The organism is Stenotrophomonas sp. Steno-C15 (genome assembly GCF_056393265.1).
In genome coordinates this window covers 55,134-112,284 of sequence record NZ_JBWJPF010000005.1, presented here as the reverse complement: position 1 = coordinate 112,284, position 57,151 = coordinate 55,134, and the positions used below count along the sequence as shown (strand labels likewise).

51 protein-coding genes (2 of these 51 only partly in view) are annotated in these 57,151 nt (G+C 66.3%); 31 read left to right on the top strand and 20 right to left on the bottom strand.

Going from position 1 to position 57,151, the window contains the following annotated elements:
* Positions 1 to 1,798, top strand: partial view of a glycoside hydrolase family 97 protein gene (locus tag AC06FB_RS06445; RefSeq protein ID WP_478053476.1) — the 3' portion only. 257 nt of this gene lie to the left of the window's left edge; the window shows 1,798 of its 2,055 coding nt (coding positions 258–2,055); its start codon lies off the left edge, out of view; it ends in the stop codon at positions 1,796 to 1,798.
* A gap of 225 nt (positions 1,799 to 2,023) precedes the next feature.
* The gene (locus AC06FB_RS06440; RefSeq protein ID WP_065174735.1) at positions 2,024 to 4,780 is read left to right on the top strand and encodes a TonB-dependent receptor; all 2,757 of its coding nucleotides are present in this window, start codon (positions 2,024 to 2,026) and stop codon (positions 4,778 to 4,780) included.
* 248 nt (positions 4,781 to 5,028) lie between these two features.
* Here the strand turns inward: AC06FB_RS06440 and AC06FB_RS06435 are convergent, their stop codons facing one another.
* Entirely contained in the window at positions 5,029 to 6,642 is a 1,614-nt protein-coding gene (locus AC06FB_RS06435; RefSeq protein WP_065182403.1) for an alpha-glucosidase family protein, read from the bottom strand.
* A gap of 215 nt (positions 6,643 to 6,857) precedes the next feature.
* Here AC06FB_RS06435 and AC06FB_RS06430 point away from each other — a divergent pair, with 215 nt between their 5' ends.
* Complete coding sequence (locus AC06FB_RS06430) at positions 6,858 to 7,856, top strand: polyprenyl synthetase family protein (protein ID WP_065182404.1); 999 nt, start codon at positions 6,858 to 6,860, stop codon at positions 7,854 to 7,856.
* A 37-nt stretch (positions 7,857 to 7,893) separates the two neighbouring features.
* Here AC06FB_RS06430 and AC06FB_RS06425 read toward each other — a convergent pair whose 3' ends face one another.
* On the bottom strand, positions 7,894 to 8,685 hold the full coding sequence (locus AC06FB_RS06425; protein WP_459040498.1) for a dienelactone hydrolase family protein: 792 nt from the start codon (positions 8,683 to 8,685) through the stop codon (positions 7,894 to 7,896).
* Positions 8,686 to 8,812: 127 nt separating this feature from the next.
* Between AC06FB_RS06425 and AC06FB_RS06420 the strand changes: the two genes are divergently transcribed.
* Positions 8,813 to 9,403: an SMI1/KNR4 family protein gene (locus AC06FB_RS06420; protein ID WP_277381479.1), complete on the top strand. Its 591-nt coding sequence runs from the start codon at positions 8,813 to 8,815 to the stop codon at positions 9,401 to 9,403.
* 93 nt (positions 9,404 to 9,496) lie between these two features.
* On the opposite strand, the gene murD is transcribed toward AC06FB_RS06420, so the two are convergent.
* The 3 genes from murD to AC06FB_RS06405 all read right to left on the bottom strand — a co-directional run bounded on the left by murD (position 9,497) and on the right by AC06FB_RS06405 (position 14,910).
* Positions 9,497 to 10,906, bottom strand: coding sequence for a UDP-N-acetylmuramoyl-L-alanine--D-glutamate ligase (gene murD, locus AC06FB_RS06415; RefSeq protein WP_478053475.1), 1,410 nt, complete (start codon positions 10,904 to 10,906; stop codon positions 9,497 to 9,499).
* Positions 10,887 to 12,239 carry a UDP-N-acetyl-alpha-D-muramoyl-L-alanyl-L-glutamate epimerase gene (murL, locus tag AC06FB_RS06410; protein ID WP_478053474.1) on the bottom strand — a complete coding sequence of 451 codons (1,353 nt, stop codon included), beginning with the start codon at positions 12,237 to 12,239 and terminating at the stop codon, positions 10,887 to 10,889. Before murL ends, murD begins: the two co-directional genes overlap by 20 nt.
* Positions 12,240 to 12,315: 76 nt before the next feature.
* The gene (locus AC06FB_RS06405; protein ID WP_128990367.1) at positions 12,316 to 14,910 is read right to left on the bottom strand and encodes a bifunctional aspartate kinase/diaminopimelate decarboxylase; all 2,595 of its coding nucleotides are present in this window, start codon (positions 14,908 to 14,910) and stop codon (positions 12,316 to 12,318) included.
* Between the two features lie 75 nt (positions 14,911 to 14,985).
* Between AC06FB_RS06405 and AC06FB_RS06400 the strand changes: the two genes are divergently transcribed.
* Positions 14,986 to 15,858 (top strand): PhzF family phenazine biosynthesis protein, encoded by an 873-nt coding sequence (locus tag AC06FB_RS06400; protein ID WP_478053473.1) that lies wholly within the window; start codon positions 14,986 to 14,988, stop codon positions 15,856 to 15,858.
* Positions 15,859 to 15,980: 122 nt separating this feature from the next.
* Complete coding sequence (locus AC06FB_RS06395; protein ID WP_065182410.1) at positions 15,981 to 16,859, top strand: PhzF family phenazine biosynthesis protein; 879 nt, start codon at positions 15,981 to 15,983, stop codon at positions 16,857 to 16,859.
* A gap of 46 nt (positions 16,860 to 16,905) precedes the next feature.
* On the opposite strand, the gene AC06FB_RS06390 is transcribed toward AC06FB_RS06395, so the two are convergent.
* Positions 16,906 to 17,337 (bottom strand): OsmC family protein, encoded by a 432-nt coding sequence (locus tag AC06FB_RS06390; protein ID WP_053516662.1) that lies wholly within the window; start codon positions 17,335 to 17,337, stop codon positions 16,906 to 16,908.
* 371 nt (positions 17,338 to 17,708) lie between these two features.
* On the opposite strand from AC06FB_RS06390, the gene AC06FB_RS06385 reads away from it, so the two are divergent.
* The 4 genes from AC06FB_RS06385 to AC06FB_RS06370 all read left to right on the top strand — a co-directional run bounded on the left by AC06FB_RS06385 (position 17,709) and on the right by AC06FB_RS06370 (position 19,983).
* A complete protein-coding gene (locus AC06FB_RS06385) occupies positions 17,709 to 18,107 on the top strand; it encodes an HU family DNA-binding protein (RefSeq protein ID WP_053516661.1) in 399 nt (132 codons plus the stop codon).
* 298 nt (positions 18,108 to 18,405) lie between these two features.
* The gene (locus AC06FB_RS06380) at positions 18,406 to 18,714 is read left to right on the top strand and encodes a DUF3861 family protein (protein ID WP_053516660.1); all 309 of its coding nucleotides are present in this window, start codon (positions 18,406 to 18,408) and stop codon (positions 18,712 to 18,714) included.
* A gap of 55 nt (positions 18,715 to 18,769) precedes the next feature.
* Complete coding sequence (locus tag AC06FB_RS06375; RefSeq protein ID WP_065174555.1) at positions 18,770 to 19,309, top strand: hypothetical protein; 540 nt, start codon at positions 18,770 to 18,772, stop codon at positions 19,307 to 19,309.
* A gap of 77 nt (positions 19,310 to 19,386) precedes the next feature.
* Positions 19,387 to 19,983, top strand: a complete 597-nt coding sequence (locus AC06FB_RS06370) for a YceB family lipoprotein (RefSeq protein WP_065174554.1) — start codon at positions 19,387 to 19,389, stop codon at positions 19,981 to 19,983.
* A gap of 68 nt (positions 19,984 to 20,051) precedes the next feature.
* Here AC06FB_RS06370 and AC06FB_RS06365 read toward each other — a convergent pair whose 3' ends face one another.
* Positions 20,052 to 20,594, bottom strand: a complete 543-nt coding sequence (locus AC06FB_RS06365) for a type 1 glutamine amidotransferase domain-containing protein (protein WP_111186009.1) — start codon at positions 20,592 to 20,594, stop codon at positions 20,052 to 20,054.
* A 132-nt stretch (positions 20,595 to 20,726) separates the two neighbouring features.
* The gene (locus tag AC06FB_RS06360; protein WP_053516698.1) at positions 20,727 to 21,194 is read right to left on the bottom strand and encodes an SET domain-containing protein; all 468 of its coding nucleotides are present in this window, start codon (positions 21,192 to 21,194) and stop codon (positions 20,727 to 20,729) included.
* 214 nt (positions 21,195 to 21,408) lie between these two features.
* On the opposite strand from AC06FB_RS06360, the gene AC06FB_RS06355 reads away from it, so the two are divergent.
* The 5 genes from AC06FB_RS06355 to AC06FB_RS06335 all read left to right on the top strand — a co-directional run bounded on the left by AC06FB_RS06355 (position 21,409) and on the right by AC06FB_RS06335 (position 26,701).
* Entirely contained in the window at positions 21,409 to 21,864 is a 456-nt protein-coding gene (locus tag AC06FB_RS06355) for an SUF system Fe-S cluster assembly regulator (RefSeq protein WP_053516656.1), read from the top strand.
* Positions 21,865 to 21,880: 16 nt separating this feature from the next.
* Positions 21,881 to 23,356: a Fe-S cluster assembly protein SufB gene (gene sufB / locus AC06FB_RS06350; protein WP_065182413.1), complete on the top strand. Its 1,476-nt coding sequence runs from the start codon at positions 21,881 to 21,883 to the stop codon at positions 23,354 to 23,356.
* A gap of 65 nt (positions 23,357 to 23,421) precedes the next feature.
* Positions 23,422 to 24,186: a Fe-S cluster assembly ATPase SufC gene (gene sufC / locus AC06FB_RS06345; protein WP_322522860.1), complete on the top strand. Its 765-nt coding sequence runs from the start codon at positions 23,422 to 23,424 to the stop codon at positions 24,184 to 24,186.
* Entirely contained in the window at positions 24,186 to 25,448 is a 1,263-nt protein-coding gene (gene sufD / locus AC06FB_RS06340; protein WP_065182414.1) for a Fe-S cluster assembly protein SufD, read from the top strand. The genes sufC and sufD overlap by 1 nt, the downstream gene beginning before the upstream one ends.
* Complete coding sequence (locus AC06FB_RS06335) at positions 25,445 to 26,701, top strand: cysteine desulfurase (RefSeq protein ID WP_065182415.1); 1,257 nt, start codon at positions 25,445 to 25,447, stop codon at positions 26,699 to 26,701. The genes sufD and AC06FB_RS06335 overlap by 4 nt, the downstream gene beginning before the upstream one ends.
* A gap of 176 nt (positions 26,702 to 26,877) precedes the next feature.
* Here the strand turns inward: AC06FB_RS06335 and AC06FB_RS06330 are convergent, their stop codons facing one another.
* From AC06FB_RS06330 to AC06FB_RS06310, 5 genes are all read right to left on the bottom strand, one after another.
* The gene (locus AC06FB_RS06330) at positions 26,878 to 27,180 is read right to left on the bottom strand and encodes a hypothetical protein (protein WP_414487670.1); all 303 of its coding nucleotides are present in this window, start codon (positions 27,178 to 27,180) and stop codon (positions 26,878 to 26,880) included.
* Between the two features lie 58 nt (positions 27,181 to 27,238).
* Positions 27,239 to 27,559: a hypothetical protein gene (locus AC06FB_RS06325; RefSeq protein WP_164151750.1), complete on the bottom strand. Its 321-nt coding sequence runs from the start codon at positions 27,557 to 27,559 to the stop codon at positions 27,239 to 27,241.
* A 269-nt stretch (positions 27,560 to 27,828) separates the two neighbouring features.
* Complete coding sequence (locus tag AC06FB_RS06320; protein ID WP_227255417.1) at positions 27,829 to 28,164, bottom strand: energy transducer TonB family protein; 336 nt, start codon at positions 28,162 to 28,164, stop codon at positions 27,829 to 27,831.
* 28 nt (positions 28,165 to 28,192) lie between these two features.
* A complete protein-coding gene (locus AC06FB_RS06315; protein ID WP_279942443.1) occupies positions 28,193 to 29,209 on the bottom strand; it encodes an RHS repeat-associated core domain-containing protein in 1,017 nt (338 codons plus the stop codon).
* A gap of 3 nt (positions 29,210 to 29,212) precedes the next feature.
* A complete protein-coding gene (locus AC06FB_RS06310; protein WP_478053472.1) occupies positions 29,213 to 34,528 on the bottom strand; it encodes an RHS repeat domain-containing protein in 5,316 nt (1,771 codons plus the stop codon).
* Positions 34,529 to 34,740: 212 nt separating this feature from the next.
* Here AC06FB_RS06310 and AC06FB_RS06305 point away from each other — a divergent pair, with 212 nt between their 5' ends.
* The 12 genes from AC06FB_RS06305 to AC06FB_RS06250 all read left to right on the top strand — a co-directional run bounded on the left by AC06FB_RS06305 (position 34,741) and on the right by AC06FB_RS06250 (position 47,329).
* Entirely contained in the window at positions 34,741 to 35,280 is a 540-nt protein-coding gene (locus AC06FB_RS06305) for a GNAT family N-acetyltransferase (RefSeq protein ID WP_180875383.1), read from the top strand.
* Entirely contained in the window at positions 35,277 to 35,609 is a 333-nt protein-coding gene (locus tag AC06FB_RS06300) for a non-heme iron oxygenase ferredoxin subunit (protein ID WP_053516647.1), read from the top strand. The genes AC06FB_RS06305 and AC06FB_RS06300 overlap by 4 nt, the downstream gene beginning before the upstream one ends.
* 149 nt (positions 35,610 to 35,758) lie before the next feature.
* Complete coding sequence (locus tag AC06FB_RS06295; protein ID WP_053516646.1) at positions 35,759 to 36,151, top strand: hypothetical protein; 393 nt, start codon at positions 35,759 to 35,761, stop codon at positions 36,149 to 36,151.
* Positions 36,152 to 36,293: 142 nt separating this feature from the next.
* Positions 36,294 to 38,618, top strand: coding sequence for a catecholate siderophore receptor Fiu (locus AC06FB_RS06290; protein ID WP_478053471.1), 2,325 nt, complete (start codon positions 36,294 to 36,296; stop codon positions 38,616 to 38,618).
* Positions 38,619 to 38,669: 51 nt separating this feature from the next.
* Complete coding sequence (locus AC06FB_RS06285; protein ID WP_197600943.1) at positions 38,670 to 39,347, top strand: Fe2+-dependent dioxygenase; 678 nt, start codon at positions 38,670 to 38,672, stop codon at positions 39,345 to 39,347.
* Positions 39,348 to 39,512: 165 nt separating this feature from the next.
* Complete coding sequence (locus tag AC06FB_RS06280; protein ID WP_197600944.1) at positions 39,513 to 39,911, top strand: hypothetical protein; 399 nt, start codon at positions 39,513 to 39,515, stop codon at positions 39,909 to 39,911.
* 147 nt (positions 39,912 to 40,058) lie between these two features.
* Positions 40,059 to 42,479 carry a TonB-dependent receptor domain-containing protein gene (locus AC06FB_RS06275; RefSeq protein WP_262219182.1) on the top strand — a complete coding sequence of 807 codons (2,421 nt, stop codon included), beginning with the start codon at positions 40,059 to 40,061 and terminating at the stop codon, positions 42,477 to 42,479.
* 115 nt (positions 42,480 to 42,594) lie between these two features.
* Positions 42,595 to 43,233, top strand: coding sequence for a PepSY-associated TM helix domain-containing protein (locus tag AC06FB_RS06270; protein ID WP_180875378.1), 639 nt, complete (start codon positions 42,595 to 42,597; stop codon positions 43,231 to 43,233).
* Between the two features lie 31 nt (positions 43,234 to 43,264).
* Positions 43,265 to 43,783 (top strand): DUF2271 domain-containing protein, encoded by a 519-nt coding sequence (locus AC06FB_RS06265; RefSeq protein WP_065174546.1) that lies wholly within the window; start codon positions 43,265 to 43,267, stop codon positions 43,781 to 43,783.
* Positions 43,784 to 43,899: 116 nt separating this feature from the next.
* A complete protein-coding gene (locus AC06FB_RS06260; protein ID WP_128990343.1) occupies positions 43,900 to 44,703 on the top strand; it encodes a DUF4198 domain-containing protein in 804 nt (267 codons plus the stop codon).
* A 53-nt stretch (positions 44,704 to 44,756) separates the two neighbouring features.
* Positions 44,757 to 45,728, top strand: a complete 972-nt coding sequence (locus tag AC06FB_RS06255) for an FAD:protein FMN transferase (RefSeq protein WP_065182425.1) — start codon at positions 44,757 to 44,759, stop codon at positions 45,726 to 45,728.
* Positions 45,725 to 47,329, top strand: coding sequence for a sulfite reductase subunit alpha (locus AC06FB_RS06250; protein ID WP_322522867.1), 1,605 nt, complete (start codon positions 45,725 to 45,727; stop codon positions 47,327 to 47,329). The genes AC06FB_RS06255 and AC06FB_RS06250 overlap by 4 nt, the downstream gene beginning before the upstream one ends.
* 54 nt (positions 47,330 to 47,383) lie before the next feature.
* On the opposite strand, the gene AC06FB_RS06245 is transcribed toward AC06FB_RS06250, so the two are convergent.
* From AC06FB_RS06245 to AC06FB_RS06230, 4 genes are all read right to left on the bottom strand, one after another.
* Positions 47,384 to 47,989 (bottom strand): HutD/Ves family protein, encoded by a 606-nt coding sequence (locus AC06FB_RS06245; RefSeq protein WP_197572428.1) that lies wholly within the window; start codon positions 47,987 to 47,989, stop codon positions 47,384 to 47,386.
* A 34-nt stretch (positions 47,990 to 48,023) separates the two neighbouring features.
* Positions 48,024 to 48,749 carry a murein L,D-transpeptidase catalytic domain family protein gene (locus AC06FB_RS06240; RefSeq protein WP_053516633.1) on the bottom strand — a complete coding sequence of 242 codons (726 nt, stop codon included), beginning with the start codon at positions 48,747 to 48,749 and terminating at the stop codon, positions 48,024 to 48,026.
* Between the two features lie 16 nt (positions 48,750 to 48,765).
* Positions 48,766 to 49,842, bottom strand: a complete 1,077-nt coding sequence (locus AC06FB_RS06235; RefSeq protein WP_461288963.1) for a L,D-transpeptidase — start codon at positions 49,840 to 49,842, stop codon at positions 48,766 to 48,768.
* 338 nt (positions 49,843 to 50,180) lie between these two features.
* Positions 50,181 to 50,507 (bottom strand): ComEA family DNA-binding protein, encoded by a 327-nt coding sequence (locus AC06FB_RS06230; RefSeq protein ID WP_461288964.1) that lies wholly within the window; start codon positions 50,505 to 50,507, stop codon positions 50,181 to 50,183.
* A 198-nt stretch (positions 50,508 to 50,705) separates the two neighbouring features.
* Here AC06FB_RS06230 and AC06FB_RS06225 point away from each other — a divergent pair, with 198 nt between their 5' ends.
* The 4 genes from AC06FB_RS06225 (at position 50,706) to murU (ending at position 54,335) form a co-directional block, all read left to right on the top strand.
* Complete coding sequence (locus tag AC06FB_RS06225) at positions 50,706 to 52,199, top strand: M20 family metallopeptidase (protein WP_053516630.1); 1,494 nt, start codon at positions 50,706 to 50,708, stop codon at positions 52,197 to 52,199.
* A gap of 69 nt (positions 52,200 to 52,268) precedes the next feature.
* On the top strand, positions 52,269 to 52,538 hold the full coding sequence (locus tag AC06FB_RS06220) for a GlsB/YeaQ/YmgE family stress response membrane protein (RefSeq protein ID WP_065174540.1): 270 nt from the start codon (positions 52,269 to 52,271) through the stop codon (positions 52,536 to 52,538).
* Positions 52,539 to 52,602: 64 nt separating this feature from the next.
* On the top strand, positions 52,603 to 53,628 hold the full coding sequence (locus AC06FB_RS06215; RefSeq protein ID WP_478053470.1) for an aminoglycoside phosphotransferase family protein: 1,026 nt from the start codon (positions 52,603 to 52,605) through the stop codon (positions 53,626 to 53,628).
* A complete protein-coding gene (gene murU, locus AC06FB_RS06210) occupies positions 53,625 to 54,335 on the top strand; it encodes an N-acetylmuramate alpha-1-phosphate uridylyltransferase MurU (RefSeq protein ID WP_053516627.1) in 711 nt (236 codons plus the stop codon). The genes AC06FB_RS06215 and murU overlap by 4 nt, the downstream gene beginning before the upstream one ends.
* Positions 54,336 to 54,763: 428 nt before the next feature.
* Here murU and hda read toward each other — a convergent pair whose 3' ends face one another.
* The 3 genes in view from hda to AC06FB_RS06195 are tightly spaced (each overlapping or abutting the next) and all read right to left on the bottom strand, a layout consistent with a single transcriptional unit that may run on beyond the window.
* Entirely contained in the window at positions 54,764 to 55,471 is a 708-nt protein-coding gene (hda, locus tag AC06FB_RS06205) for a DnaA regulatory inactivator Hda (protein WP_053519433.1), read from the bottom strand.
* Positions 55,471 to 56,643 (bottom strand): AI-2E family transporter, encoded by a 1,173-nt coding sequence (locus AC06FB_RS06200; RefSeq protein ID WP_478053469.1) that lies wholly within the window; start codon positions 56,641 to 56,643, stop codon positions 55,471 to 55,473. The genes hda and AC06FB_RS06200 overlap by 1 nt, the downstream gene beginning before the upstream one ends.
* Positions 56,640 to 57,151 carry the 3' portion of a DUF2066 domain-containing protein gene (locus AC06FB_RS06195; RefSeq protein WP_229765858.1) on the bottom strand. Its footprint extends 616 nt past the window's final position, so 512 of the gene's 1,128 nt are visible here — the last part of the coding sequence; the start codon falls outside the window, past its right edge — the gene reads right to left on this strand; its stop codon occupies positions 56,640 to 56,642. The genes AC06FB_RS06200 and AC06FB_RS06195 overlap by 4 nt, the downstream gene beginning before the upstream one ends.

Below are 57,151 nucleotides of genomic sequence, written 5' to 3'. Positions count from 1 at the left end.
GCTCGGGCAGCAACGACGCAGCGTCGATGAGACGTGGGAACAGCCGTGGGGGGAACGCCGCCTCACCCGCAACCATTTCAACGAGCTGACCGTGCAGCTGGCCGAAACCACCGGCAGCAAGCGCCGGCTGGATGTGGTGTTCCGCGTCTACGACGACGGCCTGGGCTTCCGCTATGTGTTCCCTGAGCAACCGAACCTGCGCGAAGCGATCATCGACGACGAGCTGACCGAATTCGCCATCGCGGCAGACTCCACAGCGTGGTGGATCCCCGCCGGCGAACCGATCCACTACGAGTATCTCTACCAGCGCACGCCGCTGCGCGAGATCCCGCTGGTGCACACGCCGATGACGCTGCGCAGCCGCGATGGCCTGCACGTTGCGATCCATGAGGCTGCGCTGGTGGACTACGCCGGCATGTGGCTGCGCCGCACCGACGGCCAGCGCCTGCGCGCGCAGCTCTCGCCCTCGGCCGAAGGGTGGAAGGTGCGCCGTGCCCTGCCCTTCGTCACGCCCTGGCGCACGCTGCAGATCGCCGACAGCGCCGGCGGCCTGGTCGAGTCCGACCTGATCCTCAATCTCAACGAGCCCAATGCACTGGGCGATGTGAGCTGGGTGAAGCCGGCCAAGTACCTGGGCGTGTGGTGGTCGATGCACCTGGACAACGAAAGCTGGGCGACCGGACCGAAGCATGCGGCGACCACCGCCAAGACCAGGAGGGTGATCGATTTCGCCGCCGCGCACGGCTTCCGTGGCGTCCTGGTGGAGGGCTGGAATCCCGGCTGGGACGGCATGTGGGTGGGCAATGGCTACGACTTCGACTTCACTCGCGCCACGCCCGATTTCGACATTGAAGCGCTTTCGGCATATGGACTGAAGAAGGGCGTGCACCTGATCGGCCACCATGAAACGGGCTGTGCCATCGAACACTATGAGGCGCAGCTCGACGCCGCGCTGGACCTGTATGCGCGGCTGGGCGTGGACCAGTTCAAGACCGGCTACGTCTGCGACGACGGCCAGGTCGACCGCCGCAACCCGTCGGGTGGCCCGCTGTGGCGGGAGTGGCACGACGGCCAGTTCATGGCGCGCCACCACCTGCATGTCGTGCAGGAAGCCGCGCGCCGGCACCTGTCGGTGAATCCGCACGAGCCGATCAAGGACACCGGCCTGCGCCGCACCTATCCCAACTGGATCTCCCGCGAAGGCGCGCGCGGCATGGAGTACAACGCCTGGGGCCAGCCGCCGAACCCGCCCGAACACGAAGTCAATCTGGTGTTCACCCGGATGCTGGCCGGACCGATGGATTACACCCCCGGCATCCTCAGCCTGAAGGGCCGCCACGGCCAGGCCATCCCCAGTACCCTGGCCCGTCAGCTGGCGCTGTACGTGGTGCTGTACAGCCCGATCCAGATGGCCGCCGATCTGCCCGAACACTACCTGCAGCATCGGGAGGCGTTCCGCTTCATCGAAGACGTGGCGGTGGACTGGGAGCAGAGCCGCGTGCTCGACGGTGAAGTGGGCGACTACGTGACGATCGTGCGCCGCGACCGCAACAGCCGTGACTGGTTCCTGGGCAGCATCACCGACGAGCATGGCCGCGTGCTGCCGGTGTCGCTGGGCTTCCTGGAGCCGGGCGTGCGCTACCGCGCGGAAATCTATCGCGATGGCGACGGTGCGGACTACCGCAGCAATCCGTTCGCGTTCACGCGGCAGACGCGTGAAGTGACCAGCGCCGATGCACTGACCCTGATGCTGGCGCCGGGCGGCGGGCAGGCCATTCGGTTCACGCCATTGGAGTGATGAATGCCCCCGCGTGACGTTCGCCGGGCATGGCCCGGCGCTACCGTGGCGGGGATCTGAAAGCGATTACAACCCTGCAAACGTCATTGAATACGTATGCAGGGTGATTCCCGCGGAGAACCCGCTGCCTACCATAGCGGCGACGACAGCGGCCACCGCGTCGCACGTTCACGGCGTTGCCGGAACGACCTCGAAATGAACAACAACATTGCCTGGGAGGGGAAAATGTTGAACCACAAGCGCAGCGCGCTGAGCATCGCGCTGGCCGTTGTCCTGGCGCCGTCACTGGCGGCGGCACAGACCACGCAGAGCACCACCACGCCGGCCGGCACCGCCGCCACCAACCTGGATACGGTGCAGGTCACCGGTATCCGCCGCGGCATCGAGAACGCTATCGCGATCAAGCAGGACGCCACCTCGGTGGTGGAAGCGATCTCCGCCGAGGACATCGGCAAGCTGCCCGACGTCAGCATTGCCGAATCCATCTCGCGCCTGCCCGGCCTGGCCGCGCAGCGCGTCGCCGGGCGTGCACAGGTGATCAGCGTGCGCGGCCTGTCACCGGACTTCGCCACCACCCTGCTCAACGGCCGTGAGGTCGTCAGCACCGGCGACAACCGTGGCGTCGAGTTCGACCAGTATCCATCCGAGCTGGTCAACGGCGTGACGGTGTACAAGACGCCCGATGCGGCACTGGTCGGCCAGGGCCTGTCGGGCACCATCGACATGCAGACCGCCCGTCCGCTCAGCTTCCCCGACCGGGTGATCGCCGTCAGCGGGCGCCTGCAGAAGAGCTCGCTCGGCGATGCGGCCAACGTCGATGAGTTCGGCAACCGCTTCAGCGCCAGCTACATCGACCAGTTCTTCGACAAGACCCTGGGCATCGCCATCGGTTACGCGCACAGCGACAACCCGATCCAGGAAAACCAGGTCGGCCTGTACGAGCCGTGGACCACCCAGTACACCACGGACGGAAAACGTCCCGGCGTTGCTGCAGGCACCTATTTCTCCGACGGCATCAAGGCGCTGCGCCGTACCGGCAACAACAAGCGCGATGGCGTGATGGCCACGATCCAGTTCCGGCCCAACAACAGCTGGAGCAGCACCTTCGATGCGTTCCACACCGAAGCCGAGCAGATCGACACCGCCAACCAGTTCGAACTGAACCTCAGCAACTACAACGGCAATTACCTGCCGGGCCTGCTGATCAGCAATCCGCAGATCAACGCCGACGGCACCTTCACCGGCGGTACCGCCAGCGGCGTGTACCCGCTGGTGCGCGGCATGTACAACAAGCGCAAGGACAAGATCGACGCGTTCGGCTGGAACAACGAATTCAACTTCGGCAGCGTCAAGCTGGTCGCCGACCTGAACTACTCCAAGGCCACGCGTGACGAGCTGAACCTGGAGAACAATCTGCAGCTCACGCCCATGCCGCAGCTGGATACGGTCGGCGTGCAGATCCGCCAGAACGGCTTCTCGCAGATCAGCCCGGGGCTGAACTACTCCAATCCCGATGCCCTGTTCCTGACCAACACCATCTATGGGTCCGGCTACGGCAAGGTGCCGAAGGTGGAAGATCGCCTGAAGGGCGGCAAGCTGGCGGCGACCATCGCCCTGCCCGAAGCGATGGCGTCGTGGGCACCGGACCTGGACATCGGCGTGAACTATGCCGATCGCCGCAAGGTCAAGACCCAGTCCGAGGGCAACATCCTGCTCGGTGCCCAGGGCGATGCCAACATCGCGGCGGACCTGCAGTACGACCCGGTGAACCTGGGCTTTGCCGGCCTCGGTACCATCCCGGCCTGGAACGTGCCGGCGGCGGTCGCCCGCTACATGACCTTCGATCCGGTCGACAACCTGGACTACCTGATTCCCAAGTCGTGGACGGTGCAGGAGAAGATCACCACCGCCTGGGCGCGCCTGAACATCAACACCGACATCGGCGTGGTCGGCGTGCGCGGCAACATCGGCGTGCAGATGCAGCGCACCGATCAGAGTTCGGACTCCCGCTACTGGGACGCGTCGCAGCCCGCCGGCAGCAACGTGCAGCCCTACTCCGACGGCCGCAAGTACAACGACTGGCTGCCGAGCCTGAATCTGGCCTTCATGTTCCCGCACGAACAGACCCTGCGCTTCGCGGCAGCCAAGCAGGTCGCGCGCCCACGCGTGGACCAGATGCGCGCCGGCCTGGAGTTCGGCGTGGATACCTCCACCGGCCGCCCCGGCGGCAGCGGCGGCAATCCGCGGCTGGACCCGTGGCGCGCCACCGCGCTGGATCTGTCCTATGAGAAGTACTTCGGCGAGAAGGCCTACGTCGCTGCGGCGATCTTCTACAAGGACCTGAAGAGCTACGTCTACACGCAGTCGGTGGACAACTACGACTTCAGCGGGCTGCTCGGCAACTACGTGCCGCCGCCGGGCATGGTGGTGCCCGTGCTGCCGACCGGCACCTTCTCCACGCCGGTGAACGGTGAGGGCGGTACCCTGCGCGGCCTCGAGCTGACCGGTTCGTTCCCGCTGGAGATGCTCACCGACAGCCTGCGCGGCTTCGGCGTGCAGGCCAGTGCCACGTTCAACGACAGCGACATCAAGATCCTCGACCCGGAAAGCGCCTCCAGCGTGGGTACCGATCCAATCAGCCTCCCGGGCCTGTCCAAGCGTGTGTACAACTTCACCGCGTACTTCGAGCGCAATGGTTTCGAGGCCCGCGTGAGCCAGCGCCGTCGTTCGGACTTCATCGGTGAGATCGGCAACTTCAACGGCAACCGCACCCTGCGTTATGTGGTGGGCGAGAACGTGACCGATGCGCAGATCAGCTACACCTTCAGCGACAGCAGCGCCCTGCGCGGGCTGACCCTGCTGCTGCAGGGAAGCAACCTGACCAACGAGCCGTACCGCACCTACGCCGGCACCAAGGATCGCCCGCTGGAATACATCGAGTGGGGCCGCACCTACGTGCTGGGTGTGAACTACAAGTTCTGACCCTCACCGGGCAATGCCGGCCCCAGGCCGGCAACCACCCCATCGGTAACGCCGGGCCATGCCCGGCCCCGCCATCGGTAGCGCCGGGCCATGCCCGGCGGCGAGGACCGCAGGCATGACCGGAAACCCGCTGCGCCTAAGCAGCGGGTTTTCTTTTGGGCGGGGTCCGCCAGCCACGGCACGGCCCATAAAAAAGGGACGGGGCGCTTCGGCCCCGTCCCCGCAAGTACCGCCACCGGAGAAATCGATCAGCTGCGTCGTGCGCAGAACACCGCACGCGGCGGCAGCTGGAGTTCGCCACCCTGCACCGTACCCGCATCCGGGCCCGGCACATCCATCTGCTGCCAACGGCCGGCCGGCAGCGGATGGGTCACCGCCTCGCCCGACAGGTTGAAGGCCAGCAGGAGGGTTTCATCTGCAAGCATACGCTCGAACAGCAGCACTGGCTCACTGCTGTCAAGGAACCGGATGCTGCCATGCTGCAGGACGGGCTGATGGCGACGCCAGCCCAGGAATGCCCGGAAGGCCGCCAGCACCGACTGCGGGTCAGCGTCCTGCACCGCGACGGCCGCTGCCCGGTGCCCGGCCGGAATCGGCAACCACGGCTGACCGGTAGTGAAACCGGCCAGTGGCGCATCCGTCCACGGCATCGGAGTGCGGCAGCCATCGCGGCCCTTGAAGTTCGGCCAGAAGGTGATGCCGTAGGGATCCTGCAGCGCCTCGAACGGCACCTCGGCCTCGGCCAGGCCCAGTTCCTCGCCCTGGTACAGGCAGACCGAGCCGCGCAGGCAACTCAGCAGCGCCACCAGCATGCGCGCCAGGCGCGGATCGGCCGGATGGCCGCCCCAGCGGGTGACCGCGCGCTCCACATCGTGATTGGACACCGCCCAGCACGGCCAGCCTTCACTCATCGCGGTTTCCAGGCGCGAGACAGTCTCGCGGATGTAGGCCGCGCTGTAGTCGTCCACCAGCAGTTCAAAGCTGTAACCCATGTGCAGGCGGCCATCGCGGGTGTACTCGGCGGTGGTGGCCAGCGAATCCTCCGAGGAGATCTCGCCCAGGCTGACCGCACCGGGGTACTGGTCGAGCAGCGCGCGCAGCCGCTCCAGGAACGGCAGGTTCTCCGGCTGCGTGTTGTTGAAGTAGTGGTACTGGTATGCGTACGGGTTGTCCGGGCTGAAGCCTCGGCCAACGCGCTTGTCAGCGGGCTTGGCCGGGTTGTCGCGCAGCTGCGCGTCATGGAAGCAGAAGTTGATCGCATCCAGGCGGAAGCCATCCACGCCACGGTCCAGCCAGAATCGCACGTTGTCCAGCGTGGCCTGCTGCACCTGCGGGTTGTGGAAGTTCAGGTCCGGCTGGTCGACCAGGAAATTGTGCAGATAGTACTGTTCGCGGCGCGGTTCCCACTGCCAGGCGCAGCCGCCGAACAGCGACAGCCAGTTGTTGGGCGGCGTGCCGTCCTCGCGCGGGTCGGCCCAGACGTACCAGTCGGCCTTCGGATTGCTGCGATCCTGGCGGCTCTCGCGGAACCACGCGTGCTCGATCGAGGTATGGCTGAGGACCTGGTCGATCATCACCTTCAGTCCCAGGCCGTGGGCCTTGGCCAGCAGGCGGTCGAAGTCCTCCAGGCTGCCGAACAGCGGGTCGACGTCGCGGTAATCGGCGATGTCATAGCCGAAGTCGGCCATCGGCGACTTGAAGAACGGCGAGATCCAGATGGCATCCACACCCAGCGTGGCGATGTGGTCTAGGCGCTGGATGATCCCTGGCAGGTCACCGACCCCGTCGCCGTTGGCGTCAAGGAAACTGCGCGGATAGATCTGGTAGATGACGGCTCCGCGCCACCATGGATAGTGCGACATCGACAGCCCCCCTCCGGGCATGCGGGACCCGCCGGAAGCGGGCCGAAAACCAAGTCCCGCAAGCTTAGCGGTGCCTCCCCGGGGATGGCGCCACCTGCATACGTATTCACGCCAGGCAGTCACGGACGGCCGGGGCGATCAGGCCGGCAGGCCGGTTTGCGCCCGAATTCACGGGCAGCGCCTATAATCATCGACGAGCCTGAAAGCCTGATCGCATGACCATCACCGAAGACACCCGCCCCGCCCTGGGCCTGCCCCAGATCCAGTCGCTTGCTGCGGCCGACATGGCCGCCGTCGACGCCCTGATCCGGCGCCGGCTGTCCTCGGACGTCGTGCTGATCAACCAGATCGCGGACCACATCATTTCCGCCGGCGGCAAGCGCCTGCGGCCGATGCTGGTGATGCTGGCCGGTCATGCGGTCGGCCATGCCGGCCCCGAGCACCACCAGCTGGCGGCGATCATCGAGTTCATCCACACCTCCACCCTGCTGCACGATGACGTAGTGGACGAATCCAGCCTGCGGCGCGGCCGCAGCACCGCCAATGCCCTGTGGGGCAACGCACCGAGCGTGCTGGTTGGCGACTTCCTGTACTCGCGCAGTTTCCAGCTGATGGTCGAGCTGGACCGCATGCCGGTGATGCGGATCCTGGCCGACACCACCAATCGCATCGCCGAAGGCGAAGTGCTGCAGCTGCTGCACGTGCATAACCCGGATACCGACGAAGCGGCGTACCTGCGCGTGATCGAGCGCAAGACCGCCGTGCTGTTCGCTGCCGGCACCCGCCTGGGCGCGCTGGCCAGCGGCGTGGACGAAGCCACCCAGCAGGCGCTGTACGACTACGGCATGCATCTGGGCTACGCCTTCCAGATCGCCGATGACGTGCTGGATTACTCGGCCAACGCCGAGGAGCTGGGCAAGAATCTGGGCGACGACCTCGCCGAAGGCAAGGCAACGCTGCCGCTGATCCATGCCATGGCCCACTCCGACGACGCCACCCGCGAGCGCCTGCGCACCATCGTGCAGGAAGGCGATGCGTCGGCAATGCCGGAAGTGCTGACCGCGATCCACGCCACCGGCGGCCTGGACTACAGTCGTCGCCGGGCCGAGGAATACGCAGAGCGCGCCGAGCGTGCGCTCGACGGGCTGGGCGACAATGATGCCGTCGCCGCTCTGCGTGGACTGGCCCGCTACGCGGTGCAGCGCACGCATTGACCGCGCTCGCCGGGCATGGCCCGGCGAACCCGGTGCCTCAGCGCTTCTCGAAGCGCTCCTCGAAGAACTCGTCCAGTGCCTTCCACGCGCGCTTCGCCGCCCGCTCGTTGTACTGGCATCCCGGCGGATTGTTGGCATCACGCTCGGCAAAGCAATGCACGGCGCCGCTGTAGTTGGTGAATTCCCAGTCGACCTTGGCGGCATTCATCTCGTTCTGGAAGCTGGCGATGTCGGCCGCGGTCACGCTCCTGTCATCGGCACCATTGAGTACCAGCACCGAGGGATGCGCTCCACCGGCCTGCGCCGGCAGCGGCGAGCCCAGCCCACCATGCAGGCTGACCACGCCGGCCAGCGGCGCGCCCGCGCGGGCCAGCTCCAGAACGGTGGTACCGCCGAAGCAGAAGCCGACCGCACCGATGCGGCTGGCATCCAGCGGCACCTTGCCGGCCTGTGCCTTGAGCACATTCACCGCCTCCAGCGCACGCGCCCGCAGCAGCGGCCGGTCGTTGCGCAACGCGGTGGCGACCGGCCCTGCCTCGGCATCGGTCTTCGGCCGCACGCCCTTGCCATAGACATCGGCCACCAGCACCACGTAATCATCGCCAGCCAGCTGCTTGGCCTTCTCGACCGCCGATTCGTTCACACCCTTCCAGTTCGGCACCATCACCAGTCCGGGGCGCCTGTCACTGTCCCCGTCGTCATAGACCAGCACCCCGCTGAAGGTCGTGCCCTGGTGCGTCCACTCCACCGGCTGGGTCTTCATCGCCGCCCACGCCGGCAGCGCCGCCAGACCCAGGACCATCGCCACACCCCAACGCCATGCATTCATGCGCCTGCTCCAGAGAAAAGGAAACAGAGGGGTCGCCTGATGTCCCCCTCCCGTCCGCATTCTGCATTGGCGGCGTGACGCAGGTGTGGTTGGATACGCCCTGATTCCGCCCAGCCCCTGTTTGCGAATGAACCTTGTCGATCAATTCCTGTCCGGCCTGATGCCGCGCCTGCCCGCCGACGATGCTGCGCAATGGGCGCATGTCCAGGGCGCCAGCGCCGGAGACCTGCAACGCCTGCGTGCGCAGTGGCCGCAGGTACCTGACAGTCTGGTTGCGCTGCTGTCGCGCGTGGATGGCACGCATTTCCGCCGGTATCCCGAGGGCGAGGTCTGCGTGCTGATGCTCGGCTCGGACGTGGAAGGCGGCGGATACCCCTACTACCTGCGCTCGGTCGCACAGATCTTCGAGGATCAGCGGCACTGGGACGACAGCATCCGCTCGATCTACGAAGAATGGCTGGACGACGAACCGGAGATTCTCGGCGACGGCATCGATGCCGACGTACCGATGAGCCGCCGCCTGTGCTTCTCGCACTGCATGAACAACGGCGGCACCTCGATGCTGTACCTGGATTTCGACCCGGCCCCGGGCGGCACGATCGGCCAGGTGGTGCGCTACCTGCACGACCCGGACAGCTATGCGGTCATCGCGCCCGGCTTCGATGCGTATCTGCAGCAGTTGATTGACGGCGACTACGCGTTCATCGAGGAAGCGTAGATCCACGCCTGCGTGGATGAATTTGCCGGTGGGTTGCCGGCCGGGATCCCGCCGGGGTCAGAACCCTTTCCTGCGGAAAGGGATCCGCCCCCCTCAGGCGATGCCCAGGCCCGGAATCGCGCTGATGCTGTCCGGATCGAATCCGGCCAGCTCGGCGAAGTGACGTCCGCGCGCAACGTAATCGCGGTAGGCACCAAAACTTGGTGCGCCCGGCGACAACAGCACCACCCCGCCCTGCTCGCCCAGCGCAGCGCGTGCCAGCGCCATGGCGTCCGGCAGGTCGACGGCCGCATGCAGCCCGAATCGACCTGCATCGGCCAGCGGCTGCAGCATCGCGTGGATGCGCGGGCCGTTGCTGCCCATGGTCACGATCTCCACCGGCGGCACATCGTGCGCCATGTGCTGCATGAAATCGGTCCAGTCCAGGCCGCGGTCATGCCCGCCCACCAGCAGCGCGATGCGCTGGCCGCTGAAGCACTCCAGCGCCGCCAGACTGGCGTGCGGCGTGGTGCTGATCGAATCGTTGATGTAGGTCAGCCCATCGGCCACGCCGATGCGCTGCAGCCGGTTGGGCAGCGGACGGAAATCCTGCACGGCCGGCGCCAGCGCCGCCGCGTCCAGGCCCAGCGCTTCCAGCGCGGCCAGCACCGCACACAGGTTGCCGCGGTTGTGGCGGCCCGGCAGCGGCGTATTGCGTGTATCGAACACCGCCTGTTCGCCACGATGCACGATGTCGCCACGCATGTGCCAACCCTGCGGCTGGTTGAACCAGACCACCTGGCTGTGCGGCAGCGTCAGTTCCGCCAGATGCGGATCGGCGGCATTGAGCACGGCGATGCACGGAGCGGCATCGGTGACCAGCTGCAGCTTGTCCTCGATATAGCGCTGTTCGCTGCCATGCCAGTCCAGATGTTCGGGGAACAGGTTCAGCACCACCGCCACCTGCGGTCGCGCGCCACTGCGCGCCACTTCGCCGGTCTGGTAGCTGGACAGTTCCACCGCCCAATACTCAGGCGCCGGCTGCGGGTCCAGCACTTCCAGCAGCGGCAGGCCGATGTTGCCGACCAGGCCGGTGCGATGACCGGCCGCACGCAGCAGGTGCGCGACCAGCGCGCTGGTGGTGCTTTTGCCCTTGGTACCGGTCACGCACACGGTGTCATGGACGATGCCGTCGTCAGCGGCATGCTCGGCGAACCAGAGCGCGGTGCCCCCGATGAAACGCGTGCCCCGTGCCGCCGCGGCCACCGCGATCGGCTGGTAGGGACTGATGCCGGGTGACTTGATCACCACGTCGAAGGCGGCCAGCGCCTCGGCCGAAGGCTCGCCACGCACCTCCAGTGCCCCCTGCGTTTCCGCGCGCGACGCATCGGCTTCAGCGGCAGGACAGAACAGGCTCAGCGGCAACGTCGGCAGGCGTGCACGCAGCACCGCGAATGCGGCACGGCCCTCACGCCCCCAGCCCCACAGCGCGACGCGCTTTCCCTCAAGCTGAGAAATCTTCACGCACCCGTTCCCACAGCGCAGCCGGAATGCGGTGCTCGCCCTGCAGCTGCAGCATCGGCGCCAGCTCCAGTTCGGCCGCGTCGAGCTGCGGCTGGATCTCGATGCAGAAGCGCTTCACCAGCGCATCTTCCTTCCACTCCGGTCGCTGCGCCAGGGTCGCCATTGCTGCACGCGATTCACGACCTTCGCCCACGCACTCGAACGGCTTGTGATCCTGGAACTCCAGCAGCGCGTCGAAGCCACCGGCCTGCTCGACATCGTCCAGCAGATTGCGACCGAAGATGCGCACGAGGCGGGTCTTGGGCATGAACGGCGCCAGCGCCAGAAACACGAAATGGCACTTCGGGCAGACGCCGCACCAGCGGTTCACGGGGCGCTCGCCGAGGATATGGAAGTTGCGGTTGCAGCTGGAGAAATGCGCGTCGTAGAAGTCGCTCTTGGCAAACTGGCGGGCCACCGCCAGTTCCGACATCGGTCGCAGCAGCGAGTAGTACTGCAGGTCTGCGGCCACGTGCGCCTGCACATGGCTGCCGAAGGCCTGCTCGAACGCCCAGCCCTTGGACCACTGGTGGTTCACCTCGCCGGTGCCCGGAATCTGGCTGCCGTAGCTGGCCGAGCGTTCGTTGGAGAACACCACCTGGTCCACGCCCTGCAGCAGGGCTGCCAGCACCATGATCGCCGAGTTCACCGCGGTCACCGGGATATGGCCGTTCCACGCCCCTTGGCGGTTGAGCTCGAACAGCTCCGGCGCCAGCGCGCGGCCCAGGTTCAGCGTCGGCAGGCCGGTGCGTTCGGCGCAGGCACGGATCAGCTGCGAACCGCCGATCCAGGTGACCGTCTCGTCCACACCCGCCCGTCGCAGCGCTTCGATGCTGACCAGCGAATCCTTGCCGCCACCGATGGCGACCAGCGCATGCGGCTGCAGGCCCACCTCCGGTGCCTGCACCGGCTCGCCCTGCACCGGCAGGCGGAAGCGGCCACGCAGGTTGAGGCCGTTGCGGTAGGCGAACTCGCCCAGGCCGTTGAGGTAGATCGCTTCCACCAGCGCCGCGGTATCGGCATCGATGGCGTAGCTGTCGATGCTGACGATCTCCGGCACGCCGGCCTTGTAGTAGCTGACGCCGGCGATCAGGTGCAGCAGCTGCAGCGCTCGCTGCACGGCAGCGGCGCGCGCCGGGTCGAGGACGAACGGGGCGCCGGGAACGGTGATGGTTTCCACCATCTCGGGGCCATCATCGAAGGCATAGACCAGCCGTGCCACGCCGCTGTCCGCGGCAAATTCGCAGCGGACGAAGCGGAAACGGGAGACCTGGTGTTTGTCGAAAGCAGTCATGGTGTATCCGGTCAGGCACGGACCCGCGCGGTGGCGCGGGGCGTGTCGGTGGGCGGGTGCAGCGCGCGCAGGGCGATCACTCGATCACATCCTCGCGCGGCAGCGCCCGCTGGTTGTAGGTGTTGGACATCACGTAGCCATAGGCGCCGGCGTCAGCGATCAGCATCACGTCGTCCGGCGCGGTGGACACCGGCAGCTTGCGCCGCTTGCCGAACACATCGCTGGACTCGCAGATCGGGCCGACGACATCGAATGCCGCCTCGGCGTACCCCCCCTGGCGGCTGAGGTTCTCGATGTCGTGCCAGGCGTCGTACAGGGCCGGACGCATCAGCGTGTTCATGCCGGCGTCCAGGCCGACGCGACGCACGCCGTCCTTCTCCACCACCTGGGTGGCATGGGTCAGCAGCACGCCGGACTCGGCCACCAGGTAGCGCCCTGGCTCGATGGCCAGGCGGAATGCGGGGTGCAGCGCCTTGACCTCGGCCAGGCCGGCAGCCCACGCGTCCAGATCGAAGGGCTCGTCCTCGTCGCTGTACGGAATCGGCAGGCCACCGCCGATGTCGATCGTCTGCACGCTGCCGATGCGGCGGGCGAAGCCTGCCAGCTCATCGCACATCAGGCGCCAATGCTGCGGGGTTTCCACGCCGCTGCCCAGGTGGGCGTGCAGGCCGACCACCCGGCTGCCCAGTTCGGTGGCGGCACGGACGAACTCATCGACGCGGGCGATCGGCAGGCCGAACTTGGACTCCTTGCCGCCGGTGCGGACCTTGGCGTGGTGACCTTCGCCGCGCCCCAGGTCCACGCGCAACCACAGCTCGCGGTTGCGGAACAGGTCCGGCCAGCGCAGCAGGGCTTCGACGTTGTCGACGGTGACGGTCACGCCCAGTGCGAACGCGGCCTCGTACTCACTGCGCGGGCAGAAGCTGGGGGTGAACAGCACACGCCTGGGCGAAAGTTCCGGCAGGTGCTGGAACACATGCTTCAGCTCGCCATGCGAAACGCACTCCAGGCCGAAACCCTCCGACTCCAGCAACTGCAGGATGGCCGGGTGGCTGTTGGCCTTGATCGCGTAGTAACGCTGGTCGATCGGCTTGATCGCAGCCAGCGCGCGGGCACGCGCCCGCACGGTCGGCAGGTGATAGACGTAGCGCGGGGTGCCCGCGTCGGCGAGCTGCAGCAGGTGTGCCCGCTGGCCGCGCCACCAGGGCGTGCCGCGCGGGCGAACCGTGCCGGCGATCTCGCGCCAGCGCGGGCCGAACACCTCGGTTTCCTCCACCGGCATGGCGCCGCTGTCGATCAGTTCCGCATGCAGGATCGGCAGCAGGCCATCGGCATCGGCCTCATCGATGACGAAGGTCAGGTTCAGGTCGTTGGACGACTGCGAGATCATGTGCACGCGCTCACGGCCGAACGTGGCCCACACATCCGACAGCTTGTGCAGCAGCGAGCGCATGCCCAGCCCGACCAGGGTGATCGCCGCACAGGGCACGATCACCTTGACCTTGCACACCTGCGACAGGTCGGCCGACAGCGCGGCCAGCACATCGGTGTTGACCAGGTTCTCCGACGGATCCAGAGACACGGTGACATTGGTTTCGGCCGAACCGATCAGGTCCACCGACAGGCCGTGCTTCTTGAACAGGGCGAACACATCGGCCAGGAAGCCGACCTGTTGCCACATGCCGATGCCTTCCATCGACACCAGCACGATGCCGTTGCGACGACTGATTGCCTTCACGCCCGGTACCGGCGCGGCATTGCCGTCGATGCTGGTACCTGGAAGCTCGGGGCGCTCGGTGTCGAGGATCGCCATCGGTACACCGGCATCGCGGCACGGCTTGATCGAGCGCGGATGCAGCACCTTGGCACCCGTGGTGGCGATTTCCTGCGCCTCGTAGTAATCCAGACGGGTCAGCAGGCGCGCGTCCGGCACATCCTTGGGATTGGCGCTGAACATGCCCGGCACGTCGGTCCAGATTTCCACCCGGCTGGCGCCGAGCAGCGCACCGAAGTACGCCGCCGAGGTGTCCGAACCGCCACGGCCGAGGATGGCAGTGCCACCGTCCGCGTGCCGCGAGATGAAGCCCTGGGTGATCAGCAGGCGGGTCGGCTGCGCACGGAAGCGCTGCGCCCAGTCCGCATCCGAGCGCCACTGGCAGTTCACCGACAGGCGTTGCGACCAGTCGCTCTGGTTCGGCTGCGGCGGCAGTGCATCCAGCCAGTGCCGGGCATCCATCCAGCCCATGTCCAGCCCGGACGCGCGTAGGTATGCCGCGCCCACGGTCGAGGACAGCAGTTCACCCTGGCCCAGCACGTCGGCCTGCCAGTCCAGCGGCCGGGTGGCCGCGCGCGGATCGTCCAGCAGGCCCTGCAGGGCGGCCAGACGCTCGGCCAGCACTTCGCGGCCCAGGCCCAGCTCGACCAGGAATGCCTCGTGGCGTTCGACCAGCGCGGCGACGCGATCACGGCTGTCCGCCGCGCCGTCGGCGATCGCGGTCAGCTCGTTGGTCACCCCGGACAGTGCCGAAACCACCACCAGCACGCGCGAGCCGGTCTCTTCCGCGCGTTTTTTCGCCAGCTTCCCGATCGTGTCCCAGCGATGGCGACGCGACACCGAGGTGCCGCCGAACTTCAGTACGATCCAACGATCGACAAGGGGGGAAGCTGACATGGATTGGCTATGTGTATTGTGGGGAAGCCGCCCCCGGGGGGCGGAACCTTCGATTCTAAGCCCAATATCCCCGCCATGACCGCCTATCGTTACCTGCAGCTCGATGTCTTTGCTCCCCGTCCCGGCACGGGCAACCCACTGGGTGTCGTATTTGACGCGGACGGGCTTTCCAGCGACCGCATGCAGGCGCTGGCCGCCTGGCTGAACCTGTCCGAGACAGTGTTCTTCATCCGCCCCACCGCGGCCGGTGCCGACTACCACGTACGCATTTTCACCCCGGCCAGCGAGCTGCCGTTCGCCGGCCACCCCAGTGTCGGTGCCGCCTGGGCAGCGGTGACCAGCGGCTTGGCCGTGCCGCGCGACGGTGCCCTGGTGCAGCAGTGCGCCGCCGGGCTGTTGCCGGTGCGCGTGTCCGGCCCGGCTGCCGCACCGACGATCCAGCTCGCCAGCCCCGCAGCACGGCACCTGGATGCCGCTCCCGGGGCGGTGCCGGAAGCGCTGCTGGCCCAGGCCGCCGAGGGCCAGGTGGCCGAGTTGTGGGACAACGGTCCACGATGGTGGCTGCTGCCCCTGCGTGATGCCGCCAGCGTGCGCTCCTTGGCGCCGGACATGGCCGCCGTGCGCGACTGGACCAATGCCACCGGCGCCACCGGCGTGGCCGTGTTCGCACCGGAACAGGCGGCCGCGCACGCGCTCGTGGTGCGCGCTTTCTGCCCCGGCGATGCGGTGAACGTGCCCGAGGATCCGGTGACCGGCAGTGCCAATGCGCTGATTGGCGCCTGGCTGTGGCAACGCAGCGCGCTGCCGGGCACGGACGCCGGCTACGTGGCCAGCCAGGGCCGCGAAGTGGGCCGCGATGGTGAGGTCCAGGTCCAGGTCGATGCGCAGGGCACCGTATGGATCGGCGGCCAGGTGCAGCCGGTGATCGATGGGCAGATTCACTGGTAGCCCCGCGCTACCCTATGCCGCCTTGCCGGTAGCGCCGGGCCAGGCCCGGCGACTCGCCGCGCTGCGCGCTCGCGGAGCATCGCCCCGCGCCACCGTCCCATCATTTCCTGGAGTTGTCACTGATGTCCGCACGCCGTTTCCTGCAACTGGATGTGTTCTCCCCGCGCGCCGGTGCCGGCAATCCGCTGGCCGTGGTGCTGGATGCCGACGGACTCGACGACGACACCATGCAGGCCATCGCCCGCTGGACGCGGTTGCCCGAGACAACCTTCGTGTTCCCGCCGCAGACGGCGGGAACCAGCTACCGCCTGCGCATGTTCAGTCCGCAGAAGGAAGTCCCGTTTGCCGGCCACCCCAGCGTAGGCACCGCGCATGCCGTGCTGCAGGCGGGCCTGGCGGAGGCGGTGGATGGCCTGCTGGTGCAGGACGGGATTGCCGGCGCGCTGCCGCTGCGGGTCAGCGGCGAAGGCGCGCAGCAGCGCATTGCCATCCGCACCCCGCGCGCGCAGCTGGCCGAAACCGCGCAGGCGGACGATCCGCGCCTGCAGGCGGCCCTGAAGGGCTGGCCACTGGGTCGGTTGCCGCCGGCACGCATGCAGGGCGGGCGCAGCTGGTGGGTGGTCCAGGTTGCCGATGAATCGGCCCTGCGCGCGCTGCGCCCGGACTGGGACGCGGTGGCCGCGCTGGCCGAATCCACGGACAGCATGGGCGTGTTCGCCTATGCATTCGCCGACGGCAACGAAGGCTTCGATCTGGCCGTGCGCGCGTTCGTCGGCAACGGGCGCCGCTTCGAGGATGCCGCCTCCGGCGCCGCCAACGCCGTGCTGGCGGCATGGCTGGACCTGCGCGGCGCTCTGCCGCGGGGCCGCGAGGCATTCGATGTCAGCCAGGGCCGGGAGGTCGGGCATGACGCACGCCTGACCCTGCGCGTGGACGAGGCCGGCGAGGTCTGGTCCGGCGGTCAGGTGCAGACGGTGATCGCCGGCACCCTTGATTGGTGATGGGTGGTTGCCCTGGGACGCCGGGCATGGCCCGGCGCTACCGACCTCAGCCCAGCTCGGCCTCCAGGCTGATGGGCACCGCGCTCAGTGCCTTGGACACCGGGCAGTTCTGCTTGGCATCGTCAGCGATGGCACGGAACTGCGTCGCATCGATCCCCGGCACCACGGCCTTCACTTTCAGCCGGATCTGCGAAAGCTGTGGGCCACCTTCCATCGACAGATCCACCTTCGCCTCGGTATCCAGCGACGTCGGAGTGAAACCGGCCTCGCCGAGCTTGGCCGACAGCGCCATGGTGAAGCAGCCGGCGTGCGCGGCGGCGATCAGCTCTTCCGGGTTGGTGCCCTTCTCCTCGCCGAAACGGCTGTTGAACCCATAGCGGGTCTTGTCCAGCAGGCCACTCTGCGGCGTGCTCAACTGTCCCTTGCCGGACTTCAGATCGCCTTCCCAGTGCGCGGTGGCGTGTCGCGAGATTCCCATTTGCTGCTCCTGTGTGGCGGTGATGAACGGTCACCCTCGCATGGCGCACGTTATGCCTGCGTCGCTCTGCCGCATTGCAGCGCGACCGGCACGCGTGCTCCGGCTCCATCGCGCCAGCTCCGCGCCATGCCGTTTTTCCCTTGTTTTCAGCGGTTTCGCACTTCCAGCCGGCGCAAGGGTCGGCGCTTTCCTGCCCCTCCGGGTGCCCCTGCCCCCTACCGCCGGCCATGTACTGAATCGGCCTGGATATGAAAAAACATGCACTTTCCGCGCTCCGGGCTATTGGCGGCGCCCGAGAGTTGCCCTACATTGCGCTTGCCGACGGGGTTCGGCGCCGACCAAACAACCAACCGTTCACGGAACAGGAAACCATGGCAAAGACCGCTAAGAAGGCTGCCCCGAAGAAGGCAGTGAAGAAAGTCGCGACGAAGGCTGCCGCCAAGCCGGCCGCTCCGAAGCCGATCAAGGAAGTGCTGACCAAGTCCGGCCTGGTTGCACACATCGCTGAAGCCTCCGGCGTTGTCGCCAAGGACGTGCGCGCTGTGCTGGCCTCGCTGGAAGGCGCTGTCGCCTCTTCGGTGCACAAGAAGGGCGCTGGCTCCTTCACCCTGCCGGGCCTGCTGAAGATCACCACCGTCAATGTGCCGGCCAAGCCGAAGCGCAAGGGCATCAACCCGTTCACCAAGGAAGAGCAGTGGTTCGCCGCCAAGCCGGCCACCACCAAGCTGAAGGTTCGTCCGCTCAAGAAGCTGAAGGACGCCGCGCTGTAAGCGCGCGCCATTCGGCGGATGCATGACGGGACGGCCCAGGCCGTCCCGTTTTTTTTGGCGCCCCCGGCGGTTCCGCGCAGGCAGCGACCATCTTCCGGGCACGGCGCCGGGCATCGCAACACAGCGTTGCCCCAGCAGCGCAAACGGCCTCCCAGGCCCGCCACCAAAGGCTGCGGCCACGCTTCCCCCGCACTTCGTCCAACCGGGTGGAACACTGCGTGCAGCGCCGGCCGTCGCCGCCGGCGGCGGCCTTGCCTATGGTGGGCACATTCCCCCACAGCAACGGCGAGCACCTCTCATGGCCAGCCCCTCCACCCGCTACCGGATCTCGGTGACTCCGATCGAAAAGGACGGGTTGCAGTGCACCGGGCGCTGCACCATCGAACTGGAACATCGCGCCAGTCGCGACCTGATGCGACTGCTCGAAGCGGCACCGCGCACCGCAGGGCTCAGTGGCGACGAGCGCGCCACGCTGGTGGTCGCCACCCAGTTGCTGCGCGACATCGTGCAGCGTCATGCCGACACCGACGGTCATGCACTGGCCGCACTCGCCGCCCAGGTCCTGCCGGCGCTGGATGCGCTGGATCAGCTGCCCTCCTCCCGCTGAAGGCCCCGTAGTCGATACACTGCCGTCCTCCAGGTCGCCTCGGGGAGGAGGCACCATGCGCAGGACCCTGCTGTTGCTGATGCCACTGGTGGCGCTGGGCTGTTCCCGGCCGCCCCCCGCAGTGGATATCACCGCCCCGGTCGCCACCAGACCGGATGATGCACGCCGGCAACCGACGGCTGCGGACGATGAGGCTGCACCGCTGCGGCCACCCACCGTCCTCCCGTTGCTGGCTGCAGTGGCCGACGACGCGGAGCCGCCCGGGGACATGCTCAGCCGCTACATGACCGACCTGCTCAATCGCGACCACGCCGCGAGCGACGCTGCCTGGACCTTCCCCCCCGCCGATCCGCGGCGGGCGGATGACGCCGCGCTGCGCCAGCTGGACAACGTGCGCGCCCTGCGCCTGCGCAGCCAGACGCCGGTCGCCGTCGACGGCAAGCTTCCGCCGCAGCTGCTGGAAGTTCCGGTGCAGGTCCGCGCGGTGACCGCCGACGGCACCTTCCGCTTTGGTGGCTGGTATCGCGTGCAGCCCAACGCCGACGGCAGTGCCTGGCAGATCCAGTCGGCGCAGCTGCGGCCCTCTTTGGACTGAACCGCTGCAACGGCATGCACGCTCGATTCAGCCTGCAAAGCTACTCTGTAGCCACCCCGCCCTTTCCGGTCACCGCCATGCGCCTGCGTCCCCTGATGACCCGCCTCGCCGCCGCCACCGTCCTGATCGCCGCTGCGATCGGCGCGCAGGCCGCACCTTCGATTTCCGGCCGCGAACTCTCGGTTGGCGCCAGCGACGTGCAGCAGTACCTGGACGGCAGTTTCCCGCGTACACAGGATGCACTTGGCGGCCTGATCGCGCTGACGATGAGCCATCCGCAACTGAGCCTTCCCGCAGGCGAACGCCTGAACCTGGGCATGGACGTGGCGCTTGCGACCGCCGGCGGCAGTCCGGCCAAGCTCGGTACGGTCAAGCTCAGCAGCGGCCTGCGTTATGACGCCCAGACCCAGGGCTTCCACCTGCAGCAGCCGAGCGTGGACGATTTCACCCCGGCCAATCAAGGCGGCCGCCTCGATTCACGTACCCGTGGGCTGCTCAATGCCTGGCTGAGCGACTATGCGCAGCGTGAACCGATCTACAAGCTTGATCCGGCCGTGGCCGGCATGCTCGGTGCGCTGCAGGTGCAATCGGCACAGGTGAAGAACGGCAAGCTGGTCGTCACCTTCAACCAGAACCTCGGCAACCTGGTACCTGCGGGCCTGCTCGGCAACTGAGCCGAGCTGCAACACGGTGCCCGGCGGCGTCCAGCGGCCGGGCACGCCACGATGTCAGCTTCGAATCGTCAGGCGGCCAGCGCGCGGACGACGGCCTCGCTGAAGGCGGGAATGTCGTCGGGCTTGCGGCTGGTGATCAGATTGCCGTCCACCACCACCTCGGCATCCTGCCAGCGCGCACCGGCGTTGAGCAGATCCTGCTGCAGTGACGGCCACGAGGTGACCTCGCGGCCGTTGGCCAGATCACTGTTGATCAACAGCCAGGGGCCGTGGCAGATCGCCGCGACCGGCTTGCCGGCCGCCGCCACGTCGCGGATGAAGTCCACGGCGGCCTGATCCGTGCGAAGCGTGTCCGGATTGATCACGCCACCGGGCAATACCAGCGCGTCGAACCCTGCCGCGTCGGCTTCGCTCAGGGGGATGTCCACCGCCACCGCCTCGCCCCAGTCCTTCTCTTTCCAGCCTTTGATGGTGGCTTCCTTCGCCGGCGATATCACGCTGACCCGGGCGCCTTCCGCTTCAAGCAGGCGCTTGGGTTCAATCAGTTCGGACTGCTCGAAGCCGTGGGTGGCCAGGATGGCGATCTGTCTGCCTTTGAGGCGCTGGGCCATGGGTGCACTCCCGTTGGTGAGGATGAGTACCCAGCGTGCGGCAACGTACATTGAAGCGGAGTGACCCGCGTGTCGATGGCAGGTGCATGTCCGCGATGCGGCCGGCGATCGGCCGGCCGTACCCGGTGCCGGTCAGCGCTTGGGCTGCAGCATGGTGCCGGTGCACTTGGGGGAACCGCAGCGGCACTCCCAGATCTTCTTCAGCTTGGCCGTATGGCGCTCGGCCAGGACGATGCCGTAGTTGTAGGTCAGCTCCTCACCGGCGGCGATATCGCGCAGCGCTTCGATGAACACCTTGTCACCACGGCTGTCGCCGTCCGCATCTTCCTCGATCACCGCCTCGCAGTTGGGGTCGCAGCTGTGGTTGATCCAGCGCGCATCGTTGCCCTTGTAATTGGCATCGATCACCCAGTCGTCGTTGAGGGTGAACAGGAAGGTGTGGCCGCTTTCGACGTCACCGCTGTCATCGGCATCGACGTCGCCATGGCTGCGCAGCAGGCCCTTGTACTGGATCACGCGCTCGCCCTGCTTGATCGGGGCCACGGCGAACACACCGTTGCCATGGATGGCGGACTTGCGGGCTTGGATCTTCTTCGGCATCGGCACGGGCTGTTTGCAGCGAAAGGAACCCGGATTCTCGCCCATTCCGGGCAATTGCGAAAATCGTCCCGATGCTCCAGCATGTCGCCCCGATCGTGACTGCGGGTGAACGGCCCCGGCCAGGGTCTCCCAGCGCCGGCTGAATGCCCGGGTTGGATGCCGGCGAAGAAAAGCGTACAATTTCAGTCCGCTTTAAGAACCGCTCGCATCCCCCATGTTGCGCGTCACCAAACTCACCGATTACGCCACCGTCGTGCTGACCGTGCTCGCCGCCCGTCCGGGCGAAGTGCTCAGCGCCACCGAGCTGGCCGAATTCACCGGCCTGGAGCCGCCCACCGTCAGCAAGGTCCTCAAGCCGCTGGCACAGGCCGGCCTGGTCGAGGGCCTGCGCGGCGTCCGCGGCGGCTATCGGCTGACCCGGCCCGCCGTGGAGGTCTCGCTGTTCGAAGTGGTGGAAGCAATGGAAGGGCCGCTGGCCCTGACCGAGTGCAGCCACGACCACCACCAGTGCGGCATGGCGCCCAAGTGCGGCGCGCGCAGCAGCTGGCGGCTGATCAACGACGTGGTCTCCGAGGCCCTGCGCGATGTCAGCCTGGCGCAGATCCTGCCCCCTCTTCCCCTTGTCGATGACGAACAGCGCCGCACCATCGCTGTCGACGTCGTCTCCTGATCCGTAGGCAGCCCCCATGGCCACCGAAACCATCGAAACCGTCGCCCACGACGACACCCCCAACCGCGAGATCCATGAGCAGCTCGGCCGCAAGTACTCGGCCGGCTTCGTCACGGACATCGAATCGGACTCGCTGCCCCCGGGCCTGGACGAGGACACCATCCGTGCGCTATCCGCCAAGAAGGACGAGCCGGAGTGGATGACCCAGTGGCGCCTGGACGCCTACCGCCATTTCCTGACGATGCCGATGCCGAACTGGGCCAAGCTGCAGATCGCCCCGATCGACCTGCAGGCGCTCAGCTATTACTCGGCACCGAAGGGCCCGAAGTACGCCTCGCTGGATGACGTGCCCAAGGAACTGCTCGATACCTACGACAAGCTGGGCGTGCCGCTGCACGAGCGCGCCAAGCTGGCCGGTGTGGCGGTGGACGCGGTGTTCGACTCGGTCTCGGTCGGCACCACGTTCCGCAAGGAGCTGGCCGAGAAGGGCATCATCTTCTGTTCGATGTCCGAAGCCATCAAGGAACATCCGGAACTGGTGCGCCAGTACCTGGGCACCGTGGTGCCGGTCGGTGACAACTACTTCGCCGCGCTCAACTCGGCGGTGTTCTCCGATGGCAGCTTCGTGTTCATTCCCAGGGGCGTGCGCTGCCCGATGGAGCTGAGCACCTACTTCCGCATCAACGCCGGCCACACCGGCCAGTTCGAGCGCACCCTGATCGTGTGCGAGGACAAGGCCTACGTGTCCTACCTGGAAGGCTGCACCGCGCCGATGCGCGACGAGAACCAGCTGCACGCCGCAGTGGTCGAGCTGGTGGCGCTGGAAGATGCGGAGATCAAGTACTCCACGGTGCAGAACTGGTATCCGGGCGACGAGAACGGCGTCGGTGGCATCTACAACTTCGTCACCAAGCGCGCCGAGTGCCGCGGCGCACGCAGCAAGGTCACCTGGACCCAGGTCGAGACCGGCTCGGCGATCACCTGGAAGTATCCGTCCTGCGTGCTGCTGGGCGATGACTCGGTCGGCGAATTCCACTCCGTCGCGCTGACCCACCATCGCCAGCAGGCCGACACCGGCACCAAGATGATCCACGTCGGCAAGCGCACCAAGAGCAAGATCGTCAGCAAGGGCATCAGCGCCGGTCGTGGCCAGAACACCTACCGCGGCCTGGTCAAGGTCGACCGCAATGCCGAGGGCGCACGCAACTACACCCAGTGCGATTCGCTGCTGATCGGCAAGCAGTGCGGCGCCCACACCTTCCCCTACATCGAGGTGAAGAACCCGGGCGCCACCGTCGAGCACGAGGCCACCACCTCCAAGATTTCCGATGACCAGCTGTTCTACTGCCGCGCCCGTGGCATCAGCCAGGAAGACGCGGTGTCGATGATCGTCGACGGCTTCTGCAAGCAGGTGTTCCGCGAACTGCCGATGGAATTCGCAGTGGAAGCCAAGAAGCTGCTGGAAGTCTCGCTGGAAGGTTCGGTGGGCTGAGCCCTGCCCTCGCAACGCATTCTTTTTATCGGCGGGCTGCGGCCCGCCTCACGGAAATTCCCACCATGCTGAAGATCGAAAACCTCCACGCCCGCATCGGCGACAAGGAAATCCTCAAGGGCCTTTCGCTGGACGTCCAGCCCGGCCAGGTGCACGCCATCATGGGCCCGAACGGCGCCGGCAAGTCCACCCTGGGCAACGTCCTGGCGGGCCGCGACGGCTATGAAGTGACCGAGGGCAGCGTCCGGTTCGACGGGGTCGATCTGCTCGACCAGGACCCGGAAGCGCGCGCCGCTGCCGGCCTGTTCCTGGCGTTCCAGTATCCGGTGGAAATCCCGGGCGTGAACAACACCTACTTCCTGCGCGCGGCACTGAACGCACAGCGCAAGGCACGCGGCGAGGACGAACTCGATTCCATGCAGTTCCTCAAGCTGGTACGGCAGAAGCTGGCCGTGCTGCACCTGAAGGACGAACTGCTGCACCGTGGCGTCAACGAAGGCTTCTCCGGTGGCGAGAAGAAGCGCAACGAGATCTTCCAGCTGGCCGTGCTGGAACCGAAGCTGGCGATCCTCGACGAAACCGATTCCGGCCTGGACATCGATGCGCTGAAGAGCGTGGCCGACGGCGTCAATGCGCTGCGCGCCGCCGACCGTTCGTTCCTGGTCATCACCCACTACCAGCGCCTGCTGGACTACATCAAGCCGGACGTGGTGCACGTGCTGGCCGACGGCCGCATCGTCAAGAGCGGTGGCCCGGAACTGGCGCTGGAACTGGAAGCGCACGGCTATGACTTCCTGAAGGACCGGGTCATGCCCGAGGCGGCGGTCTGATGAGCGCCCTGCTTGATTCCATGGCCCAGGCCTTCTGCGGCAGCGATGCGCGCCGCGAAGTGCTGGATGCGGCCCTGCGTGATGGCCTGCCGGCCGCCCGCAACGAAGCCTGGAAGTACACCTCGCTGCGCCAGCTGGAGCGCCGTGCCTTCGCCGCCGCGCCGCTGTCGCCGCCGGTGCTGGATGTGGCTGTGCTGGAAGACATCCCCGCGCCGCGCCTGGTGTTCGTCAACGGCCGCCTCAGCGACGCACTGAGCGACACCCACGGCCTGCCGGCCGGCGTGCAGCTGGAACCGCTGTCCTCGGCGCTGGCCGCCGGTGAGGATGCCGCGCGTTTCCTCGGCCGCCGCTACGAGCGCAGCGACGAAGTGTTCGCCCGCCTGAATGCCGCCCTGGCCGATGAAGGCGCGGTGCTGCGCGTGGACGACGGCGTGCAGGTCGAGGCACCGCTGCAGCTGGTGTTCGCCAGCGTCGCCGGTGACACCGATCTGGCCTGGCACCACCGCCACCTGATCGAACTGCGTGCCGGCGCCAGCCTGGGCGTGGTCGAACACCGCTTCAGCGTCGGTGACTCCGCCCACCTGGACAACACCGTGCTGCACGTCCACGTTGCGCGCGATGCCGTGCTCAAGCATGCGCGCGTGCAGGCCGGCAGTGCACGCCAGACCAGCATCCTGCGCACCGACGCGGTGCTGGCCCGTGACGCGCAGTATCACCGCGTAGACCTGGAACTGGGCGCCGCGCTCAGCCGCCATGAACTGAACGTACGGCTGGAAGGCGACAACGCGCAGCTGACCGCCAATGGCGTGCTGCTCGGCAATGGCCGCCGCCACGTCGATACCCGCCTGGGCATCGACCACATCGCCCGCGATACCCGTAGCGAGCTGCTGTGGCGCGGCGTGGCCGCCAACCGCAGCCGCGTGGTGTTCCATGGTGGCATCCAGATCCGCGAAGGCGCCGACGGCACCGACGCGAACCTGTCCAACAAGAACCTGCTGCTGTCGGCCGACGCCGAGATCGACACCCAGCCGGTGCTGGTGATCGATGCCGACGAAGTGAAAGCCGCACACGGTGCGACCGTCGGCCAGCTCGACGCGAACGCGCTGTTCTACCTGCGCTCGCGTGGCCTGCCGCAGGCACAGGCGCAGGCACTGCTGAGTGCCGCGTTCTGCCATGAGCCGCTGAAGGTACTGCCGGACGCGCTGCGCGAGCAGCTGGCACGCCGCCTGGACAAGGCCCTGGCCGAGGCGGGTGTGGCATGAATCTTTCCACCCCGCGCCCGATCGAAGAACGCGCCAGCGCCCCTGACTGGGATCGCGTGCGTCTCGACTTCCCGCTGCTGATGCGTGAAGTGCATGGCAAGCCGCTGGTCTATTTCGACAACGCCAACACCGGCCAGAAACCGGTGCAGGTGATCGGCGCGGTGGATGAGTTCTATCGCCGCTACAACGCCAACGTCAGCCGCGCGGTGCATGCCCTGGGCAGCGAAGCCACCGATGCCTACGAAGGTGCGCGCAACAAACTGGCGCGCTTCCTCAACGTGCGCCCCAGCGATCTGGTGCTGTGCAGCGGCACCACCTTCGCCATCAACCTGGTGGCGTACTCGTGGGCGCTGCCGCGATTGAAGTCCGGTGATGTGATCCTGGTCTCGCGCATGGAGCACCACGCCAACATCGTGCCGTGGCAGCTGGTCGCGCAGCGTACCGGCGCCACCCTCCGCGTGGCCGAGATCACCCCGGATGGCGCGCTCGACCTGGATGCGCTGCGTGCGGCCATGACCCCCGAGGTCAAGCTGCTGGCGGTCACCCACGTGTCCAATGTGCTCGGCACGGTCAACCCGGTGCGCGAGATCTGCCGTGAGGCGCGCAAGCGCGGCATCATCACCGTGGTGGACGGTTCGCAGGCCGCACCACACCGCAAGGTCGACGTCGCCGCGATCGGCTGCGACTTCTATGCCATCACTGGCCACAAGATGTGCGGACCGACCGGCACCGGCGCCCTGTGGGCACGCCGCGAGCATCTGGATGCGATGCCGCCGTTCCTCGGCGGTGGCGAGATGATCAAGGAAGTCAGCTTCGACGGCACCGTGTTCAACGATGCCCCGCACAAGTTCGAGGCCGGCACCCCGAACATCGCCGGCTTCATCGGCCTGGGCGTGGCCGCCGACTACCTGCAGGACATCGGCCAGGAGCACGTGGAGGCGCGGGAAGCCGAGCTGCTCGCCCACTTCACCGAAGAGCTGCGCCGCGTCGAGGGCCTGCGCATCATCGGTGAAGCGCCGGAGAAGGCGGCCGTGGTCTCGTTCCTGATCGACGGCGCGCATGCACACGACCTGGCCACCCTGCTCGACCTGGAAGGCGTGGCCGTGCGTTCCGGCCAGCACTGCGCACATCCGTTGCTGCAGTACTTCGGTGTCGCAGCCACCTGCCGTGCCTCGCTGGCGTTCTACAACACGCACGCCGAGATCGAGCGGTTCATGACCGCGCTGACCAAGGTACGTAAGTTGCTCGGCTGAGGATTCGCCGGAGCCAGGGAAATACGGGAGCGCCGCAGGGGACTGCGGCGTTTTTTATGCGCGTGGGACGCAAGCCAGCAGAGGTCAAGCTGGGAAATGCTGAGCGATGCCAGGAACGGGCAATCTCATCGTAATGCCGAACTATTGCACCATCAGCGGCCTTGAGACACCGTCTTCTACATGCCAACAAGCATGGATACCCCGGAAGCAATCAAGAAGACGTACATCATCACGACGCCCCTCAACACCCACCGTTCACCCTGATGGAGCGCCTGCCCTTTGGACGAGAGGGCAAGCGCTGCGATACCACGCAAGCACCCAAGCCACCAATCAACTTTCATGATTCCGGCTGCAGCAAGTACTTCTGGCCGTTCGCGCTCGATCCTCAGCAACATCCTGTGAGCCACAAATGCGTTTATCCACATGGCACCTAGAATGATGGAAGCCCAAACCGGGTAACTCTCAACAAGGCTTTTCATCGCTCTTCACCTTGGCACTGCACTATAAAAATTCTCCAGACACGCTCCACCGTTCACATCAATCCGCAACTTCCGCTATACGGCAAACCCCTCCACCCACATCCGCCTCAACCTTGACATAGAGATTGTTCGTAAAATACACATCTCCACAGCAAACCACACGGGCATTATTCTCGTAGTACGTTACAACAAGCGAGGAATCAGCAGCGACCTCCGGTTTTGCAGCCCTGCTTTCGCCGACAGGAATTGCTCCCAGGTCAACCGCACCACCACCGACCTCCAAGCTGATGCCATGGATCACGTCCCTTCCAACATTCTTTACAACAATCACAGGATCCGAAAACCAATCACAACCTTGCAGCCCCAGTGAAATGACCACAGCTGCCAGGCATGAGCGGATTCGACGCACAGTGATGTACAGCCGTCGGTAGCAACATGACCCCAACCGTGCTGCAGCAGCAGTTGGAGTGAATCAGCCAGCTGCCGAAGGCCAAGTAGAAGATGGTGAGCGAGGTTCCGGACTCGCTGTCGGCGCATGCTGGGCGATAATCCACCCGATCTCCGCAATGAGGACAAGGCCCGCAATGTGTGGCCTGGTATTCCATAGGCTGTCAAGGGCCAATCTTGGATCACTTTCCGACTTTCGATTTATGGAGCATCTCTCGACGGATAGTCAAACACCAATGCAAATTCTCCCTCAGAATCGCTTTGAGGCAACTCAAACCTGAACTTCTTCAATGTTTCTCTAGCAGCAACATCGATCGCCCTATTTCTAGAGCTCTTGTCAATGCTGACATTGATCGGCTCCCCACGCTTATCAATCTGGAATCGAATTCTGACACAGGCGGCTTCGTATTCAGACCCCACTGGATCTCTCGGCACCCTAAATGACTCCCTGTGCAAAACGAGCGCTTCAGTCTTCTGAACCACTTGCGCCCAGCCACCGGACCTGCAATCACATCCCACGCCGGTCGCAACAAGCATTAGGAAAGCCGTGGTAATAGGAAACATCTTACTGCCCTCCAAGCAATGGCTCTGGCACGGAAATTCCAGAGTAATGCGTTCTTAGCGGCAATCCCAAATGCCGCCTGTATGGATTCTCTAAAAATCGCACCGCATTGAACTCATCGGCATTGGCATCAGAGGTGGCTGGGCTATAGCCAAAGACCGCTCCAGCTATTGGCGTATGACCAATCTCATGTGCAAGAAGCACATCTAATCCAGCACCAGAGAACTCTCCTCCAAATCTATTGGACGCCAAAAATTGGCGCCACTCAAGACTATAAGTAACGATATTAGTACCCGCATACCCACCCGAGAATACTGGAGGGTATCCGGAGCTTGGGAGGATTTGCTCCATGTCAATCTTCTGACCACTCAGCACCGCATGCCTGCCAATCGCCCCTCCCACAGATGACCCCAGGAACTTGCTCAAAGCAGAACGAGTTTCCTTTGGAAATTCGGACGGAGTTGCTTGCCCACCCAATGACGACACAGACGAATGTGTAAAGACCTTATCAACATTTCTCGCGTCCAAGCTTCTTGCAGATGAAGCCTTTGTTGTGAACTCACCTGTGCTCGCACATGTCCCATCACCATTTTTGATCCTCGATCCCGTGCATCGACCATCTGGATCATAGAAGCGATACGGATTGCTATTTGCGTACCGATAGCGGTTGAACATCGCAGCGGGGCTCTTGTAAACCGTGACCGGATCCACGCTAAGAAATAGCCCAATCTGCGGATCGTAGTAGCGCTGCTGCATATAGCTCAGCCCCGTACCTGAGTCTGTCACATGCCCCGTATACCCCGGCCCATCCTTCAACGGCCGATTGACCACCGCCCCGTACGGCTCATACACCGTACGCTCGATGATATTTCCGCTGGCATCGGTGATCGCCACGGGTGAACCGAGCGCATCTGTGTGGATGTACTCGACTACTTCCTGAGCTGCCGCTGGCGCTGCGCCGACCACCAGTGCACCCGACACGAGCGCCACGCGGATCAACATCGCAGAGAATCCGTTCATGTCTTACTCCCAAAGTACGCCGCGGGTGACCGGGAAGCTTGCCGACCAATCTGAACAACCGCCGGCATTGCACGCCCGCACCCGGTAGCTGCTGGCGCAGTACGTACCATTCCTTGACTGCACATAGGTCTTGGGACCTGCATACAGAGTCTTGCCGCCGGACGCCGGCTCCAGCTGGTACTCCGTCGCGCCGGCCGAGGCGACCCAACCCACCGTGCATTGGATCTGATAAGGCGCCGTCTTGCTGCTCAACCATTGAGCCTCAAAGAGATAGGTTGCCCCCGGTGGCAGCACCACGGACACCGTCGCCACTCCGGAGTTCAGGCTGCACCCTGCGAAGTTGCAGGCACGTACGCGATATGCGTAGCTGCCATTTCCACGGCTTGCACCAAAGCTGTTTCCGACGCCGTTATGCACCACCGTCCAGCCACCTCCGTTGGCGCTTTCCTCCAGCACGAAGCTCTCGCTGTTGGGCGGTATCGACCAGCTCAGGCTGTACTGCGGCACGTTCACCAGGCCCGGAGCACTGATTACCGGCTCGATCGTCGGTGCCCCGATCACCGCAACCGTCGCGGTGGCCGACCATGGCCCGCAGCCCGCGCCGTTACAGGCAGCAACCCGATAGCCATAGCTGCCCACGCCGCGCGCAGCGGTGGCATAGGAGCTGGCGTTGCCGTCGAACAGTGTGACCCATCCCCCACCATTGCTGCTTTCCTGCAGGGTGTAGCGTGTGGCACCGGCCACTCCATTCCAGCCAATGCCGATACTGCCTGGTGCAGATCGCGCCGGCGCGGAGACGCTTGGCGCAGCGGCAGGCGGATACACCACTGCCACCGACGCCGTGGCGCTGTATCCGGTGCATCCCACCGGATTACATGCGCGGATCCGGTAGCTGTAACTTCCTGCGGCCTTACCACTGAATGCCTTGGACTGACCGGCTGCGTTATGAACCTGACCCCATGCACCTCCGTTGGCGCTTTCCTGCAACTCATAGCGCTCGGCGCCAGACGCTGCGGACCACCCCACGTTGTAAGTGCCATTGAAGGCTGTGGCGGGCACCGTCAGTGCGGGCACCGTGGACGGTGCCAGCGCCACAGCCACTGACGCGACGTTACTCCATCCGCCGCACACCGCACGGCAGCCGCGCACCCGGAACTGATAGGTGCCGGTAACCAGGCCAGTGCTGGTGAACGACTGCGCCGAGCCATCGAAGACCGTACTCCAAGTGCCGGTCAGCGCACGCTGCAGTTCATAGCGGTTGGCGCCACCTGCCGGACTCCAGCTCAGGCTGACGCTGCCCTGGGTCACGTAGCCGGGCGCACTCAGCGCGGGCACGCCCGGCGCCGCCGCACCATGCACCTGCGCCACCAGGCTGCCTGACAGGTACAGGTAGTCGGTCTGTTTGCCTGTGCGTTCGTTTCGCTGGAAACGCAGCACGCCGCCGTTGTCGTAGAACGAGTAGATCGCGCCGGCCCCTTCCGCCGATGCTTTCACGCGTCGGCCGTGGGCATCGTATTCGTAGCTTTCCGCCGTGCCGACCGCGCGCAGGCGGTTGCCGAAGTCGAAGGTGAACGGCTGGCCATTGCGGATGGAGAGGTTGCCCTGCACGTCGTACCCCAGGCCGGTCACCGTGGCACCACTGCCGGTCTCGACCACATTCACCAGCCGGTTGGTCGGATCAAAGTAGTGCGTGCGATCCCTGCTGCCCACCTTGGCCCGGCGCAGATTGTCCAGCGCGTCGTACTCATACAGAGCATTGCCGAATCCCGGTGCCATCACGGTGCGCAGCCGGTCCAGGCCGTCATAGGTCATGTCACGGTTCCCCGGCGCCCCCGGCAGGCCGTCGGAGATGGCCATGACATTGCCGCCAGCATCATAGTCGTAGCTGTCGTCGAGCACCGCAGCGGCGGCCGTGGCGTCACGGCTGCGGTCGGGCAGGCCGCGCGCGTTCTGGGTCATCGTATGCACGACCCCGTTGCCGTAGACGAACCGTGCCAACGCACCATTGGCGAAATAGGTGGCTTCCTTCGCATAGCCACCCACTGTTGTCGCTCTGCCCAGGGCATCGGGTGCATAGCTGACGACCCGCCCCCCGGGATAGGTGTTGCTGGCCAGGGTACCGTTGGCATCGTAGCCATAGGCGAGGTTCAGCGTGCCCAGGTCCGGGTGCTGCAGCGTTTCGCCAGTGAGCAGGCGCCGCCGGTTGTACTGGTATCGGTTGATGACGACCGGTCGTGCCGCATCGTTCTGGGTACTGATTTCCGCCGGCAGACCATCGGGCGTGTAGGACCATGATTGACTGCCGCGTCCATCCGGGAAAGTCAGCATCGATAGGCGATTGGCGGCGTCATAGCTGCGCTTCACCGCGCGACCACTGGCCAGCGCTTCGCTCCGGTTGCAGCCAGCGGTGCTGGTCAGCCCGGTACCGGCCGCCGACCACAGTACATTGCCTGCCGCATCATAGTCCTGCACTGTGGCGCCGGTTTCCGGCTCGATCGTCTTGCACAGTTGCTGATAGGCGTCATAGACATAGCGGCGGGTCAGCGACTGGCTGCCGTCCGCGCTGCGTCGGGTAATGGCCAGCGGCTTGCCGAGGACGTCACGCTGGATCTCGGTCACCACGCCTTCCGGATGCTGCAGTGTCAGCGGCATCTCATAGGTTGGCTGGTCATACGCCAGGTGCCGCGTGGTCGTGGACTGGCCGCGCGGGTTGGTCGCCTTCACGGAAAGATTGCCCACGTACTCGGTACGGGTCGCCAGTGTGCCCAGCTCCGAGGATTGACTCACGAGCACCGGCCGGCCCAGCGCATCGTACTGCGTGGTGGTGCCGTCCAATGCCGCGCCGATGCTGGAAAACTGCCGGGTCGGATAGGAGACGAACACCGTCCTGCCGCTGCTGTCGTAGCGGGTCACCACGGCACTGTCGCGCACGTTGTTGGCATTCTCGGTCACAAGCACCGGCCTGAACATGGCATCCAGGTAGGTATCGGTACGCCTGCCGCCCTGCGTGCGCGAATGCTTCCAGGCACCGGCCGGCACGCCGAACTGCGCGCTTCCCAGACGCTGCAGGTCCATCGTTACGCCATTCCAGTTCACCGTATCGCCGGTGGGGAACTGCTGGCTGCGCAGACGCCCCATGCTGTCGTAGCTGAAGCTGGTGGTTGCGCCGGTCTCGTCGGTCAGCGAGGTGATCCAACCGTTGTCGTCGACGGCAACAGTGCGCACCGCGCCATTTGGCGCCTCGGCTGTGGCCGGCATCCGCAGTTGCTGCGGAACACCGCGCTTCCACCCCGACAGATGGCTGGTATTGCCGCGGCCATCGGATACCGATGCCACGGTGCCGTCGGCCGCATAGGTCACCTGCTGTGCCAGACGACCGAATGCGTAGGCGCGCAAAGGCAACGCTTTGGCCGTGTCGAACTCGGTGCGGGACTGTTCAATGCCATTGAGGACGCTACGCGCGGACTGACCGTTCACCCATAGCGCGGGATTGTCGTAGTAGGCCGTGGCGCTGGTGCGACTCTGTCCGGCGGAATTTGCTTCAACGACGGTGACTTCACGTGCAAATGCATCAAAGGTCTGCACGGTCCGGCTGAACTGCACACCGTCCTGCTCCACAACAGTGGACTGGACAGGGCGGTTGTAGTGCGCCTTGAGGTCATTCGCACCGTACTTGAAGTCCTTGCCGGCTTCCTTCGGGAAGGGCGCCGCGTCCAGCTGGGCATCCGGATAGTAGTTGTTGCGGTCAACGCGCACGACCGAACTACCCGATCGCGTCGTCGTCGACAGTAGAAGACCATCGTTATAGGCGACTTCCTTGCCGAATTCGTATACGCGTACGACGCCATCCGGCAGCGTCTCGGTGGTGATCTTCGGCTCTGCCTGGCCTGCAGGGATTACCGGACCGCCCAGATCCTGTGCGTAAGCCCCGTTGAGATTGGTGTACTGATAGGTCCACTGCGCGGTGGGAATGCCCGGACCACTGATGGTCTTGGCCACCAGCGACATCGCATCACGGTAGACCGGTGTGTAGTTCCAGCCTTCTGCGATGAGATGATTGTCGCCAGAGGTCTGGCAGTCCAGAGTGACGTTCTTGCGCCCATGGCGGAATGGGCGGAACAGGAACGTTCCCAGTGCACCCGATGGATGCTGGACGGTCATGGTGATTTCGCTGGGCACGATCTTGTTCACACGCGAACAGGTCGCCGGGTATTCCATGTAGTCCCAGATGTTCTGCCCGGTGTACTCGGCGTACTTGTGCGTAACCGATAGCGGCGGCAGGCTGTAGGTCCACTGGGTTCCATCGGGCAGCGTCACCGTCCGCAGGATGTCGGCATCCGTATAGCCGTAAGTCCAGGTGCGCCCGGCGGCAGTTGCAGAGGCGATCAACCCGTTCGATTGGTACGCAAGGCTGATTTCGCGGCCATCGCTTGCGGTGATGCGCTGGAGTCGGGTACCGGACCATTCATAGCGCACCCAGTTTCCGAAACGATCAACAATCTGCGAAGGATACAGGTGAACTCGCTTGCGCCCCAACTGGGCGTTGCTTTCCGGTCCGAACGGCTGCAGGGTCGCGGAGCTGTTGGGGCGAGCCACCATCCAGTCAAAATAGTATTTGGTCCCATCCGGTGCATGTCCCAGGAATCCTTCGCCGGCCTGTCCGCTTTTCAATGCGGCCAAGCAGGTGAATACCCAACCGCCTTTTGTATTCCATGGCGCGGGCTGTCCCAGCTGCGGCCGGGGTTGCCGCGCATCGCCATTGCCGCCCAGCAGTGGTTCGCCCCCACCTCCGGGCAGCGAAAGCCGCACGCCATCCCAATAAGTGTGTGGATTGAAGTTGACCTTCTGAGTGTTCCGGCGGTTCCAGACCTCCAGCGTTGGCGGAGCACCGACGGTGGTACAGCGCGCGGCCGGAATCCAGTGCCCTTGAGCTGCAGTCTCGGGGAGATCGCCATAGACACCTGACAGCGACGGAACATCCAGATCCCAGTCGCCAAGAGGACTTTCACTGCTGCCGTCGCTGGCTGATCGGCTGCGACTAAGCGCGACCGGGAGTCCGCTGTTGCCCGGCAGCGAGATATCGGTAGCCTTGAAGCTGATCGAGCCGTCATAGAGATTGACCTGCTCGCCGAAGATCTCGCCCTTCAGCGGCTCGACGAGATCACCGTACTTCAGGCGCTTGTCGTACTCCTGCCGCCAGGTCGGGACGATCTGCGCCAGGCCCACTGAAGGAAGCCCGATCGCGGCCAGCAGCAGAAGAAGCGTCGAAAGGCCGGCCGGGCCAGACTGGCGCGGGCGGAGCGTGGCACGAGACCGCATGGGATCCTCCTTGGATCGTCCGTTCCTTGAATGCGTGCACGTACGCGACAGTCGCAACGCTGGCCGTGCCACGCTTTATTTATGAACATGGAATGAAGGCGGCGTCAAGGCTCCGTTCACGACAGTGCTTCCATCGGCGGTCGAATCCCCGGCTCGCATCGCCAATGCAGAAGGGCGTGCGGCCTGACCCACGCCCCACCTAGAATGGCGCCATGAGCACCCTGACCTTCCGCGCCGCTACGTCGGCCGATATCCCCGCCCTCATCTCGCTGGTGACCTCCGCCTACCGGGGTGACGCCAGCCGGGCCGGCTGGACCACCGAAGCCGACCTGCTGGACGGCGCCCGCATCGATGCCGAAGGCATCCAGACCGACCTCGACCGGCCCCGCTCGACCATCCTGCTGGCGGAGCGCGAGGGCCGCCTCGTGGCCTGCGCCCACGTCGCCGATGTCGACGGCAAGGGCTACTTCGGCATGTTCTCGGTCGATCCGGCCCAGCAGGGTGGCGGCGTCGGCAAGCAGCTGATGGATGCGGCCGAAGCCCACGCCGCGCGCGAATGGGGCGTGCCGGTGATGCAGATGACCGTGATCGACGTGCGCGACGAACTGATCGCCTTCTACGAGCGCCGCGGCTACCGCCGCACCGGCATCAAGAAGCCGTTTCCCTACGGCGACGAGCGCTTCGGCATTCCCAAGCGCGACGATCTGCGCTTCGAGATCCTGGAAAAGCCGCTTGTGGGAGCCACCGCATGAGCGATGCGTGGACCTTCGTCTGCGCCGGCAGCGACCTGCTGCCGGGTGAAATGAAGAGCGTGTTCGACGAGGTTACCGGTACGCCGATCGTGGTGTTCAACCTCGATGGCGAGCTGTATGCCCTGGAAGACCAGTGCACGCACGAGGAATTCGAGTTGTCCTCCGGCGAGTTCAACACCACCGAAGGCAGCGTCGAGTGCGTGCTGCACGGTGCCCGCTTCGACGTGCGTGATGGTCGTGCCCTGTGTGCCCCCGCGTACAGCCCGGTCCCCAAGTTCCCGGTCAAGCGCGAGCACGACGCCATCTGGACCCGCGACGACCGGGACTGACCGGCCCATCCGCCCCGCCTGGGAAGGGCCCTGCAGGCGCCCACAGGGCCGCGAGTGGCCAGGTACAGACCTCCCGCAACACCGAAGATGCGAATCATTATCGTTGCTGTTACTCTACGTAACATCTTCGTAATGCCCATCGCCGCGCCATGGCCTCGCCCGCGCCCATCGCTACGCTCTGCCAGCTTGCCCGCACGGGCGGGCCGCTGTTGGCTGCGCTGCTGCTGGCACTGCTGCTGGGATGGTCGGCGCTGCATGAAGGGTCGCGCAGCTCGCTGGTCACCACGCCGGCGCTGCAGGCGCAGGACAGCCTGCCCGCAGCGCCTTTCGGCACGCCGCCCCGCGAGCAGGCCATGCCACGGGTGGAAGCCGAGCCCGATGACAGCCGGAGCATCAAGTCCCCGCTGCTGCGGCAGTTGTGTGGCCCGCTTCCAGTGCCGCCACCGGTGCCGGCAACCGCGCCGTCACCCTACCCGGCCCCTGCGCTCCCGTCGCGCTACCACTACCCCCCCGGCCAGGCGCCTCCGTCCCTGCTGAGCTGACGCTCTCCCCGGCCGCGCCCGGGCGTCCGGCGCTTGCCGGACCTCCACCTCCGATCCCGCTTCGAGTCCGCTTCCGATCCTGCCTGCCGCGCCGTCATCCGGCACCGGCGGATCGTTCCTGTCCCGCTACCCACCCAGACCCATGAACCCGATCAAGAGCCGCAAGCACGCCTCCCCACTCCGCAACCTGCCGTTGGCGACCGCCAGCCTGGCCGCCGGCCTCGGCCTGGCCACGCTGCCCGCGCTGGCCCACGCCGAAGCGACCGACAATGCCCGCACGCTGGACAAGATCGACGTGCACGCCACACATGGCTACAAGGCCGACAAGGTCGCCTCGCCGAAGTTCACCCAGCGGCTGCAGGACACCCCGCAGACCATCCAGGTCATCACCAGCGACCTGTTCAACCAGCAGGGCGCCACCACCCTGACCGAAGCGCTGCGCAACAGCCCGGGCGTGGGTACCTTCTATGCCGGCGAGAACGGCAACACCACCACCGGCGATGCGCTGTTCATGCGCGGCTTCGACACCTCCAACAGCCTGTTCGTCGATGGCGTGCGTGACCTCGGCTCGATCTCGCGCGACGTGTTCAACATCGAACAGGTGGAAGTGACCAAGGGGCCAGCAGGGACCGACAATGGTCGCTCGGCGCCGACTGGCGCCATCAACCTGGTGAGCAAGCAGGCCACCCTGCAGGACGCCACGTCGGCCAGCGTTTCGCTGGGCAGTGACCAGCAGCGCCGGACGACCGGTGACTGGAACCAGTCGCTGGGCGCGACCAGCGCGCTGCGCGCCAACGCGATGTGGCAGGACAGCGACCAGCCCGGCCGCGATCACGTGCAGAACAAGCGCTGGGGCCTGGCCCCGTCGCTGGCGTTCGGCCTGGGCACGGCCACCCGCTACTACCTCAACCTGCTGTACGTGAAGCAGGACAACGTGCCCGACGGCGGCGTGCCGACCCTGGGGCTGCCGGGCTGGACGCCGCAGCCGACACTCGAAGCCCTGGCCGGGCATCCGGTGGATCCGGAGAACTTCTACGGTACCCGCGCCGACCACGACGACGTGACCGCGAAGATGGCCACGTTCCGCTTCGAACATGATTTCAACGACAGCGTGCGCCTGACCAATACCGCGCGTTGGGGCCGCACCGAGCAGGACTACCTGCTCACCGCCTTCATGGGTACCGGCGCGCTCGGCGCCAATGGTCGTCCGACCGGCAACATCGGCTACACCAACCCCGCCGACCGTTCAACCTACACGATCGCGCGCAGCCTGCCGACCTTCAAGGACCAGCGCAACACCATCCTGACCGACCAGTTGAACCTGCGGGCCGACTTCAGCACCGGCGCCATCGGCCATGCCCTGAGCGCAGGCCTGGAGTTCACCCGCGAAGAACTGGACAGCTACGGCCAGGCGGCCACCGGCGGCACCAGCTGGCCTGCCGCGAACCTGTACGACCCGGACTGGAACGTGACCGGGCTGACCTGGGCGCATAACGGCGCCGATGCCCACGGCAAGACCACCACGTCCTCGGCGTATCTGTTCGACACGCTGGCATTCGGCGACAGCTTCCTGCTGACTGCCGGCGTGCGTGCCGACCACTACAAGACCGAGTACGCCAGCGCCTCGGTCTGCGGCGGCCGGAGTGGCCCCGCCTGCGGCAGCAATCCGGCCGGCACCGTGCTGCGCAACCCCACGCTGGAGGCCTCCGACACTCTGTTGAACTGGAAGCTGGGCGCGCTGTACAAGGTGGGCGACACGGTCAGCGTGTATGCCAACTACGCGATCTCGCAGCAGCCCCCGGGCGGTGCCAACTTCCAGCTCAGCAGCTCGGCCAGCAGCGCCGACAACCCCAAGCTGGACCCGCAGAAGGCCAAGACCTTCGAGGTCGGCAGCAAGTGGGCATTCCTGGATGATGCACTGGCCGTCAACCTGGCGTTGTTCCAGACCGACGTCGACAACGAGATCAATACCACCGTGCTCGACGAGGCCGGCAACCCGACCCAGACCGGCAGCAAGCGCGTGAAGGGCGTGGAGCTGTCGGCCGTGGGCCGCCTGACCGACAACTGGTCGGTGTCTGCCGGTTTCAGCCACCTCGACACCGAAGTGAAGGAAGGCGCCAAGGTCGCCGCCGACGGCACCACCAACCTGACGTACACGCCGGACGATACGTTCACCGGCTGGACCAGCTACACGCTGGCCCACGGCATCACCGTCGGGGGTGGCGTGCGCTACGCCGCCGGCATGCATCGTGGCACCGACGGTGCTGTCGGCACGCCGTCATTCACCAAGTCCTACGTGGTGTACGACGCCGTGGTGTCGTGGGCGGTCAACGAGAACATCTCGCTTCGCTTGAACGGCTACAACCTGTTCGACAAGGCCTACGTGGCCAGCATCAACAAGAGCGGCTACCGTTACACCCCGGGTGCCCCGCGCACCTTCCTGCTCAGCGCGGACATCCGCTTCTGATGTCCTGGCGCGGGGGAGCCCGGCTCCCCCGCGCAACGACGAGACAACACCATGCTGCTGCACATTCCCAACGTGCTCACCGCTGATGAAGTGGCACAGGTCCGCCAGCAACTGGACACCGCCGACTGGACCGATGGCCGCGAGACCGTGGGTGCCCAGGGTGCGCAGGTGAAGCACAACGAACAGCTGCCGGACGCGTCACCGGTGAAAGCCGAGCTGGGTGCCGGCGTGCTCGCCGCACTGCGGCGCAGCCCGCTGTTCTTCGCTGCGGCACTGCCGTTGAAGATCCTCCCCCCACGCTTCAACCGCTACCGCGGCGGCGGCACCTACGGCTTCCACGTCGATGGCGCAGTGATGAACCTGGGCAACGGCGAGCAGCTGCGCTCGGACATCTCCTGCACCCTGTTCCTGTCGGCGCCGGACGAGTACGACGGCGGCGAGCTGATCATCAGCGACACCTACGGCGAGCACGAGGTGAAGCTGCCAGCCGGCGACCTGATCGTCTATCCCTCCAGCAGCCTGCACCAGGTCAATCCTGTTACCCGGGGCGCGCGCGTGGCGTCGTTCTTCTGGGTGCAGAGCATGATCCGCGACGATGTACAGCGTCGCCTGCTGTGGGAAATGGACACGTCCATCGAGCGCCTGCGGCAGACCGGAGGCGACGATGATGCGGTGCTGCAGCTGACCGGCGTGTATCACAACCTGCTGCGACGCTGGAGCGAGGTCTGAGCCACTCCAGGCCGCGCCCCTACATTTTAGCAATCATTCTCATTTGCATCCGCTAACAGCTCTCATTACAATCGCACCCCGTTGATGCTGGCCGTTGCCGGCAAACCATCTGGGGACCCCCGCTTGCTGCGCCCGCTCCGCCCTCGCCCACTCATCCATCGCAAGATGGGCACCGCCATGCGCGGCCAGCGTCCCGCGCTGGCCAGCCTGCTGGCATGGGTGGCGATGCTGGCGTTGCTGCTGGGCACCCTGCCGCTGCTGCCGCACCCGGCCACAGCGATGACCTTGCAGATGCCGCTGGAAGAACGTGGCGGCGAAGGCCCGTTGCAGGAAGAAGCCCCGGCCAAGCTGCGCCGCTGTGCCTCCGCCCCGGTAAAAGCGGCCGAGAAGGCGCCGCCGCTGCTGCTGGCCAGCCAGTGGCTGCGTACCGAACTTGAACTCGTACCCGCCACGCCGGCCATGCCCGGTGCGCGCCCGGACTGGCCGCTGGCCGCTCCGGACACGCCCTGGGCCGACGCGCCCGGGCGTCGCCAGCAACGCGGCCAGGCGCCGCCGCTCGCCTGATCCACGGCCCGACGTGACCGCCTGCGCGGTCGCGTCCACACGCCGCTGACTGCTTCTTCCCTGCCGCCCCTGACCGGGCTTTCCCTGCCTGCCGTGTGCGCTCCGCACCCGGCATCGCGCTGCCTTACATCCTTCGAGGTATCTGCCATGGCCCAGCGCCATCGTGTCCGTTCGTCCCTGTCCCGCCCCCTGCTGACCAGCGCCGTGCTGGCGGCGATGGCGGCCCCTGCTTTCGCCCATGCAGAGATCGCCGGAGCGCCGCAAACCCTGGACAAGGTGGTCGTCACCGCCTCCGGCTTCGAACAGAAGATCACCGATGCCCCGGCCAGCATCAGCGTGGTCAGCCGCGAGGAACTGAGCAAGCGCCCCTACACCAGCCTGGTCGATGCGCTGCGCGATGTGGAAGGCATCGACGTCGGCCTGGAAGCCACCGACAAGAATGGCCGCGCCACCGTCTCCATGCGTGGCCTGCCCTCGGAATACACCCTGGTACTGATCGACGGCCGCCGCCAGAGCAACGTCGGCCAGCTGTATCCCAACAACTTCGGTGGCGGACAGTTCTCCTACCTGCCGCCGCTGGATGCGATCGAGCGCATCGAAGTGGTGCGCGGCCCGATGTCCACGCTGTACGGCTCGGATGCGATGGGCGGTGTCATCAACATCATCACCCGCCGCAACCAGGACAGCTGGCACGGCGCGCTGACCCAGGGCTTCACCGTGCAGCAGGACGACCAGTTCGGCGATGCCCGCAGCACCGACGTGTACCTGAGTGGTCCGCTGCTGAAGGACCGCCTGGGCCTGTCCGTGCGCGGCAGCTACTACGATGCGAAGGCGTCCAATCCGGAATGGGATGCGCTGCCGTTGCCCGATGGCACCCTGTGGGAACGCAGCATCGGCTTCGGAGGTGGCGGCAAGTCGGTGGCCAACACCAACTGGAACACGGGCGTGCGCCTGAACGTCCACGTCAATGACGACCACGAACTGTGGCTGGACTACGACGTGTCGCGGCAGAAGTACGACAACAGCGAGGGCCAGACCGGCACGCTCGACAGCCTGGCCAGCCTGTGGCGCGTCGGCAATGCGGTCATCCCCGATCCGGATGGCGGCGGCACCATCACCCGCCGCGTGGTGCAGCCGCGCGTGGGCTACACCGCCTACCAGCGCTATGAGCGTGACCAGGTATCGCTGACCCATCAGGGCCGCTACAGCTTCGGCACCTGGCAGACCTCGCTGACCCACAGCAAGAGCAGCAACCTCGGCCGTTCGCTGCCACTGACCCTGGACGAGCGCGCCAACCTGCAGACGCTGTGGAATGACGTCTGCCGCCGCACCGGCGCCGCCAACAACTGTGCGGCCGGTCGTGGCAATGCACTGTCGGCCCTCGACCCGAGCGAGATGGCGCGCCTGCAGGCGTTCTTGCCACGTCCGCTGCGCACGATGGAGCTTGAGGGTTACGTGCTCGACACGATGCTCGACCTCGATTTCGGCGCGCACAAGCTGACCGTTGGCGGACAGTACAACGACACCGACATGGTCGACGGGGTGTTCGGCATGGATGGCGCCGGCTACCGCAGCAACACCCGGCAGAAGCACCGCATGTGGGCCCTGTTCGCGGAGGACAACTGGGCACTGACCGATACCCTCACGGCGACCTTCGGCCTGCGCTACGACGACCACAACGTGTTCGGCAGCCATGTCAGCCCGCGCGGCTACCTGGTGTGGAATGCGAGCGACGCATGGACCTTCAAGGGCGGTGTCAGCACCGGCTACAAGACCCCGCGCCCGGACCAGCTGTTCCCGGGCATCACCGGCTTCGGTGGGCAGGGCGTGCTGCCGCTGGTGGGTTCGCCGAACCTCAAGCCGGAAACCAGCACCAACTACGAGCTGGCTGCCTACTACGAAGGCCAGCGCTGGGGCTTCAACGTCACCGGCTTCTTCAACCGGTTCGAAGACAAGATCGCCAGCGGCGGCACCTTCCCGAACTGCGAAGTGGCTCCGGCCGGCAGCGGCTACTGCGTGGACATCGGGCCGGGCTGGGCCTCGCTGGGCTACAGCACCTTCACCCAGAGCGTGAACATCGACAAGGCCGAAACCCGTGGCGCCGAACTGGCCGCGCACGTCGATCTGCTGGAAACCCTGCAGCTGCGGGGCAACTACACCTGGACCCGCAGCGAACAGACCAGTGGCCCGCAGAAGGGACTGCCGATCAGTGGCACCATGCCGGCCCGGCATATGGCCAACGCCAGCCTCAACTGGCAGGTCAGCGACGCGGTCAGTCTGTCGCTGATCGGCGAAGGCCGCTACGACCGCTACCGCGATACGATCCTCGATGCGGCCGGCAACAGCCACGACCGCGTCTACGAGGACTACACGATCTTCCACCTCGGCGGCAGCTGGAAGGCCAACGCATGGCTGACCGTCAACGCACGCGTCAACAACCTGCTCGACAAGGACTTCGTCTCGCAGTCGTGCCTGCTGATCAGCCAGAGCGAGTTCAGCTGCGTGGACGATTACGCGACCAAGGACCAGCGCCGCAGCTACTGGATCTCGCTCAACGCGAAGTTCTGAGGCGACCCTGCCCGGTGCCGGCCTTGGCCGGTACCGGGATACAGAACGATACGCAATTGCGAGCTATTCTCATCAATGATGTAATGCGCAGTCCGCATCCGTCCTGAATCCCGTCGTGAGCCGTTCCGCTCCCTCCAACGTGCAACAGCAACAGAGCCGCGGCTTCTGGCTGCGGACGCTGCACCAGTGGCACTGGATCAGCTCGGCGGTGTGCCTGATCGGCATGCTGCTGTTCGCGGTGACCGGGTTGACCCTCAACCATGCAGCGAAGATCGAGGCCAAGCCCGAGGTGCAGAACCAGCAGCTGCAACTGCCGGCCGATCTGCTCGGCCAGCTCGGCACGCGCGAGGACGGCCACGCGCCGATCCCCCGCCCGGCCCGGCAATGGCTGGATACGCAGCTGGGCATCGCCATCGGCGGTCGCCCGGCCGAGTGGTCGGCCGAGGAGATCTACTTGTCGTTGCCGCGACCCGGCGGCGACGCCTGGCTCAGCATCGATCGCGAAACCGGCGCGGTGGAATACGAATCAACCTCCCGCGGCGTGGTGTCCTACCTCAACGACCTGCACAAGGGGCGCAACGCGGGCCCGGCGTGGGGCTGGTTCCTGGACCTGTTCGCCGTGGCCTGCCTGGTGTTCTGCATCACCGGCCTGTTCCTGCTGCACCTGCATGCACGGCAGCGGCGCATGACCTGGCCGCTGGTCGGCCTCGGCCTGATGATCCCGCTGTTGATCGCCCTGCTGCTGATCCACTGAACCATCGAATCCCCTTCACCGGAGCCGCCCCATGCGCGTCACCCTGACCATCGCCCTCAGCGGCCTGCTGGCCACCTCGCCGGCCTATGCCGCCACGCTCGACATCAACGTCGAGGTGCCCAAGCTCAATGTCGCCGAGTATCACCGTCCCTACGTAGCGGTGTGGCTGGAAGGCGCCGACCAGAAAGTCGCGGCCAACCTGTCGGTCTGGTACCAGCAGACCAGCAACAACGAAGGCCATGGCACCAAGTGGCTGCCCGACCTGCGCCAGTGGTGGCGCAAGAGCGGCCGCACCCTGCAGGTGCCGGTGGACGGCGTGACCGGCCCAACCCGCCCGGCCGGCAAGCACGCGCTGTCGTTCAACGACAAGCAGCCGGCGCTGAAGCAGCTGGCCCCGGGCAACTACACCCTGGTGGTGGAAGCGGTGCGCGAAGTCGGTGGCCGCGAACTGCTGAAGATCCCCTTCACCTGGCCGGCCACCGCCGCACAGAACGGCAAGGCGCAGGGCGCCACCGAACTGGGCCAGGTCACCCTCGCCATCAAACCGTAACCGCCTGAGCCGGGGTCAGAGCCCTTTCCGTTGGAAGGGGATTTGACTCCGGGGTCGGATCCCTTCCGCAGGAAGGGCTCTGACCCCACCCATCCAACGTCCCTGGAGTCTTCCGCATGAAGCGCACGCTCGTCCTCGCCGCCGCTCTGGCCGCTGCCCTTCCCTTTTCCGCACTCGCCCACAAGGCCTGGCTGCTGCCTTCGCAGACCGTGATCGCCGGCAATGCGCCGTGGATCACTGTTGATGGTGCGGTCTCCAACGACCTGTTCTACTTCAACCACGTGCCGCTGCGCCTGGAATCGCTGGTGATCACCGCGCCGGACGGCAGCACCGTGCAGCCGCAGAACGCCTCGACCGGCAAGTACCGCAGCGTGTTCGATCTGGAGCTGAAGCAGCAGGGCACTTACCGCATCGCTTCGGTCAATGACGGCCTGTTCGCCACCTACGAACAGAACGGCGAGCGCAAGCGCTGGCGCGGTACCGCCGCCACCTTCGGCGAACTGCCCAAGGACGCGAAGAAGCTGGAAGTGAGCCAGTCGGTCGGCCGCGTGGAGACGTTCGTGACCAATGGCGCGCCGAACGATACCGCACTGAAGCCGACCAACCGCGGCATCGAGCTGGTTGCGGTCGGTCACCCGAACGACCTGTTCGCCGGCGAGGAAGCCACCTTCCGCGTGCTGGTCGATGGCAAGCCGACGGCCGGGCTGGCCTTCGAGATCGTGCGCGGCGCCACCCGCTACCGCAACGCGCAGGACGAACTGAAGGTGACCAGCGACGCCAAGGGCGAAATCAAGGTGACCTGGCCGGAAGCCGGCATGTACTGGCTGGAAACCGGCACTGAAGACAACAAGACCTCGGTGAAGCAGGCCGCCAAGCGTCGCCTGAGCTACGTGGCCACGCTGGAAGTGCTGCCGCAGTAATGGGGGACCGCGATGCCGGGCACGCCCCGGCATCGCAGCCGCCACGCCCCGTCATGACCGATTCCCTGCTCGACATCGCCCGCCTCGGCGGCACCACCATGGGCACCACCTGGAGCGTGTCGCTGGTCGCGCCGCGCCAGCGCGACCTGCACCCGCTGCACGCCGGCATCCAGGCGCGCCTGGATGATGTGGTCGCGCAGATGAGTACGTGGGACGCCGGCTCGGACCTCAGCCGCTACAACAGCGCCGATGCAGGCCAGTGGTGCACCCTGCCTGCCGAAACCCGTCACGTCCTGTCCTGCGCGCAGTCCATCGCCGCCGCCAGCGACGGTGCGTTCGATCCCACCATCGGCCCGCTGGTGGCACTGTGGGGTTTCGGTGCACATGCCGGCGAACGCCGCCAACCCGATGCCGCCGCCGTGCAGGCCACGCGCGAGCGCTGCGGTTGGCAGCGGTTGCAATGGCGCGGCGATGCGCTGCTGCAACCCGGCGGACTGGAACTGGATCTCTCTGCGATCGCCAAGGGGTTCGGCGTCGATCACGTGGCCGCGTGGCTGCGCGATCAGGGCATCGCTGCTGCACTGATCGAGGTCGGTGGCGAACTGGCCGGCTACGGCCGCAAGCCCGATGGCCAACGGTGGCGCGTGCTGGTGGAATCGGCGCCGGAAGAAGACGCGCACGCCAAAACACCACCGCGGGTGCTGGCGCTGGACGGCAAGGCGGTCGCTACCTCCGGCGATCGCTGGCATCACTATCAGGCCGATGGCGAGGCCTACAGCCACAGCCTCGACCCGCGCACCGGCAGGCCGGTACGCCAGGTTGCAGCGGCGGTGACGGTGGTCGCCGACGACGCGATGCATGCTGATGCCTGGGCCACCGCACTCACCGTACTCGGCCGCGAGCACGGCATGGCGCTGGCCGAACGCGAAGGACTGGCCGCACGCTACCTGCATCGCGCAGCGGATGGCCCGCACGAGTTTCTCAGCAGCGCCTTCCAGCGCCTGCTCGACGAGCGGGACGCATGAGCGCACGGCCGTCGCGCGCGCTGCTCGGCAACGCGCTTGTACTGATCCTGCTGGCGCTGATCGGCTGGGCGCTGCTGCGACTGCATCTCGGCGAAGCCTGGTGGCAGGGCGCACCGCCGGCGCGGCAATCGCAGATCGCCATCATCGCCACCGCGCTCTATGCACTGGTCTGCACCGCACTGTGGTGGCGTGGGCGACCGCGCGACGATGCTGCCTCTGGCGACGTCGCGCCGATCCTGCTGGTCTGGTCCAGCCAGACCGGCTTCGCCCGCGAACTGGCCGAACGCAGTGCCGAGGCATTGCGTGGTGCCGGCGTGCCGGTGCGTGTGCGCGGTCTGCATGAGGTCGACGCCACGTTGCTGGCCGGCAGCCAGCGTGCACTGTTCATCGCCAGTACCACCGGCGAAGGCGACCCGCCCGATCATGCAGTGCCCTTCCTGCGCCATGTGATGGCCCTGCCGTCATCGCTGCAGCATCTTTCGTACGGCGTTCTCGCCCTGGGTGATCGCAGCTACGGTCACTTCTGTGCATTCGGTCACCAGCTCGACGACTGGCTGCGCCAGCACGGCGCACATGCCCTGTTCGACGCCATCGAGGTCGACAACGCCGATCCCGCTGCACTGCGGCACTGGCAGCAACTGCTCGGACAACTTGCCGGTGGGGCCAGCGAACTGCCCGACTGGAGCCCGGCCGAATATCAGCCGTGGACGCTGCTGCAACGCCGGCACCTCAATCCCGGCAGCCAGGGCGGACCGGTGTACTGGCTGCGCCTGCGGGCGCCTGCCATCGATGGCGTGCGCTGGCAGGCCGGCGACATTGCCGAGATCGGCCCGCAGCACGCGCGGCACAGCGCGCGGGCCTGGCTGGAATCACAGGGTTTCGATCCGCAGACGGTGCTCGAGGACGGCCAGACGCTGCTGGCCCGTGTCGAACGCTCGCACCTGCCCTCGCTGGTGCCACCGGGTGATCTGCCCGCCCTGCTGGCGGCCCTGCAGCCGCTGCCGCATCGTGAGTACTCCATCGCTTCGGTGATGGACGATGGTGCGGTGGAACTGCTGGTGCGCCGGCAGCTGCGTGCCGATGGCACGCCCGGCATCGGCAGTGCCTGGCTGTGCGACCACGCCGTCATCGGCGAGCCGGTACAACTGCGCCTGCGCCGCAACGACAACTTTCACGGTGCCGCCGTTGCGGCGCCGCTGCTGCTGATCGGCAATGGCACGGGCATCGCCGGCCTGCGTGCACACCTGCATGAGCGCGCGGCCGTCGGCGCGCACCGCACCTGGCTGCTGTTCGGCGAGCGCTCGGCCGCGCACGACTTCCATTTCGGTGACGAACTGCGGGCGATGCTGGCGGCCGGCACGCTGCAGCGTCTGGATACGGTGTTCAGCCGTGACGGCGGCAGCCACCGCTACGTGCAGGACCGCCTGCTGGCGGAGGCGGCAACGCTGCGGCAATGGGTCGATGAAGGTGCCACGATCCTGGTCTGCGGCAGCCTGCAGGGCATGGCGCCGGCCGTGGATGCGGTCATCGAGCAGGTGCTGGGTACCGACGGCAAGGAGGCCCTGCTGGTGGCCGGCCGTTACCGCCGTGATGTGTATTAGCCCAGGCAGCGCCCAGCGCATGCGCGGATGATGCCCATCGGCGCATGCGAATCATCAGTCCGCGGCGCTCACCCGTATCGCCAGCAGCTCGCCACTGCCCTGCAGCGCATGTCGCTGGCGCTCGCCGGCCGCCAGCCATGCAGTGTCGCCTGCCTGCATCGGCGGCAAGCCATTGTCCTCGGCAAAGCCGGCCTCACCCGCCAGCAGGTGCAGCGCCCAGGCCACGCCTGGCTCGCAGAAGAAGAACATCGGCCCCACCAGCGGCCGGTGCAGCAGCTCGGCGTGCAACTGCCCGCGCTTCCACATCAGGTTGAAATCATGGGTGGTGCCATCGACCAGTTCGCCGTGCAGTGCCTCCTCGCCGGCAAAGCGCACGCGACCATGCGGCGGCAGCACCTCCGCCACCCGGCCATCGGCGAAGCGCAGGCGCACACCGTTGCCCTGCAGCAGTACCAGTTCGCGCTCCACGCCCGGAAATGCAGAGAACGCGGCATCCTGCTCGATCTCCGCCACGGACAGGCGCAGGGCCCAGTCGTCCCCGTGCGCCGGCAGCCGCAGGATTTCGCGGGTCCAGCCCAGGCCATTGCGCCAGCGTTCGCGGCGGTAATCCAGGCGGGCAATCACCTGGCTCGGTGTCTTCAGCAGCGCATCGATATCCATGCCTGCATTGCACCACGCCACGTGCAATCGCGCATCAGCGCGTGGCGACCGTACCCTGCGCGCCACACTGGCCACCCAGCAGCTGCGAATGCTTCAGCCAGTCCTGGTCGGGGTAATAGGCGAACACCATCGTGCCACCACGCAACGCGTCGATCAGCGGCCTGGCCACCGACAGCCGCACCGCCGGACACCCCAGGCTGCGGCCCAGCCGACCCTGCAGCTGGGCGGTCGCCGGATTCACGTAGGGGGCGCCATGAATGACGATCGCACGCTCGCGCGCGCGGTCGTTGAAGCCCGGTTCCAGCCCGGCCAGCCGCAATGAGTAGCCGTTGCCGCCCATGTAGGTTTCCTGCGCGGTGAACACACCGAGGCTGGACATGTAACTGCCGTCGCGATTGGAAAAATGCTCGGTCCGGTTCTCACCACTGTTGCGGCCGTGCGCCACCCATTCCTCGAACAACAGCCGCTGGTGCGCCAGGTCGAACACCCACAAGCGCGGCTCGGTGGAGGGCCGCGAATAGTCGATCACGCTCAGGCGTTCGCCGCTGATGCCCAGCTCCGGTCGCAACAGGGCGCAGCGCATGGCCTGCGCCGCCAGCTGCAGCACATGGCGATCGGCCTTCGGCGCGGTACGTGCCAGCAGGGCGGCCAGATCCTCGGCACGGGTCGCGATGGCGGGCGTCTGCGCCAACGCGGGTGCGCTGGCCGAGGTTGCAAGCAGGCCAAGCGTGGCCAGCCGGCACAGGCGGGATGCGGTCATGGACGGGACACAGGACTCAGTTGCCTGTGAGAGTGGACCCTGCCGGCTCGGATTCCAAGACCGGCTGCAGGCCGGATTCAGCCGGGCTTGGGCGCACGGCGGGCAGCGAGGTCACCAGCAGCGTCGTGCCCGGCACCAGCACCTGGTACAGCTGCCGGGCGAAATCGGCCGGCAGCGCCAATGGCAGCGACGGCGTGGCCAACAGGTCCGGGGTCGCCTGCGCACGGTCCTGGCCCAGCAACGGATAGGCCGTCCATTGATGCAGGCGCTGCTTCGCATCGAGCGGGCTGGGAACATCGCTGTAGCCCTGCCCCATCACGAACAGCGTGGTGCCCTGGAAGGCTGGCAGCGCGTCGGCTTTGAGCGGCGATTCGCCAATCATCACGCCGTCGCGCAGGACGTACAGCCGCTGGTCGTGCAGGCTGACCAGGATGCCGACCTGCCCGGCCGGCGCCGCGCTGTCGTTCCACCAGGCCGCCGCCACACCGCCGTCGCCGGTCTCGGGCAGGGCCTCGCCGCGCGCGTTGACCGGCGCCAGTACGGCGGGATAGGCCAACGTCATCGGCGCGCTCTTGGCATCGGCCACCACTACCGTATCGCCGCGCCGGGTCTCGCTGAACAGCTTCTGCGCGAATGCCTGCGGCAGCCGTACGCAGCCGTGCGAGGCCGGATGCCCCGGCAGGCTGCCGCCATGCAGGGCGATGCCGTCCCAGGTCAGCCGCTGCATGTACGGCATCGGTGCGCTGTTATAGAGGTTGGAGCGGTGGTCCTTGTCCTTCTGCAGGATCGTGAACACCCCGGTCGGCGTCTCGTGTCCCGCCTTGCCCGAACTGATCGTGGTCAGCCCGATGGCGATCCCGTTGCGATACACGTAGGCGCGCTGCTCGTCCAGACTGACGACCAGCACGATCGGGCCGGCCGGGGAAATCTCCGGATGCCAGAGGAATTCGCCCGGCTTGAGATCGGTAGGCCCGCGTTCGGCGGCCACCGGCCCGGACGGGTCGGTCGAGTGCGAAGACGGCGGCCCGGCCTGCACGGTCAGCGGCAGTGCCAGGACAAGGGAGAGCATCAGGGACGGACGGTGCAGACGCATCCAGCGGAGGTTCCATTCCATGCGAAGCGGTCACCGTACACCATCGCGCCGTAGCGAACGCGCCAAAAGAGAATGCCCGGCGACACAACCCTGTGTCGTACCGGGCAATCGTCACGTCCTTGTCGGCCTGCTGCCTCCCCCGCGCGTCCTGCGAAGTGGGGGTGGCGTTGCATCCTGCACGCGGCCGCGTCTGTCCTGCTTGTATCTCAGCCCCTTCCACAGGTCTGTGATGCCACCATCCTGGTGATTGGTGCCGCATCCTGCGACGGTCGGTGAACACAGCCTCCCTGGCAGTGCCCGGTGGACCGGCCTCCTGCGGGTCCCGACGATTCCTGTTGTCAACGCCTTGGTACGGTCCGCACCGGTACCGATCCGGGTACCGGATCCGCGGGCAACAGCCTGTCGCCTACGGTGATCCGCTGTCGATTCCGTTCGACGATCACTGTCCCTATCCCCTTCACCTGCGTCAGATCCTCGACGCGCTTGAAGGGCCCGTGTCTGCGCCGGTGCTCGACGATCGCCGCAGCCTTCCTGGCTCCGACCATCGTCAATCCCTGCTGCAGCGCCTGGACATCGGCCCGGTTGATGTCGATCGGTTCGGCGGTATGCGCCCCTGCGATCCCCATTGCCAGTACCAGTGCCCTCAACACGACTAACCAAGGCACGACGTATAACTCCTTGTGGTTCTGGCCGCCCCGACCGGCAATCCCGTCGGTAGGAACAGTGTCCGTCACCACATACACACAGACTATCGGTTTCGTGGATTTCTAAAAGCCAGCCAAATACCCGACGTGATGTAGGAAAAACCCTACCCCCGGCGCAGGCGTAGAATGGCTGGATCAGCCATGCAACCGGAGTTTCAGATGGACAGCGCCAAGCTCGGCCAATTCGTGAATGACAAGTGGGACAGCGAAATCGTCCCGCAGTTGGTCGACTACATCCGCATTCCCAACAAGTCGCCGATGTTCGACGCCAATTGGGTGCAGAACGGCTACATGGAACAGGCGGTCACCCTGATGGAGACCTGGGCCAAGGCACAGGAGCTGCCGGGCCTGAAGGTCGAAGTGGTCCGCCTGGAAGGCCGTACCCCGCTGATTCTTCTGGAAATTCCCGCCACCGGCAGTGAAACCGGCGACGACACCATCCTGCTCTACGGGCACCTGGACAAGCAGCCGGAAATGACCGGCTGGGACGACGACCTGGGCCCGTGGACCCCGGTCCTGCGTGGCGACAAGCTCTATGGCCGCGGCGGCGCCGACGATGGCTACGCGATCTTCGGTTCGCTGGCCGCCGTGCTGGCCCTGCAGGCCCAGGGCCTGCCGCACGCGCGCTGCGTGGTCCTGATCGAAGCCTGTGAAGAGTCCGGCAGTTACGACCTGCCCGCCTACGTGGACCATCTGGCCGACCGCATCGGCAAGCCGTCGCTGGTGGTCTGCCTGGATTCGGGCTGCGCCAACTACGACCAGCTCTGGTGCACCACGTCGCTGCGCGGTCTCACCGGGGGCAACTTCACCGTCAAGGTGCTCAACGAAGGCGTGCATTCCGGCGATGCCTCCGGCGTGGTGCCGTCCAGCTTCCGCCTGCTGCGCCAGCTGCTGTCGCGCATCGAGGACCAGGACACCGGCCGCATCCTGATCGACGGCATGAACGTGGAAATCCCGGCCGAGCGCCAGGAACAGGCCAAGCGTGCCGCCGAAGTGGTCGATACGGCCATCTTCGAGAAGTTCCCGCTGGTCGATGGCCTGCGCCCGATGAACGAAGACCTCACCGAGCTGGTACTCAACCGCACCTGGCGCCCGGCGTTGTCGGTCACCGGAATCGGCGGCATGCCGCCGCTGGAATCGGCCGGCAACGTGCTGCGCCCGCAGACCTCGGTGAAGCTGTCGCTGCGCCTGCCGCCCACCGCCGATGGCAAGACCTGCGGCGAGCTGCTGAAAGAAGCGCTGCTGCGCGATCCGCCGAACGGTGCGCAGGTCACCCTGGATCTGGAAAAGGCCTCCACCGGCTGGAATGCCCCGGCCATGGCGCCGTGGCTGACCAAGGCCATCGACGAAGCCAGCCAGACCTTCTTCGGCAAGCCGGCGATGTACATGGGCGAAGGCGGCTCGATTCCGTTCATGGGCATGCTGGGCGAGAAGTTCCCCGGTGCCCAGTTCATGATCACCGGCGTGCTTGGCCCGCACTCGAACGCGCACGGCCCGAACGAGTTCCTGCACATTCCGATGGGCAAGAAGGTCACCGCCTGCGTGTCCAAGGTGATCAGCGAGCACTACGCCGCCAGCCTGCGTGGCGAGACCAGTGGTTCGCCGGTGGCCGCCGACAGCGGCACGCGCCATGGCGACCACGGCTGCTGCTGATCCGGCACACCGTGACGGACGCAGCCCGGCCTTGCTAGGCTGCGTTCTTCTCAAGCGGAACGCACACGCATGAATGGTCTGTTCGGCAGCAGCAGCTGGCTGTACATCCTGCTGGTCGGGTTCTTCGTCGGCCTGCTCGGGCGCTTCGTCATGCCGGGCAACAACCGCATGGGCTGCCTGCTGACCATCGTGCTGGGCATCCTCGGTGCCCTGCTGGCCGGCTGGTTTGGTCAGTACATGGGCTGGTACGCCCCAGGCGAACCGGCTGGGTTCCTCGGTGCCGTGGTCGGCGCGGTGGCCGTGCTGGCGATCCTGCGCCTGTTCAGCGGTCGCCGCTGAAACGGCCCCACCTTTCCCTCCTGTCCCCGACGTCGGCGCGCCCCGCGCGCCCGGATATGCCCGCATGACCGAACCCGCCTCCGATCCCCAGCGCAGCGCGCAGCGACTGCAGTGGGCCCGTATCCAGCTTGGCGATGCACAGGCCGTGGTTGAACGTGCCTCGGTCGATGCGGGCATGCGCAGCTACTGGCGCGTCACCGGTACACGCGGCAGCCACATCGTGATGGATGCTCCGCCGGGACTGGAAGACCCCCGCCCCTGGCTGCGCATGCGCGGCCTGCTGCACGACCATGGCCTGCGTGTGCCGGCCCTGCTTGCGCAGGATCTGGACGCCGGCTTCCTGCTGCTGGAGGATCTCGGCGGTCCGACCCTGGCGAGAATCCTCGACGAGCGCAACGCCGACGAATGGTTCGGCCGCGCCATCGATCAGCTGCTGCGCCTGCAGGCGATCCCGGTGCCGGCCGACTTCGGCCAGTTCGGCGAAGCCCTGCTGCAGCGTGATGCCGGACTGTTCGACGAATGGTTCCTGCAGCGCCATCTCAACCTGCAGCTGGACTGCGGCGAAATCGAGGGCCTGCAGCTGGTCCATCGCCGGTTGATGGACAACGCACTGGGCCAGGCGCAGCTGATGACCCACCGCGACTACATGCCTCGCAATCTGATGCCCGTTGCCGACGGTCCGGCCGTGCTGGATTTCCAGGACCTGGTGCGGGGCCCGATCGCCTACGATGCCGTGAGCCTGTTCAAGGACGCGTTCCTGAGCTGGCCGCTGCAGCGCGTGGACGAGTGGCTCGCGCAGTACCACGCGCGCGCGCACGCTGCGGGCCTGCCGGTGCCCGACCGTGCGACCTTCCTGCGTGACGCGGACTGGATGGGCATCCAGCGCCACGTGAAGATCCTGGGCCTGTTCTGCCGCCTGCGTTACCGCGACAACAAGGGTCATTACCTGGACGATGCGCCGCGCTTCATCACCTATCTGGATGAAGTACTGCCGCGCTACCGCGAGCTGGCCCCCCTGCGGCAGTTGCTGGACACGCGCATCAAGCCGGCGCTGGCCGAGCTCGGCGCACCGATGCGCGTAGCCCGATGAAGGCGCTGATCTTCGCCGCCGGTCTGGGCGAGCGTATGCGCCCGCTGACCCTGCACACACCCAAGCCGCTGCTCGCAGTGGCCGGCAAGCCGCTGATCGTCTGGCACCTGGAGCGCCTGGCCGCCTGCGGCGTCCGCGATATCGTGGTCAATACCGCATGGCTGGCGGAACAGTTCCCGGCGATGCTCGGCGATGGCAGCCGATGGGGTGTGCGCCTGCACTTCATGCATGAAGGCGATACCCCGCTGGAGACCGGCGGAGGCATTCTCAATGCTCTGCCGGCACTGGGTGAGGATCCGTTCCTGGTGGTCAACGGCGACATCTGGACCGATTTCGATTTCGCCACACTGCCGCGCGAGCCGCGGGGCCAGGCGCATCTGGTGCTGGTCGACAACCCCACGCAGCATCCGCACGGTGATTACCGGCTGGACACACAGGGCCTGCTGCACCATGACCGCGAAGGACCGTGCCTGACCTATGCCGGCATCGGCGTGTACCGCCCTTCAATCGTGGCCGACTGGCGCACGGTGATTGGTGATGCGCCGGGCAGCGAGCGGCTGCCGCCGAAGTTCTCGGTGGTGCCACTGCAGAAGCACTTCATGGCGCAGGGGTTGATGACGGGGCAGCACCATCGCGGGCGCTGGACCGACGTCGGCACGGTGGATCGCCTGCGTGCGCTGGATGTTGAGTTGGCGGCGAACGGCTGAGCCCCTCGTGGTTGGTCGCTCCAATCAAAGCCGTGCCTGGCCGGGCGGCTGACAGTTTCCGTGCGCGTCCAGCCACGGAAGAGAGTAAAGAAAAGCAGAAGCAGGTTGCTTCGCTCACGAAGCGAAAGCGCATCCACGCGTAGCGTGGCTCTACCGTGTCGACCAAGGTCGACACCCACCAACAGCAGTGCAGTACGCAATCCCGGCAGATTGCGGGAACCTGTCGAAGGCGGGGTGGCTCAGGTTGCGGGGGCGTGAGCGCCATGGATGGCGCGACCGAGGCTACATGGACGTACTTGCGCTGTCCCCCGCAACCTGAGCCACCCCGCCTCCCCTGAGGAAGCCAGCGTTTGACGTTGACGTTGCTCCGGCTTCGGCACTGGCTTCGGCGGGTGCAGGGCGGCAGCCCTGCAAAACAAACCCCAACCTCAGTAGCGAGGGCGGCCTTCTTCCAGCACCTGGCGCAGGAACGGCACGGTGATCCGACGCTTGGCCGCCAGCGATTCGCGGTCGAGCCAGTCCAGCAACGTGATCAGCCCGCCCAGCTCGCGCCCGGTGTGCGACAGCAGCCACTCGATCGCGGCCTCGTCGATGGCCAGCCCCCGTCGCAGCGCGCGCTCGCGCAGCACCGCCGCGCGTCCTTCCTCGTCCAGCGGCTGCAGCAGCACCCGCACGCACTGGCCCAGCCGCGAGCGCAGGTCCGGCAGCACCAGTCCGAGTTCGCCCGGCGCCTTCTGCGCCGTGTAGAGCACGGTCACGCCGGCAGCGCGCGCACGGTTATGGAAATCGAACAGGGCAATCTCGTCCTCGCGGTTGCCGGCAATCTCGTCCAGTCCGTCCAGCGCGACCAGCTCGCGCGCCTCCAGCCCCTCGAGCGCTGCACGCACACGGCCGGCCGCACTGGCCAGCGGCACATAGGTCGGCAGCCGCCCGGCCTGCTCGGCGCTGGAACACATCGCCAGCGCCTGATGCGTCTTGCCCGTGCCTGCCGCGCCTTCCAGGTAGACCCAGTCGTGGCTGGCACCGACCGCGATCGCGCGCAGCTGCGCCAGCGCACCATCCGGTGCGCCGATGAAGGTCTCCAGGCGCTGGTCCCGCGGGTAGTGCAGGGCCAGCGGCAATTGCGGCACACCCATCACTTCAGGTCGGGGCCCTTGTCGTTTGTGTCGAGGATGATGTGGGGCGGCTCGACCACACCGTCAAGCACGATCGCCGATTTCTCACCCGCGTAAAGATCGCTCTGCCGATAGCGCTGGTGCGCATAGCGCAGCAGCACGTTGGACACGGCAGCCACCGGCAGCGCCAGCAGCATGCCGAGGAAGCCGAACAGCTGGCCGCCTGCCATCACCGCGAAGATCACTGCCACCGGATGCAGGCCGATCTTGTCGCCGACGATGCGCGGCGTCAGTACATAACTCTCCAGCAACTGGCCGACCGTGAACACCACGCCGACCAGTATCAGCAGTTTCAGGTCGAAGCCCTGCGCCTGCACCAGCGCGGCGATGATCGCCATCAGGATGCCGGTGGTCGCGCCCAGGTACGGAATGAAGCTGATCAGGCCCGCGATCATGCCGATCAGCAGCCCCAGCTTCAGCCCCACCAGCGACAGGCCGCCGGCATAGATCACGCCCAGTGCCAGCATCACCAGGAACTGGCCGCGGATGAAGGCCCCCAGCACCTCGTTGGATTCGCGCGCCAGCGCCGTGATGGTGCCGATGTGGTTGCGCGGAATGACCGAGGCGACCCGCTCCACCAGCTTGTCCCAGTCGCGCAGGAAGTAGAACGCCAGGATCGGCAGCAGCAGGATGTTGACCACCCAGGTCACCATCGTGAAGCCCGAGCGCGAGACATATCCCATGAAGGTCTTGGCGAAGCCGCCCGCCTGCTGCCAATGGCTGCGCACCCATTCGATCAGGCGATCCGGGTCCAGCCACTGCATCACCTCCAGGCCGGTCTTCTGCTCGAACCACGGAATGCCGGTCTGCATCAGCCAGGCCTGCGCCTGGGGCACGGCCGCCACCAGGGTGGTGATCTGCTTTTCGATCATCGGCACCAGCACCAGCAGCGCGGCGACGATCACCAGCACCATGGCCACGAACACCAGCACCACGCCGGTCATGCGCGAGCGCCCGGTAGCCTCGATGCGGTCCACCAGCGGATCACCCAGCCAGGCCAGCGCCAGCGCCAGCACGAACGGCGTCAGGATCGGCGCCAGCAGCCACACGATCCAGCCGATCAGGCAGGCAAGCAGGATGTATTTGACCCGGCGCAGGAACTGCGCGATTTCAGCTTCCGGCGTCAGGGTCATCGCAGTCGGTACTCGTTGCTGACCGGCGCCTGCACCGGCACGCCGGTGGTGTCATCGATCGGTGTCGGAAGGGCAGGCAGCGGGGCGTTCGGAACCAGCACGCCGTTGTCACCCAGCATGCGGTTGAAGCCGGCCAGGCCGGTGGTCATTTCCACGGTCAGCTCCAGCCGGCCCGCGCTGGCGTGCAGCGGGGTGACATTGCGCACCACCGGCACGTCGCGCAGGCCTGCGGCCAGTCGCAGGTAGTCATCGGCACTGTTGATGCCGGTGACCACCACCCGGTAGCTGCCCGCCTGGCCGGTGGCCACACCCGCCTTGGCATAACGCTTGACCAGCGCATCGGCCGCGCCATCGGCGCCCGCAGCCATCGCGCGCATGGCGTTGGCATCCTTGCTGGTCCATCTGTTCAGTTCACGGCCATCGTCGACGAACACCCAGTCCGCCTGCCAGCCGCCATTGGCACGGTAGAGCTTGCCGATCAGCTGCATCGGCGGCGAGTAACGCGAAG

Coding starts and splice junctions, on each gene's coding strand:
- AC06FB_RS06215 (WP_478053470.1), top strand. CDS start 52,603: ATGACCGAACCCGCCTCCGATCCCCAGCGCAGCGCGCAGCGACTGCAG.
- AC06FB_RS06310 (WP_478053472.1), bottom strand. CDS start 34,528: ATGCGGTCTCGTGCCACGCTCCGCCCGCGCCAGTCTGGCCCGGCCGGC.
- AC06FB_RS06260 (WP_128990343.1), top strand. CDS start 43,900: ATGAAGCGCACGCTCGTCCTCGCCGCCGCTCTGGCCGCTGCCCTTCCC.
- hda (WP_053519433.1), bottom strand. CDS start 55,471: ATGGGTGTGCCGCAATTGCCGCTGGCCCTGCACTACCCGCGGGACCAG.
- sufB (WP_065182413.1), top strand. CDS start 21,881: ATGGCCACCGAAACCATCGAAACCGTCGCCCACGACGACACCCCCAAC.
- AC06FB_RS06200 (WP_478053469.1), bottom strand. CDS start 56,643: ATGACCCTGACGCCGGAAGCTGAAATCGCGCAGTTCCTGCGCCGGGTC.
- AC06FB_RS06420 (WP_277381479.1), top strand. CDS start 8,813: ATGAACCTTGTCGATCAATTCCTGTCCGGCCTGATGCCGCGCCTGCCC.
- sufD (WP_065182414.1), top strand. CDS start 24,186: ATGAGCGCCCTGCTTGATTCCATGGCCCAGGCCTTCTGCGGCAGCGAT.
- AC06FB_RS06405 (WP_128990367.1), bottom strand. CDS start 14,910: ATGTCAGCTTCCCCCCTTGTCGATCGTTGGATCGTACTGAAGTTCGGC.
- murU (WP_053516627.1), top strand. CDS start 53,625: ATGAAGGCGCTGATCTTCGCCGCCGGTCTGGGCGAGCGTATGCGCCCG.
- AC06FB_RS06280 (WP_197600944.1), top strand. CDS start 39,513: ATGGGCACCGCCATGCGCGGCCAGCGTCCCGCGCTGGCCAGCCTGCTG.
- AC06FB_RS06395 (WP_065182410.1), top strand. CDS start 15,981: ATGTCCGCACGCCGTTTCCTGCAACTGGATGTGTTCTCCCCGCGCGCC.
- AC06FB_RS06320 (WP_227255417.1), bottom strand. CDS start 28,164: ATGCTTGTTGCGACCGGCGTGGGATGTGATTGCAGGTCCGGTGGCTGG.
- AC06FB_RS06370 (WP_065174554.1), top strand. CDS start 19,387: ATGCGCCTGCGTCCCCTGATGACCCGCCTCGCCGCCGCCACCGTCCTG.
- AC06FB_RS06330 (WP_414487670.1), bottom strand. CDS start 27,180: ATGAAAAGCCTTGTTGAGAGTTACCCGGTTTGGGCTTCCATCATTCTA.
- AC06FB_RS06390 (WP_053516662.1), bottom strand. CDS start 17,337: ATGGGAATCTCGCGACACGCCACCGCGCACTGGGAAGGCGATCTGAAG.
- AC06FB_RS06285 (WP_197600943.1), top strand. CDS start 38,670: ATGCTGCTGCACATTCCCAACGTGCTCACCGCTGATGAAGTGGCACAG.
- murL (WP_478053474.1), bottom strand. CDS start 12,239: ATGACTGCTTTCGACAAACACCAGGTCTCCCGTTTCCGCTTCGTCCGC.
- AC06FB_RS06265 (WP_065174546.1), top strand. CDS start 43,265: ATGCGCGTCACCCTGACCATCGCCCTCAGCGGCCTGCTGGCCACCTCG.
- AC06FB_RS06435 (WP_065182403.1), bottom strand. CDS start 6,642: ATGTCGCACTATCCATGGTGGCGCGGAGCCGTCATCTACCAGATCTAT.
- AC06FB_RS06315 (WP_279942443.1), bottom strand. CDS start 29,209: ATGAACGGATTCTCTGCGATGTTGATCCGCGTGGCGCTCGTGTCGGGT.
- sufC (WP_322522860.1), top strand. CDS start 23,422: ATGCTGAAGATCGAAAACCTCCACGCCCGCATCGGCGACAAGGAAATC.
- AC06FB_RS06355 (WP_053516656.1), top strand. CDS start 21,409: ATGTTGCGCGTCACCAAACTCACCGATTACGCCACCGTCGTGCTGACC.
- AC06FB_RS06385 (WP_053516661.1), top strand. CDS start 17,709: ATGGCAAAGACCGCTAAGAAGGCTGCCCCGAAGAAGGCAGTGAAGAAA.
- AC06FB_RS06255 (WP_065182425.1), top strand. CDS start 44,757: ATGACCGATTCCCTGCTCGACATCGCCCGCCTCGGCGGCACCACCATG.
- AC06FB_RS06365 (WP_111186009.1), bottom strand. CDS start 20,594: ATGGCCCAGCGCCTCAAAGGCAGACAGATCGCCATCCTGGCCACCCAC.
- AC06FB_RS06295 (WP_053516646.1), top strand. CDS start 35,759: ATGGCCTCGCCCGCGCCCATCGCTACGCTCTGCCAGCTTGCCCGCACG.
- AC06FB_RS06440 (WP_065174735.1), top strand. CDS start 2,024: ATGTTGAACCACAAGCGCAGCGCGCTGAGCATCGCGCTGGCCGTTGTC.
- AC06FB_RS06335 (WP_065182415.1), top strand. CDS start 25,445: ATGAATCTTTCCACCCCGCGCCCGATCGAAGAACGCGCCAGCGCCCCT.
- AC06FB_RS06425 (WP_459040498.1), bottom strand. CDS start 8,685: ATGAATGCATGGCGTTGGGGTGTGGCGATGGTCCTGGGTCTGGCGGCG.
- AC06FB_RS06380 (WP_053516660.1), top strand. CDS start 18,406: ATGGCCAGCCCCTCCACCCGCTACCGGATCTCGGTGACTCCGATCGAA.
- AC06FB_RS06375 (WP_065174555.1), top strand. CDS start 18,770: ATGCGCAGGACCCTGCTGTTGCTGATGCCACTGGTGGCGCTGGGCTGT.
- AC06FB_RS06235 (WP_461288963.1), bottom strand. CDS start 49,842: ATGCGTCTGCACCGTCCGTCCCTGATGCTCTCCCTTGTCCTGGCACTG.
- AC06FB_RS06250 (WP_322522867.1), top strand. CDS start 45,725: ATGAGCGCACGGCCGTCGCGCGCGCTGCTCGGCAACGCGCTTGTACTG.
- AC06FB_RS06225 (WP_053516630.1), top strand. CDS start 50,706: ATGGACAGCGCCAAGCTCGGCCAATTCGTGAATGACAAGTGGGACAGC.
- AC06FB_RS06245 (WP_197572428.1), bottom strand. CDS start 47,989: ATGGATATCGATGCGCTGCTGAAGACACCGAGCCAGGTGATTGCCCGC.
- AC06FB_RS06220 (WP_065174540.1), top strand. CDS start 52,269: ATGAATGGTCTGTTCGGCAGCAGCAGCTGGCTGTACATCCTGCTGGTC.
- AC06FB_RS06275 (WP_262219182.1), top strand. CDS start 40,059: ATGGCCCAGCGCCATCGTGTCCGTTCGTCCCTGTCCCGCCCCCTGCTG.
- AC06FB_RS06400 (WP_478053473.1), top strand. CDS start 14,986: ATGACCGCCTATCGTTACCTGCAGCTCGATGTCTTTGCTCCCCGTCCC.
- AC06FB_RS06300 (WP_053516647.1), top strand. CDS start 35,277: ATGAGCGATGCGTGGACCTTCGTCTGCGCCGGCAGCGACCTGCTGCCG.
- AC06FB_RS06430 (WP_065182404.1), top strand. CDS start 6,858: ATGACCATCACCGAAGACACCCGCCCCGCCCTGGGCCTGCCCCAGATC.
- AC06FB_RS06290 (WP_478053471.1), top strand. CDS start 36,294: ATGAACCCGATCAAGAGCCGCAAGCACGCCTCCCCACTCCGCAACCTG.
- AC06FB_RS06360 (WP_053516698.1), bottom strand. CDS start 21,194: ATGCCGAAGAAGATCCAAGCCCGCAAGTCCGCCATCCATGGCAACGGT.
- AC06FB_RS06240 (WP_053516633.1), bottom strand. CDS start 48,749: ATGACCGCATCCCGCCTGTGCCGGCTGGCCACGCTTGGCCTGCTTGCA.
- AC06FB_RS06305 (WP_180875383.1), top strand. CDS start 34,741: ATGAGCACCCTGACCTTCCGCGCCGCTACGTCGGCCGATATCCCCGCC.